At 67.8% G+C, this 57,671-nt stretch carries 48 protein-coding genes and 2 pseudogenes (2 of these 50 only partly in view); 14 read left to right on the forward strand and 36 right to left on the reverse strand.

Annotated features, from left to right (window positions below):
* On the reverse strand, positions 1 to 90 hold the 5' end (the start) of the coding sequence (locus tag BWR19_15590) for an alcohol dehydrogenase (protein ID APX94243.1). It extends 1,086 nt beyond the left edge of the window; the window shows 90 of its 1,176 coding nt (coding positions 1-90); the start codon lies at positions 88 to 90; its stop codon lies off the left edge, out of view.
* 207 nt (positions 91 to 297) lie between these two features.
* Positions 298 to 876, reverse strand: coding sequence for an NnrU family protein (locus BWR19_15595; GenBank protein APX94244.1), 579 nt, complete (start codon positions 874 to 876; stop codon positions 298 to 300).
* Between the two features lie 169 nt (positions 877 to 1,045).
* Between BWR19_15595 and BWR19_15600 the strand changes: the two genes are divergently transcribed.
* Entirely contained in the window at positions 1,046 to 2,221 is a 1,176-nt protein-coding gene (locus tag BWR19_15600; protein APX94245.1) for an MFS transporter, read from the forward strand.
* On the opposite strand, the gene BWR19_15605 is transcribed toward BWR19_15600, so the two are convergent.
* The 6 genes from BWR19_15605 to BWR19_15630 form a co-directional block, all read right to left on the reverse strand.
* On the reverse strand, positions 2,218 to 3,174 hold the full coding sequence (locus BWR19_15605) for a sensor domain-containing diguanylate cyclase (protein ID APX94246.1): 957 nt from the start codon (positions 3,172 to 3,174) through the stop codon (positions 2,218 to 2,220). The genes BWR19_15600 and BWR19_15605 overlap by 4 nt on opposite strands.
* 70 nt (positions 3,175 to 3,244) lie before the next feature.
* A complete protein-coding gene (locus BWR19_15610; GenBank protein ID APX94247.1) occupies positions 3,245 to 4,216 on the reverse strand; it encodes a metal transporter in 972 nt (323 codons plus the stop codon).
* Positions 4,213 to 5,613, reverse strand: a complete 1,401-nt coding sequence (locus BWR19_15615; GenBank protein APX94248.1) for a sensor domain-containing diguanylate cyclase — start codon at positions 5,611 to 5,613, stop codon at positions 4,213 to 4,215. Before BWR19_15615 ends, BWR19_15610 begins: the two co-directional genes overlap by 4 nt.
* A gap of 74 nt (positions 5,614 to 5,687) precedes the next feature.
* Positions 5,688 to 7,805 carry a methyl-accepting chemotaxis protein gene (locus tag BWR19_15620; GenBank protein ID APX94249.1) on the reverse strand — a complete coding sequence of 706 codons (2,118 nt, stop codon included), beginning with the start codon at positions 7,803 to 7,805 and terminating at the stop codon, positions 5,688 to 5,690.
* A 48-nt stretch (positions 7,806 to 7,853) separates the two neighbouring features.
* Positions 7,854 to 9,011, reverse strand: coding sequence for a ligand-binding receptor (locus BWR19_15625; GenBank protein ID APX94250.1), 1,158 nt, complete (start codon positions 9,009 to 9,011; stop codon positions 7,854 to 7,856).
* Positions 9,012 to 9,179: 168 nt separating this feature from the next.
* The gene (locus BWR19_15630) at positions 9,180 to 10,046 is read right to left on the reverse strand and encodes an esterase (protein APX95063.1); all 867 of its coding nucleotides are present in this window, start codon (positions 10,044 to 10,046) and stop codon (positions 9,180 to 9,182) included.
* A gap of 162 nt (positions 10,047 to 10,208) precedes the next feature.
* On the opposite strand from BWR19_15630, the gene BWR19_15635 reads away from it, so the two are divergent.
* Positions 10,209 to 11,222 (forward strand): biofilm formation protein, encoded by a 1,014-nt coding sequence (locus BWR19_15635; GenBank protein APX94251.1) that lies wholly within the window; start codon positions 10,209 to 10,211, stop codon positions 11,220 to 11,222.
* A gap of 74 nt (positions 11,223 to 11,296) precedes the next feature.
* Positions 11,297 to 12,208, forward strand: a complete 912-nt coding sequence (locus BWR19_15640) for a hypothetical protein (GenBank protein APX94252.1) — start codon at positions 11,297 to 11,299, stop codon at positions 12,206 to 12,208.
* 4 nt (positions 12,209 to 12,212) lie between these two features.
* Here the strand turns inward: BWR19_15640 and BWR19_15645 are convergent, their stop codons facing one another.
* The 3 genes from BWR19_15645 to BWR19_15655 form a co-directional block, all read right to left on the reverse strand.
* Positions 12,213 to 12,929: a hypothetical protein gene (locus tag BWR19_15645; GenBank protein ID APX94253.1), complete on the reverse strand. Its 717-nt coding sequence runs from the start codon at positions 12,927 to 12,929 to the stop codon at positions 12,213 to 12,215.
* A 3,365-nt stretch (positions 12,930 to 16,294) separates the two neighbouring features.
* Positions 16,295 to 17,563, reverse strand: a complete 1,269-nt coding sequence (locus BWR19_15650; protein ID APX94254.1) for a hypothetical protein — start codon at positions 17,561 to 17,563, stop codon at positions 16,295 to 16,297.
* Between the two features lie 45 nt (positions 17,564 to 17,608).
* Positions 17,609 to 18,355 carry a hypothetical protein gene (locus tag BWR19_15655; GenBank protein APX94255.1) on the reverse strand — a complete coding sequence of 249 codons (747 nt, stop codon included), beginning with the start codon at positions 18,353 to 18,355 and terminating at the stop codon, positions 17,609 to 17,611.
* Positions 18,356 to 18,519: 164 nt separating this feature from the next.
* Here BWR19_15655 and BWR19_15660 point away from each other — a divergent pair, with 164 nt between their 5' ends.
* From BWR19_15660 to BWR19_15670, 3 genes are all read left to right on the forward strand, one after another.
* A complete protein-coding gene (locus tag BWR19_15660) occupies positions 18,520 to 21,225 on the forward strand; it encodes a transcriptional regulator MalT (protein ID APX94256.1) in 2,706 nt (901 codons plus the stop codon).
* A gap of 154 nt (positions 21,226 to 21,379) precedes the next feature.
* Complete coding sequence (locus BWR19_15665; GenBank protein APX94257.1) at positions 21,380 to 23,041, forward strand: alpha-glucosidase; 1,662 nt, start codon at positions 21,380 to 21,382, stop codon at positions 23,039 to 23,041.
* The gene (locus BWR19_15670) at positions 23,029 to 24,144 is read left to right on the forward strand and encodes an ABC transporter (GenBank protein ID APX94258.1); all 1,116 of its coding nucleotides are present in this window, start codon (positions 23,029 to 23,031) and stop codon (positions 24,142 to 24,144) included. Before BWR19_15665 ends, BWR19_15670 begins: the two co-directional genes overlap by 13 nt.
* 146 nt (positions 24,145 to 24,290) lie before the next feature.
* On the opposite strand, the pseudogene BWR19_15675 reads toward BWR19_15670, so the two are convergent.
* The 3 genes and pseudogenes from BWR19_15675 to BWR19_15685 all read right to left on the reverse strand — a co-directional run bounded on the left by BWR19_15675 (position 24,291) and on the right by BWR19_15685 (position 28,649).
* Positions 24,291 to 26,810, reverse strand: a pseudogene (locus BWR19_15675) (hypothetical protein).
* A 63-nt stretch (positions 26,811 to 26,873) separates the two neighbouring features.
* Complete coding sequence (locus BWR19_15680) at positions 26,874 to 28,064, reverse strand: maltose ABC transporter substrate-binding protein MalE (GenBank protein ID APX94259.1); 1,191 nt, start codon at positions 28,062 to 28,064, stop codon at positions 26,874 to 26,876.
* A gap of 189 nt (positions 28,065 to 28,253) precedes the next feature.
* The gene (locus BWR19_15685) at positions 28,254 to 28,649 is read right to left on the reverse strand and encodes a DUF305 domain-containing protein (protein ID APX95064.1); all 396 of its coding nucleotides are present in this window, start codon (positions 28,647 to 28,649) and stop codon (positions 28,254 to 28,256) included.
* Positions 28,650 to 28,892: 243 nt separating this feature from the next.
* Here BWR19_15685 and BWR19_15690 point away from each other — a divergent pair, with 243 nt between their 5' ends.
* On the forward strand, positions 28,893 to 29,108 hold the full coding sequence (locus BWR19_15690; protein ID APX94260.1) for a hypothetical protein: 216 nt from the start codon (positions 28,893 to 28,895) through the stop codon (positions 29,106 to 29,108).
* Here BWR19_15690 and BWR19_15695 read toward each other — a convergent pair.
* Complete coding sequence (locus BWR19_15695; protein ID APX94261.1) at positions 29,105 to 30,238, reverse strand: cell division protein ZapE; 1,134 nt, start codon at positions 30,236 to 30,238, stop codon at positions 29,105 to 29,107. The genes BWR19_15690 and BWR19_15695 overlap by 4 nt on opposite strands.
* 119 nt (positions 30,239 to 30,357) lie before the next feature.
* Between BWR19_15695 and BWR19_15700 the strand changes: the two genes are divergently transcribed.
* Both BWR19_15700 and BWR19_15705 read left to right on the forward strand, forming a co-directional pair.
* A complete protein-coding gene (locus tag BWR19_15700; protein ID APX94262.1) occupies positions 30,358 to 30,816 on the forward strand; it encodes a nodulation efficiency, NfeD-like protein in 459 nt (152 codons plus the stop codon).
* Positions 30,817 to 30,818: 2 nt separating this feature from the next.
* A complete protein-coding gene (locus tag BWR19_15705; GenBank protein ID APX94263.1) occupies positions 30,819 to 31,868 on the forward strand; it encodes a stomatin in 1,050 nt (349 codons plus the stop codon).
* 76 nt (positions 31,869 to 31,944) lie between these two features.
* Here the strand turns inward: BWR19_15705 and BWR19_15710 are convergent, their stop codons facing one another.
* The 5 genes from BWR19_15710 to BWR19_15730 are packed head-to-tail and all read right to left on the reverse strand — an operon-like array spanning position 31,945 to position 38,118.
* Positions 31,945 to 33,306, reverse strand: a complete 1,362-nt coding sequence (locus BWR19_15710; protein ID APX94264.1) for an N-succinylarginine dihydrolase — start codon at positions 33,304 to 33,306, stop codon at positions 31,945 to 31,947.
* Positions 33,303 to 34,772: a succinylglutamate-semialdehyde dehydrogenase gene (locus tag BWR19_15715; GenBank protein APX94265.1), complete on the reverse strand. Its 1,470-nt coding sequence runs from the start codon at positions 34,770 to 34,772 to the stop codon at positions 33,303 to 33,305. The genes BWR19_15710 and BWR19_15715 overlap by 4 nt, the downstream gene beginning before the upstream one ends.
* 9 nt (positions 34,773 to 34,781) lie before the next feature.
* A complete protein-coding gene (locus tag BWR19_15720; GenBank protein APX94266.1) occupies positions 34,782 to 35,798 on the reverse strand; it encodes an arginine N-succinyltransferase in 1,017 nt (338 codons plus the stop codon).
* A complete protein-coding gene (locus BWR19_15725) occupies positions 35,798 to 36,862 on the reverse strand; it encodes an arginine N-succinyltransferase (protein APX94267.1) in 1,065 nt (354 codons plus the stop codon). Before BWR19_15725 ends, BWR19_15720 begins: the two co-directional genes overlap by 1 nt.
* A 41-nt stretch (positions 36,863 to 36,903) precedes the next feature.
* Positions 36,904 to 38,118: an aspartate aminotransferase family protein gene (locus tag BWR19_15730; GenBank protein APX94268.1), complete on the reverse strand. Its 1,215-nt coding sequence runs from the start codon at positions 38,116 to 38,118 to the stop codon at positions 36,904 to 36,906.
* A 139-nt stretch (positions 38,119 to 38,257) separates the two neighbouring features.
* On the opposite strand from BWR19_15730, the gene BWR19_15735 reads away from it, so the two are divergent.
* A complete protein-coding gene (locus BWR19_15735) occupies positions 38,258 to 38,875 on the forward strand; it encodes an SAM-dependent methyltransferase (GenBank protein APX95065.1) in 618 nt (205 codons plus the stop codon).
* Positions 38,876 to 38,899: 24 nt separating this feature from the next.
* On the opposite strand, the gene BWR19_15740 is transcribed toward BWR19_15735, so the two are convergent.
* From BWR19_15740 to BWR19_15755, 4 genes are all read right to left on the reverse strand, one after another.
* A complete protein-coding gene (locus tag BWR19_15740) occupies positions 38,900 to 39,787 on the reverse strand; it encodes a hypothetical protein (GenBank protein ID APX94269.1) in 888 nt (295 codons plus the stop codon).
* 37 nt (positions 39,788 to 39,824) lie between these two features.
* Positions 39,825 to 40,745, reverse strand: coding sequence for an AraC family transcriptional regulator (locus BWR19_15745; GenBank protein APX95066.1), 921 nt, complete (start codon positions 40,743 to 40,745; stop codon positions 39,825 to 39,827).
* Between the two features lie 214 nt (positions 40,746 to 40,959).
* Entirely contained in the window at positions 40,960 to 41,160 is a 201-nt protein-coding gene (locus BWR19_15750; GenBank protein ID APX94270.1) for a hypothetical protein, read from the reverse strand.
* A gap of 100 nt (positions 41,161 to 41,260) precedes the next feature.
* Positions 41,261 to 42,472, reverse strand: a complete 1,212-nt coding sequence (locus tag BWR19_15755; protein APX94271.1) for a trans-2-enoyl-CoA reductase — start codon at positions 42,470 to 42,472, stop codon at positions 41,261 to 41,263.
* Positions 42,473 to 42,607: 135 nt separating this feature from the next.
* On the opposite strand from BWR19_15755, the gene BWR19_15760 reads away from it, so the two are divergent.
* The gene (locus tag BWR19_15760) at positions 42,608 to 42,994 is read left to right on the forward strand and encodes a hypothetical protein (GenBank protein APX94272.1); all 387 of its coding nucleotides are present in this window, start codon (positions 42,608 to 42,610) and stop codon (positions 42,992 to 42,994) included.
* A gap of 2 nt (positions 42,995 to 42,996) precedes the next feature.
* Here BWR19_15760 and BWR19_15765 read toward each other — a convergent pair whose 3' ends face one another.
* The 5 genes from BWR19_15765 to BWR19_15785 all read right to left on the reverse strand — a co-directional run bounded on the left by BWR19_15765 (position 42,997) and on the right by BWR19_15785 (position 48,058).
* On the reverse strand, positions 42,997 to 43,509 hold the full coding sequence (locus tag BWR19_15765) for a glutathione peroxidase (protein ID APX94273.1): 513 nt from the start codon (positions 43,507 to 43,509) through the stop codon (positions 42,997 to 42,999).
* An 81-nt stretch (positions 43,510 to 43,590) separates the two neighbouring features.
* Positions 43,591 to 45,645, reverse strand: coding sequence for a hypothetical protein (locus BWR19_15770; protein ID APX94274.1), 2,055 nt, complete (start codon positions 45,643 to 45,645; stop codon positions 43,591 to 43,593).
* The gene (locus BWR19_15775; protein APX94275.1) at positions 45,642 to 46,577 is read right to left on the reverse strand and encodes a hypothetical protein; all 936 of its coding nucleotides are present in this window, start codon (positions 46,575 to 46,577) and stop codon (positions 45,642 to 45,644) included. The genes BWR19_15770 and BWR19_15775 overlap by 4 nt, the downstream gene beginning before the upstream one ends.
* Before the next feature lie 3 nt (positions 46,578 to 46,580).
* Positions 46,581 to 47,513, reverse strand: a complete 933-nt coding sequence (locus BWR19_15780) for an AAA family ATPase (protein ID APX94276.1) — start codon at positions 47,511 to 47,513, stop codon at positions 46,581 to 46,583.
* Complete coding sequence (locus BWR19_15785) at positions 47,510 to 48,058, reverse strand: NUDIX hydrolase (GenBank protein ID APX94277.1); 549 nt, start codon at positions 48,056 to 48,058, stop codon at positions 47,510 to 47,512. The genes BWR19_15780 and BWR19_15785 overlap by 4 nt, the downstream gene beginning before the upstream one ends.
* A 132-nt stretch (positions 48,059 to 48,190) precedes the next feature.
* Here BWR19_15785 and BWR19_15790 point away from each other — a divergent pair, with 132 nt between their 5' ends.
* Both BWR19_15790 and BWR19_15795 read left to right on the forward strand, forming a co-directional pair.
* Positions 48,191 to 49,840, forward strand: coding sequence for a DNA alkylation response protein (locus BWR19_15790; protein ID APX94278.1), 1,650 nt, complete (start codon positions 48,191 to 48,193; stop codon positions 49,838 to 49,840).
* 109 nt (positions 49,841 to 49,949) lie between these two features.
* Positions 49,950 to 50,447: a hypothetical protein gene (locus BWR19_15795; protein APX94279.1), complete on the forward strand. Its 498-nt coding sequence runs from the start codon at positions 49,950 to 49,952 to the stop codon at positions 50,445 to 50,447.
* Between the two features lie 3 nt (positions 50,448 to 50,450).
* Here the strand turns inward: BWR19_15795 and BWR19_15800 are convergent, their stop codons facing one another.
* From BWR19_15800 to BWR19_15825, 6 genes and pseudogenes are all read right to left on the reverse strand, one after another.
* Entirely contained in the window at positions 50,451 to 51,059 is a 609-nt protein-coding gene (locus tag BWR19_15800; protein APX94280.1) for a lysine transporter LysE, read from the reverse strand.
* A 45-nt stretch (positions 51,060 to 51,104) separates the two neighbouring features.
* Positions 51,105 to 51,518 (reverse strand): nucleoside diphosphate kinase regulator, encoded by a 414-nt coding sequence (locus tag BWR19_15805; protein APX94281.1) that lies wholly within the window; start codon positions 51,516 to 51,518, stop codon positions 51,105 to 51,107.
* A 132-nt stretch (positions 51,519 to 51,650) separates the two neighbouring features.
* Positions 51,651 to 52,151 carry a hypothetical protein gene (locus tag BWR19_15810; GenBank protein ID APX94282.1) on the reverse strand — a complete coding sequence of 167 codons (501 nt, stop codon included), beginning with the start codon at positions 52,149 to 52,151 and terminating at the stop codon, positions 51,651 to 51,653.
* Positions 52,152 to 52,233: 82 nt separating this feature from the next.
* Positions 52,234 to 52,779 carry a cytochrome B gene (locus tag BWR19_15815; GenBank protein APX94283.1) on the reverse strand — a complete coding sequence of 182 codons (546 nt, stop codon included), beginning with the start codon at positions 52,777 to 52,779 and terminating at the stop codon, positions 52,234 to 52,236.
* A 103-nt stretch (positions 52,780 to 52,882) separates the two neighbouring features.
* A pseudogene (locus tag BWR19_15820) lies at positions 52,883 to 53,991 on the reverse strand (patatin).
* 253 nt (positions 53,992 to 54,244) lie between these two features.
* Positions 54,245 to 54,439 (reverse strand): hypothetical protein, encoded by a 195-nt coding sequence (locus BWR19_15825; protein ID APX94284.1) that lies wholly within the window; start codon positions 54,437 to 54,439, stop codon positions 54,245 to 54,247.
* 550 nt (positions 54,440 to 54,989) lie between these two features.
* On the opposite strand from BWR19_15825, the gene BWR19_15830 reads away from it, so the two are divergent.
* Positions 54,990 to 55,727, forward strand: coding sequence for a Crp/Fnr family transcriptional regulator (locus BWR19_15830; GenBank protein ID APX94285.1), 738 nt, complete (start codon positions 54,990 to 54,992; stop codon positions 55,725 to 55,727).
* A 729-nt stretch (positions 55,728 to 56,456) separates the two neighbouring features.
* On the opposite strand, the gene BWR19_15835 is transcribed toward BWR19_15830, so the two are convergent.
* Positions 56,457 to 57,671: the 3' portion of an NAD(P)H dehydrogenase gene (locus tag BWR19_15835; GenBank protein ID APX95067.1), read on the reverse strand. It continues 303 nt past the right edge of the window; the window shows 1,215 of its 1,518 coding nt (coding positions 304-1,518); its start codon lies off the right edge, out of view; the stop codon is at positions 56,457 to 56,459.

Raw genomic sequence — 57,671 nt, forward strand, 5'->3', positions numbered from 1 at the left:
ATACTCGAGCTTGTCGACGTCGCCATGGCCGGTCAGCAGCATCGCCGACATGGTGGCGGGAATGGCATCTGTCGATGATACGGGGGCCATAGGCGGTCTCCTCGCAGAAGCGATCGATTCACGCTGCGACGATAACAAACTCAGCCCTCGTGCCTAGCCCAGATTTTTTTCGAATGCGGGCCCTCCAGCACGAGAAATTTTCGCCTCGCCGCCTCGCCGCCACGCTGCATCGGCACCCCCGGCGCCAGGCGCGCGACGCGCCCGGCTCGCCACCGCTGGCGTGGATATCGGTGGCGATCAGCCCATCACCGGCATGCCGGTGACCAGCACGTGAAGGTGGAAGGCAAACAGGTAGTAGGCCACCAAACCGATCACCACCGTCAGCACGGTGGCAACGGTGCGGCTCTCGCGGGGGGCCGGCGGGTTGGCGCGGTCGCGCTGCTTGGCGGCGCGGAACGCCAGGATCGCCCACACCAGGAAGGCGCCAAAGAAGACGATATCGCCGAGCCGACCGTTGGCCAGCAGGTGAGCCAGCGCCCAGATCTTCACCGCCAGCATCATCGGGTGGCCGAGCTTGGCCTTGATGGCATTGTGCGGCACGTAGGCGGCCACCAGCATGATGAACGCCGGGATCATCAGCAGCAGCACCAGATGGCGCAGTCCGGTGGGCGGGAACCACACGAAGATCGGGTCGAGGCGCATCTGGCCATAGCCCCAGATGGCGATGGCCAGGCCGAGCACCGAGACCGCCGAGTAGGCGAGCTTCCAGGTCGTCTCACCGAGGCGCTCACACTGCGCCTGACGCCAATCGTCGGCGAAGATGCGCACGGAGTGGCTGCCCAGGAAGATCAGCAGGCCGAGAATCATGATCAACATGTAGGAAATGCTCCAGCAGAAAGTGTCAGGTGCGCCAAGCATGCCACAACCCACCGGCCGGGGCATGACAAGCGTGATCGCGGGCTTGAAGATCGCCATCTGAATCGTTCAACATAGCCGCCTTCAGCGCCGGGCAGCCTGTGCCCCATGCGCTCGCCAAGGACCGGTCATGCTGCACTTCCCCAGCCGTCACCACCGCCAGGTGACCCTCAGCTACTTCCTGCTGTTCATCGGCGTCGGCATGACCGGCGGCCTGCTCGGCCCGGCGCTGCCGCACCTGGCGGCGATGACCGACTCGAGCATGAGTCAGATCGCGATGCTGTTCACCGCCCGCGCGCTGGGCAATATGAGCGGCGCCTTCATCACCGGCCTGCTGATGGATCGGCTCAACGGCCATCGCGTGCTGATCGGCATGCTGCTGCTGACCGTGGCCGGCCTCGCCGTGGCGCCGCTGAGCCCGTCGCTGTGGCTGCTGACCGGACTGTTCCTGCTGCTGGGCTTCTCCGAGGTGTCGCTCAATGCCGGCGGCAACACCCTGCTGCTGTGGCGTCACCGCGACGCCGCCGGGCCCCACGTCAGCGCCCTGCACTTCTGCTTCGGGCTGGGCAATATGCTGGTGCCGCTGGTCATGGTCGCGGCGCTGGCCATGACGGGCCTGTTCCAGTGGGCCTTCTGGGTGGTGGCCGCCTATCTGCTGGCGATGCTGTGGCCGCTGTCGCGACTCAAGAGCCCCAGCAAGCTGGCCAGCGATGAGGACGCCGCGCCGCGCGCGCCCAAGCATCACGACCCGCTGCTGCTGGCGCTGTTCATGCTGCTGTTCGCGCTCTACGTCGGGGCCGAGATCACCTTCGCCGGCTGGATCACCGCCTACGGCGTGCTCACCGGCCTCACCGCCGAGCGCGCCGCGCTGCTGGTCACGCTGTTCTGGCTGGCCCTCTCCGCCGGGCGCCTGCTGGCGATCCCGCTGCTGCGCTGGTGTTCGCCGTGGGCGATCCTGATCGGCTGCCTGCTGCTCGGCGCAGGCACGGCGCTGGCGCTGCATGCGGTATGGCTGCCGCTGTGGCTGGGCTCGCTGCTGTTCGGCCTGGCGGCCTCGGCGATCTTTCCTACGCTGTTCAGCCTCAGCAACCAGGTGATGGAGATGAGCGGGCGCACCACCGGGCTGATCTTCACCGCCGCCGGCAGCGGCGCACTACTGGTGCCGTCGCTGACCGGCCCGCTGCTCGACCTGGCCGGCGCCGAGGCCTTCCCGCCGCTGCTCGGCGGCATGCTGGTAGTGCTCGGGCTGGGGCTGGCGGCGCTGCACCTGCGGCTCTCGCGCCTGCGCCAGCCGGCCTCTGCCTAATCCGTGGCACTGCAGCGGTTGCGCCCGGCTCGCTTGGCGAGGTAGAGCTGGACATCGACCTGATCGAGCAGGCTTGCCAGCGAATCGTCGTGGGCGGGAATCCTCGTCGCCACGCCCTGGCTGATGGTGATATGGCCCAGCGGCGAGGCGGCATGCGGCAGCTGCAACGCTAAGATCTCGCGTCGACAGCGCTCGGCCAACTGCAGGGCAGCGGGGCCCGGTGTTTCCGGCAGCACCCACATGAACTCCTCGCCGCCGAAGCGCGCAAAGCCATCGCGGGGCCGGGTGGCCACGCGGCTCAGCGCATCGGCGATACGCTTGAGTGCCTCGTCGCCGGCCAGATGGCCGTAGTGGTCGTTGTACTCCTTGAAGTGATCGATATCGATCATGATCAGCGACAGCGGCTGAGTGTTGCGGCGCGCCTCCTCCCAGGCCTGGGTGAGGTAGTCGTCGAGGCGACGGCGGTTGGCGACACCGGTCAGGCCGTCCTGGTAGGAGTAGGCTTCGAGCTCGCGCTGCAGGCGCACCAATTGCTCTTCGTTGGCCTTGCGCTCGCTGATGTCGAACATGAACCCGACCAGCGCCTCCACGTCGCCCGCGGCGTCGCGCACGACGTGCACCACATCGCGAATCCACACATAGTCGCCGTCGCGGGTCAGGGCGCGGTAGTCGGCCTCGTGGTCGCTGCCCTGGCGCGACTGGGCGACACAGAAGTCGACCACCCAGTCGCGGTCCTCTGGGTGCATGCGCGTCGCCCAGTCGTCGACGCTGACCCAGCTCTCCGGCGTCCAGCCCAGCAGCGCCTCGATCTGCGGCCCGATGTAGGCAAATTGCAGGGTCTTCCAGTCGATCTTCCAGGGGATCGCCTTGGTCGACTCCAGCAGGGTCTTGTAGACGCTGTGATCGAGCTCATCGTTTGGCGACGGATCACCCTCGAGGGGCAGCTTGCTCATGGTGGTTACCCCGCGACGCTATGGTGTTTTTTGATCCAGCACTGTCTCGCTAAGATAGCAGCCGTCGTCGTTAACGAAACCAGCCCCTGCGTTGAAAAAACCAAACCAGCGTTACCCCGATGCCGAGCATGACGCCGAGCACCACGAAGTAGGCGTAGCGCCAGCCGAGCTCCGGCATATGCTCGAAGTTCATGCCGTAGACACCGGCGATGAAGGTCAGCGGGATGAAGATCGCCGAGATCACCGTCAGCACGCGCATGGTGATGTTGAGCTGGTGGGAAGAGATCGAGATATAGCCGTTCACCAGATCGCCGCAGATGTCGTAGTACATCTGGGTCAGGCTATACAGCCGCTCGAAGCGCTCGTAGACGTCATTGATGGCGTGCAGGGTGTCGCTGTCGTCACGCGGCAAATGCCGGTAGTCGTAGGCGATCAGTTCCTGGGTAATGCCCTTGTGGTAGTTGAAGATGCGGCGCATCTTCACCAGCCGCGAGCGGTAGGCGGTGATACGCCGCATCAGCTGGTCGTTGCCGGCCTCGAGGAGTTCGTCCTCGAGGTCGCTGAGCACGCCCTCGAACTCCAGCAGGCTGTCGAGGTAGTAGCCCGCCGAGATATACATCACCTTGAGCGCGACCTGCTGCGGCGAGGCCTGCAGCAGTGCCGTGCCGTGCTCGTCGAACAGCCGCTCGATGCTGCGCGCCTCGCTGGGGTGCAGGCTGATCAGGAAGCGCTCGCCGATGAAGAAGCACAGCGGCTGGGCCCGGTAGTTGAGCTCGGCGTCGAAGGCGGCGATGCCGCGATAGATAACCAGGGTGTGGTGCTCGAACTCCTCGATCTTGGGCGGGTGCCGATCGCGGTGGGCATCGATGATCGCCAGTGGATGGCAGTCGAAGGCCTCGAGCATCTCGCGCTCACAGTCCTGGGATTCGCCCTGCATATCGATCCAGATATGCGCTTCGGTGCTGTCCCGCCAGGCGGCAATCAGCTCCTCGCCGCCCTGCTGCCAGCGGCCCGTGTCATCGACCATCAGCGTACGGATCATGAGTCGTTGGCATCCTCTGCCAGGTGTACCTGCGCCTTGCCGGCGCGCTTGGCGGCATACATCGCCACATCGGCACGCTTGAGCAGCTGGGCCGCGGTACCCACGTCGCCCGGCCCGAACAGCGCCACGCCGATGCTGGTGCTGACCTTGGCCTGGGCGTCGCCAAGCCTCACCGGCGCTGTCACACGCGCCACCAGTTTCTCGGCGAATGCCAGCGCGTCACCCGCGCCGATGCCCTCGAGCAGCACCACGAACTCATCTCCAGCCAGGCGTGCGACATGGTCCGTTCGACGCACCGCGTGGCGTAGGCGACGGGCGATCTCGCGCAGCAGCGCATCACCGGCATCGTGGCCGTGCTCATCGTTGACCGCCTTGAAGCCGTCCAGATCCATGAACAGCAGCGCCAGCGGCTTGCCGGAGCGAACCACCCGCGCCATCGCCTCGGGCAGCCGCTCGTCGAGGGCGCGACGATTGGGCAGGCCGGTGAGCACGTCCTGACGCGCCTCCAGGTCGCGCAGGGCGTCGAGTTGGAGGCGCTCGGTAATATCGTGAACGAAGATGCTGTAGTGGCGATCGGCACCGACCTCATAGGCGCGCATGCGCACCTCGACCGGCAGGGAGTGGCCGTCGTGACGCCTGGCCAGCGCTTCGCTGATGCTGCGCTCCCCCGCCTGAGGCAACGTCAGCGGGTCGATCAGCTGCGTGATCGACATCCCCAACGCCGCCTGCCGCTCGATACCAAACATCTGCCCGGCCGCACGGTTCCAGTCGGCGACTCGCGCCTGGCCGTCGAGGCCGATATAGGCGTCATAGGCGGTGTCGATGACCAGCCGCAGTTCAGTCTCACGTTCGTGCAGTACCCGATGCGTCTCGGCGTGATCGGCCAGGGTGATCGCCAGGCGGCGATTGGACTCGCGCAGCTGGATCTCCTGGTTGATGATCTCCGCCAGGTCCTGCAGCGTCTCCAACTGCTCGGCATCGAGCCGCCGCGTCCGGTAGTCCACCGCACACAGCGAGCCCAGCGCCACGCCGGCCGAATTATACAGCGGGATACCGGCGTAGAAGCGCAGGCCGTCGGAGCGATTGACGCCCGAAAAGTGTGCGAAGCGTGGATCCTGACTAAGGTCTTCGATCACCAGCGGCGAGCGCTGCTTGATGGTCCAGTTGCAAACCGACTCGCTACGCGGCGTGTGCTCGATATCCAGCCCGACTCGCGACTTGAGCCACTGCCGGTGCGCATCGATCAGGGTCACCAGCGCAATCGGCACCTCCAGCAGCCGCGAAACGATGCGCGTGACCCGATCGAAGGCCGGCTCGGCGCTGCTATCGAGCAGCTCGAGCTCATTCAGCGCCGCGAGACGTGCCTGCTCGTCTGCGGGTATCGGGTAGTCGCTCATTGCCTGCCTCTACTGCGATGCCATGACTCACTACAGCATAACGTTTAGCGGCAGGCACTGCTTGCCTGCGTCGCTCAGCGCCAGGTTTCGGCCTCGTCTTGTGAGGGCTCGGGCAAGGCCGCTCGGCTGTCGCCTGCGGCGGCGACCCGGAAGCGCCCCACCAGGGCGTGCATGTCGGCGGCCTGCTGGTCGAGCACGTGGCTGGCGCTCGAGGCCTCCTGTACCAGCTGGGCGTTCTGGTGGGTGACCTGGTCGAGCTGGGCGATGGCCTGATTGATCTGCTCGATGCCCGCCGACTGCTCGTGGGTGGCACTGGCGATCTCGGTCACATAGCCGCTGACGTGCTTGAGGCTGTCGATGATCTCCTGCAGGTGCTCGCTGGTGGCACGCACCAGGCTGGCGCCCTCGCCGACCTTGCTGACGCTGTCGTCTACCAGGCGTCGGATCTGTGACGCCTCCTCGGCGCTGCGGCTGGCAAGCTTGCGCACCTCCTGGGCCACCACCGCGAAGCCGCGGCCCTGCTCGCCGGCCCGCGCCGCCTCCACCGAGGCGTTGAGCGCCAGCAGGTTGGTCTGGAAGGCGATGTCGTCGATGGCGGTGATGATGCTGGTGATCTTCTCGCTGGAGTGGCGGATCGCCTGCATGGCGTCGTTGGTGCGGCCGGCCACGTCGCCGGCGGAGTGGGCGCGCCGGTCGACCTCCTGGCTGGCGTCACGCGCCTGGTTGGCGTAGTCGGCGGTCTGCTTGACGGTGGCGGTGATCTGCTCGAGGCTCGAGGCGGTCTCGGCCAGCGACGAGGATTGCTCCTCGGTGCGCTGCGACAGGTCGTCGTTGCCCGAGGCGATCTCACGGCTGCTGGCGGCGATCGCTCCAGCACCGTCGCGAATCTGCGCCACGATGCCCTCGAAGGTGTCCATCATGCGATTGAAGGCCTGGGCGGTGCGGCCGATCTCGTCGTCGCGCTGCAGCGCCAGGCGCAGCGACAGGTCGGCGTTCTCGCCAGCGGCGCCGCTGATGCTCTCCATCTGGCGGCGCATCTGCCCGAGCGGGCCCAGCACGCGCACCAGGGTGCGCCAGCCGAAGATCGCCAGCACCAGGATGACCGCCAGGGTCACGCCGATCTGCAGCACGCGCCCGGCGTTGGCCAGCTCCTCGGCCTGACCGGCGGCCAGGTCGGCCTGGGCCACGCCGTCGGCCTCGAGTTCGCCGAGCGTGGTGCGCATGTCGCCCATCGCCGTGGCCACGTCGTCCAGGGCCTGTGCCTGCCCTTGGCGCAGATCGAGCTGCTCGTGGCGCAGCGCATAGACCGACTGGTTACCACTCACCATCAGGCTATCCAGCTCGTCGATGATCTCGGTCAGCGCCGCGGCGCGCTCGCTCTGCTCGGTGCTGGCGCGCGTCGAGGCGGCGATGGCGCCCAGCGACTGGCGCGCCAGGTTGAGCTGCTGAGCGATCTCGTTGTAGCGCAGGTTGACCAGCCGGTCGCTGCTCTCGACCTGCATCAGCTGGCGGCCAAGGTCGGCCAGCAGCGCCACCGCGGTGCGCACGGTACTGCTGGTTTCGGCGATATTGCCGCCGTCGTCGAGCAGGTCCTCGACCAGCGCGGTGGGCAGCGTGGTCATGCCCTCCTCGAGCCAGGCCTCGACCCGCGTGCGCTGCTCGCGCCGCGCGCGAACGTCGGCCAGGGTGGCGCGGCCGGCCATGTCCTCGGCGCTGATCATGACCTCGACGATACGCTGCTGCATGGCGGCGATGCGCTCGTCCATGGTGGCCGCAAGGGCCAGGTCCTCGCGGCGCACTTCCTCGAGAACGCCGTCCGCCTCGAGCAGGGCCGCATAGCCGGCATCGAGACTGGCCAAGCGCTCGCGCTGGGCGGCATCGTCACGCTCGCGCAGTTCCTCGCGCGGTGCCAGGAAGCGTTCGTCGAGCGTCGCCTGGGGGATGACCTCGGCCAGCGCCGCCTCGTCGGCGGCGGCCAGCAGGTCGGCATGGCGAGAGCCGAAGGCTGCCATGCTGTCGACCATGCCACGGCTCGCCTCCTGCTGGGGTAGCACCTCACCGAGAATGAAGCGCTGCGAGTCGACCAGTCGCTGGTTCGACATCAAGCCGGTAGCGGCCAGCACCACCGCACCGATGACCGCGGCCAGGAACAGCCCGATCAGCATCGCGCGCAGACTGAGAGTACGTTTCATGTCGTGCCCCTTGGAAATTGGTAACGGCCCCACCCGTGCGGCAGGGGGTCAGCGTGCGAGGGTGGACCAGTCCACCGCGTCGAAGCCGCCATTGCGGATGATGGTCGGCCATACCGCGTCGCTGGCCTGGTGGTCGCCGCGCCCCAGGCGCAGCGGCTCGCCGAGGCCGAGGTCGACCTCGCCGAGCCCCAGCAGGGCATCGACCAGCGCCTCGCGGTCCGGCTCGGGGCCGGCCGCCTCCAATCCCTTGACGAACAGGGCCGCGGCCAGATACCCCTCCAGCGAGATGAAGTCGGGGCTGGCGCCGTTGGCATGGGTCTCGAGCGCCTCGCGGTAGGCCGCCACGCCGGGCAGGTCGGCATCCAGCGGCGGCACCACCTGGGTGATGATCACGTCTTCGGCCAGCTCGCCGAGCTCATCGGCCAGCGCCTGGCTGCCGACGAAGGAGACGTTGAGGAACAGCGCCTCGGGGAGGTCCTGGCGCGCCTCGCGAATGAAGTCGGCGACCGGCCCGTAGGTGCCCACCATGATGATCGCGCGGGGCGTCACCGGCGCCTGCAAAATGGTCGCCAGCGCCTGGTGAACGTTGCGGGTATTGCGCGTGAAACGGCCGTGAGCGAGCTCGCGCGCGGCCTCGAAGCCGTGGGACTCCAGGGCGCGTACGCCGCCGATATAGCCGGCATCGCCAAAGCCGTCGTTCTGGGTGAAGAAGGCGATCTCGTCCGGGGCGATGCCCGCCTCGAGCAGGCCCTCGACCATCGCCGCGGTCTCCTGCACGTAGCTCGCGCGGTAGTTGATGACGTGGCGGTCGGGCGGGTCGCGGCGCAGCACGCCGGCGCCGGTGAAGGCGCCGTAGAGCAGCGTCTGGTACTGGTTATGCAGCGGAATGGTGACGATGGCGGTGGGCGTGCCGACGTTGCCGATCGCCGCCAGTACCTCGTCCTCCTCGATCAGCCGCCGGGTCTCGGGCGCGGCCCGCAATGGCTCGTAGCGATCGTCACGTGCCAGCAGGGTGAGCTCGGCACCGTGCACGCCGCCGGCGGCGTTGACCTCGGCAAAGTGCGCCTCGATGCCCTGGCGCATGCCGTTGCCGAGCGAGGCGGCGGGACCGCTGAGCGGTGCCACCAGTCCAAACTTGAGTTCAGCCTGGGCGTGTGGAGCCAGCAGCCACAGGGCTCCCAGCAGCAGTGCAATTCGACGTCGCATGGACCGACTCCCGGATATCGTTCGACAGAGTGCGGCCACCGGACTTGGCGGTGGCCATCTGCAACGCATATCGGCCGCCATGCACCAAAGTTGAGCGAAGGCTGCGACGCATCAGGAGCGTTTTCATCCAAGCTTAGTACTGAAGGACATAATGCCCGTAGGCGACGCTCACTCCTCCAGCGCCCGCGGCGGGTCGAGATAGTCGCCCATGAACATCAAGGCACTGGGCAGACTGGTGCGCCATACCCGCCAGGTGTGGCCGCCGCGCAGGACTTCGAGCATCAGCTGCTCGGGCTGGTGATCGACCAGCTCGCGGTAGATACGCCGGGCGTGCTCCTCGGCGTCCAGGGGGTCGCGATTGCCCGCACTGAGGTAGAGCGGCACGACCTGCGACTGCGCCAGGTAGTCGTCGAGGTAGGCGGTATAGTTGAGCTGTGACCACAGCACCGGATCGAAGCGCTCCTCGTCGTCGAGGAAGGCCGGGTGACGACGCGCCGAGGAGTTGCCAGGCGGCATCGGACTGTAGCTGGCCGGGCTCAGCGCGGCGGCGGCGGCAAACAGGTCGGGACGTTCGAGAATGAAGTTGAGGGAACCGTACCCTCCCGCCGAGTTACCGCCGATGGCTCGCCCTTGGCGATGTTCGTGCACATGCCAGGCGGCCTCGATATGTGGCATCAGATCCTCGAAGAAGGCCGTGCGCGCCGCCTCGTTGTGACCATCCACCCACCAACTGAAGCTCCCCGGCATGACGATCACCGCCGGCGGAATGCGACCTTGTTGAATCAGCCGGTCGGCCACCGCGCGCAGGTTGCCGCTGGAGGTCCAGTCGCGGTCGGTGCCGAACGAACCGTGCAGCAGATAGATCACCGGATAGCGCTGGTTGGACACCGCGTAGCCGTCGGGCAGGTAGATGGTGTAGGGGTATTCACGCCCCAGGGTCTCCGAGGTGAAGCGCTGATGGCTGACCTGGCCCGCCAGGACCGGCGACCCCAGCATCAGCGCCATCACCCCCCATAACAGCACGTGCAGCCGCATCTTCATGTCTGGACGTCTCCCTATCCATGAAATTAAACGCCATGAAATGAAAAGGATAGCTCTCATCCGGGGAATTACTCGGACGCGCTGTGGTCGGACACCACGCAGTGCGAGGTCGTTCAACGGCTAACGATCATCACCATCGAACCGGCTGGGGGATCCATGAAACGCATCGAGGAAATCTACTGGTTACGCTTCTACGGCTGCCTGGCAGTCTTCTGTTTCCATTTCCTCGACCGTCTCAACCAGCGTTACGACAATCTCTATATCGACCTGGCGCGCATCCCCACCGTGCTCGGCACGCCGGTGTTCATCTTCATCTCGATCTTCCTGTTCTCGGTGCGCTACGGCAATCATATCCCCGAGGGTTTCCTGGCCAACCGCATCAAGTACGTGATGGTGCCCTATGTGGTCTACGGATTAGTCTACTCCACCACCAACTACCTGAGCGTGACCGCCGACGGCGGCGAACTGGGCTTCGTCGACAATTTCGTCGAGTACATGGTCTACGCCGGCTGGCACGGCTACTTCCTGATCATCGCCATGCAGTTCTACGTCTTCTACTGGGTCTACACCCGCTACGCGCTGAGCCGCTACCTGCCCGCCGCGCCGTGGCTGGTGCTCGGCAGCCTGATCAGCGCCGGCTACTGGGGCATGACCCGCTGGTTCGATGTCTCGCCACCTGGCTACCTGCACTGGATCGTCCCGGTGGGCTGGATCTACCTGTTCTTCCTGGCGCTGGTGCTGGTCCGCCACTACCCCCATCTGGAGCGCGTCAGCGCACTGCGCCAGCTGGCCAATCCGTGGTGGCTGGCCGGCTGGGTGGCGGTGATCGTGGCGCTGACCTTCGCCGGCCAGCTCGAGTACTCCTCCAAGGAGAGCTGGGTGATCCCCTTCTTCATCCTGTTTACCCTGTGGCTGATGCGCTATCTCAAGGATCGTCCGGCGCCGCCGCTGGTCAAGAAGGTCAACGAGTACTCGTTCGGCATCTACCTGGCCCACCCACTGTTTTTCGCTGTGGTCGATTTCGTCGACCGCTACGTGAACTTCTCGCTGCCACTCTATGCGGCACTGCTGCTGGTGGTCGGGATGGCCGGGTCGATCTGGCTCAATGCGTTGGTCAATCGCCTCGATTGGGGGGGAATGATGTTTGGCAAGCGCCTGGCGATTCGCTAGCCGACAAGACCCACCACTCTGCGCTAGGCTATTGGCAGTTAAGCAGTTTCGATAATAAGAGGAGCGCTAGATAGATGAGCAGGCCAATCTCACAGATCGTGGTGCCAGTGGACGGCTCGCGGGCCACCCTGGCGGCGGTGCGCCACGCCGCGCAGCTGGCGCGGCTGTGGCAGGCGCCCTTGCAGTTACTGCACGTCCAGCCGCTGTACCCCGCCGAGCTCAGCGATATTCCCGCTAACCGGCTGGATGAGGTCGACCACGATCATGAGGTAATTCAGGGCTCGGTGACCCGCGCCTTTGCCCAGGCCCGGCAGGCGCTGGGCGACAACCCCGGGGTCGAGGTGGAAGAGGTGACGCTGCGCGAACACGACTTCGTGCGCCACCTGGCCCGCGAGATCATCGACCACGCCGGCGAGATTCCCGACAGCATGCTGGTGATGGGCGCCCAGGGGCTCGACCGCCTCGGCAAGCTGCTGCGCGGCAATCTCAGCAACGCCGTCATCCACAAGGCACGCGGCCCGGTGTGCGTGGTGCATGACCAGATGTCGATCGATGACGCCGAGCATATCGATCGCATCCTGCTGCCGGTGGACGGCTCCTCACACAGCGCCGCCGCCGCCGAGCTGGCCGCCGGCCTGGCGATCTCGGGCCAGCTGCCGGTGGAGTTGATGTACTGCGTGCCGCGCGACCCCGACGATCCAGCGACGCCGGCGCGCCAACGCGACACCGAGCGGCGTGAGTGCGACTGGATCTTCTCGCATGCCAAGAAACACCTGACGGGGGTCGAGTCGCCGATCATCGAGCAGTGCCTGATCGGCCGCGCGCCGGCCGAAGCGATTCTCGACCGTGCCCGCCAGGCCGGCGGCAAGCCGATGCTGATCATGGGCCGACGCGGCATGAGCCAGTGGCGCGAACAGCTGCTCGGCGGGGTCAGTCACAAGGTCATCGACCGCTCGCCGTGCCCGATCATCGTGGTCACCCGCTAAACCATCAGACGGTCGAGGATTCGTAGGCGTGCTTGAGCCGATAGAACTCGTCAACGATGGCGTCCATGGCGCTGGCATCGTAATCGCGCAGGCCGCTGACGACGAGCTTCTTGGACCCGTGGCCGATGGTCTCGCCGCCGCTGGTCATGTCGAATTCGAGCAGCGCATCGCCGCGCTTGCCGGCCACCTCGAGGGACGAGCCGGAGAGCTCCAGGCCCGGTGCCACCGCATCCAGGCGGGTCAGCGAGAAGCCCATGCTGTCGTAGATGACCAGCGGCCGCTGGGGATTGAACATCACCCCCTCGGCTTCCATCAGCGGCTTCAGGTAGTGCGGGAAGTTCTTGCCGGAAAAGGCCACGTAGCGCCGCGCAAAGGCCTCGACCACCGACTCGTCGCGGGTCACCTCACCGCGACGCTCGACCTCGAGATAGACCTTGCCGGCATCGTCGGTGACGCGGATGCAGCCATCGTCGTGCTCCACAAAGTCCAGCGCCACGTCGGCCCCCACCATGCTCAAGAAACGAAAGCTCATGTGCTGCGACAGACCGAAACGCATCAGTACCAGCGAGAACAGCAGGTCGCCGGGCACGCAGAAGCGCCGCGCATCGGGATTGTGGATCGGGTTGTAGTCCCCCGCCACGCGCTTGGCGAAGTGGCTGGCCTGATCCGCGGAGATGCCGATGCGGCCGTCCCTGACCGAGTGAAAGTCATCGAGAAACATGCGTTATGTGCCTGCGCATAAGGGTGTATCAAGGAATGATGCCATATTCCATACGGCATAGGAGGCGGCAGATTGACCCATAGTGTCATGCCTTGTCCACTCTACCCCCTGCGACAGCGCTGATGGCATGGCGTTCGTCGGGTGCCCTGCGCCGCCTCGCCAAGGCGCTTTTGCTGGTCCTGATCGGCCTGTGGCTGGCGTATCTGGCGCTGGCCAACACCCTGCTCAATAGCGAGCGGCTACGTGCCGCGCTGCTCGACGAGCCGCTGGCGCGGGCCGAGCTCGACCTGCGCTGGGAGCGCGCCTGGAGCTGGTACCCCGGCCAGCTAAGTGCCGCCCGCCTGGAACTGGTTCAGCAGGCACCGCGCTGGCTGGGGCTCGACGTCGAGCAGGTTAGCCTTCAGGTAGCGCTGCGCCCGCTGTTCGACGGGCGCATCGAGATCGAGCGGCTGGATGCCCGGCGCATCCATGAAGTCGCCATCGGCCGGCTGCGCATCGCCGGCAGCGGCCGGCTCAGGCTCACTGAGCTGGCCTGGCAGCAGCGCGAACTCTCCATCCACGGCCTGGCGCTGGACCTCGACGACGGCCGTGTCACCCGCGATGCGGTGACCCTGGTCGAGGACATACAGCTCGACGCGCGCCTGACGCTTGCGCCCTTCGACTTTGCCGACCAGCGCGGCGGCGATATCGTCACTGCCGTCGACGGCGAGATCGAGCTGGCCGGCGCCAGCGACGCCTATGCGGTGTTCAGCGACTACCTGCTGGGCCTCGAGTGGCTGGAGGTCAGCGGCCACGGCGACCTCGCCGGGCGCCTGCTGCTCGAGGGCGGCGAGCTGCTGCCCGGCAGCGAGCTGCAGCTCGACTCCCCCGACCTCGGCGTGTCCCTCGATAGCACCCGGCTGGCCACCGGCGGCCAGCGCTACCAGCTGCTCGGCGACGGCCGCATCCGCGCCACCATCAGCGACGACCAGGGCGAGCCGGAAACCCGCCTGGGCCTGACGCTGGACGACATGCGCATGTGGCAGCAGGACGGCAGCGAGGTGATGCGCGGCGACGGCTTTCGCATCGCCCTGGCCGGCGACCGGCTGCGCCTCGACCAGCCCCCCGAGCGCCTGCACCGCGCCGGGCTGCGCTGGGAGGACACCGAGCTGAGCGACATCGCCGCGCTGGTGCCCTACCTGCCCGCCGCCATACCGCTCCAACTGGAAGGCGGCCGGGCGCGCCTGCGCGGCTTTCTCGACTTCCGCGACGACACCCTCGCCGGCACCTTCCGCCTCGACGGCGACGACGTCGGCCTACGCCTCGGCGATACCCCCATGCGCGGGCGCCTAGGTCTGACCCTGGCACTGCCGCTGCTCGACCCGCGCAGCGGCAGGCTCGACCTCTCCGGCACCCACCTCAGGCTGGCAGCCACCGACGACGACGCCGGCGAGCCACTCACCACCTCGCTGGTATTCCCCCGCGCCGAACTGGCCAACGCCTGGCCGCTGCTACCGCTGGATCCTTTTCTGGCATCCGGCGATCAGCGTCACGAAACGCCGGTGCTGACCCCGCCGCTGCTCGCCGCGATACCCTTCGACGCCGCCCTGAGTGTTTCCGGCGAGATCGACAACCTCGGCATGCTCGACGGTCTTCTCGGCGAGCTGTTCGTCGACCAGACGCTGGGCCTGCGCGGTGGCGGACGCCTGAGCGCCGAGGTCGATATCCACCAGGGCCGGCCGCTGCCCGGCAGCCGGCTGCAGATCGACTCGCAGGCGATCGGCGGCCGCTTCCTGGGCCTCGACACCCTCGGTCAGGGCACCTTGACCGCCAGCGTGGTCGACGACACCCCGCAGCGCGGCTTGCTGACCCTGGACCTGAACGAGGTCGGCGTAAGCCGCCTGAGCGACGGCCGCCGACTGTTCGACGCGCCGCACCTCTCGCTCAGCGCCACGGGCGAGCTGCCCGATAGCGGTCGGCAGTTGGGCAACCCCGAGGCACAGCTGGCCTGGCAGGCCGCCGAAGTGCCCGACGTCGCCGCCCTCAACCTCTACCTGCCCGACTCTCCGGCCTGGCAGCTGGACGGCGGCGCCGCCGCCACCAGCGGCGTACTGGTGGTCGACCGCGATAGCGCCCGCGGGCGAATCACGCTCAACGGCTCGGCCATTCGCGGCCAGCTGCTGGGGCAAGCGTTGAGCGGCGGCGCCGACCTCGAGCTGCTCATCAATCAAGCGCGCTTTGACAGCGGGCGACTCGATATCAGCGGTTCGCGACTGGCGCTGCAGGCCAGCGCCGACGATGCCGAGTCGCGTAGCGTCCTGGTGGCCCGCGACGCGGTGCTCACCGGCGGCAGCGGCTGGCAGCAGGGCGGTGCGCGCACGCCCAGCGGCCGGCTGCGCCTCGACGGCCTGCTCGCCGACATGGCGCTGTTCAATGCGCTGCTGACCAGCGAACACGGCCTGGCGGTGGACGGCAGCGCCCAGCTGCGCGCCGATATCGAACTCGACGCCGGCCGGCTGGTGCCGGGTAGCGAACTGCGCCTGGACGCTGCACCGTTCTCGCTGGGCTTCCTCGATCTCGAGGCGCGCGGCGACGGCCAGCTGGTGGCCACCGCCACCGGCAGCCGCGAGGCGCTCAGCGCCGCCCTGACGCTGAGCATGCCGCAGCTCGCCCTGCGCCGCGGCGACGCCGACGCGGCGCTGATCGAGGGCCGCCATATGCAGCTCAGCGCCGAGGCCCGCCAACTCGACCTCGACGCCGGGCTACAGGCGCTGGATACGCATATCGCCCTGCCACACATCGAGGCGTCGGACCTGGCGGTCTTCAACACCTACCTGCCGGAAAACTCACCGCTGACGCTGCTCGGTGGGCACGCCGTCCTAGCCAGCGACCTGCGCCTCGACGGCTACCAGGCCAACGGCACGCTGCGCCTCGATGCCCCGGATGCCCGCCTGGCCTTCCATGAGCACGAGCTTAGCGGCAGCCTGATGATCGACGCCCGCCTCAACGACGGCGACCTGCGTGACATGACCTTCGACAGCAGCGGCACGCGGGTGTCGCTGAGCAACGTGCAGTTGGCCGAGGGCGACGCCCCACTCACCGACGGCTGGTGGGCCGACCTGGAGCTCGCCGAGGGTCGCCTGACCTGGCAGCAGCCGCTGATTCTCAACAGCGAGCTGCGCCTGGCGATGCGCGACAGTGGCCCGCTGGTGGACCTGTTCGTCAGCGCCGCTCGCGAGCGGCGCTGGCTGCGCAACCTGCTTACCGTACGCGACATACGCGGCTCGGCGCGGCTCGACATGCGCCAGCAGCGCCTGGATATCCGTCATCTCGCGCTCAGCGGTCAGGGCCGTGAACTGCATGCCAACCTGCGCCTGGGCGAGGAATCACCGCGCGGCGTCTTCTACGCCCGCTACGGTGCCCTGGCCCTCGGCGTGGCGCTGGCCGACGGCCAGCGCCGCTGGCAGTGGCCCGGCGCGCGACGCTGGTTCGAGCGCCAGCCGGTGTTCAGCGATGCGTTCGCCTCCGAGAGCCACTGGCTGGAGTCGCTGGAGATCGACCCACCGTGATGGCCAGCGGCCTGCCAGCGGCACCTCGCCCAGCGAGTCACGCAGATCCGGGCCAGGATAAAGATGCGCAGGCCAGCGCAGCAGCATGATCGCCAGCACGTTACGATGCTCGCCGCGCTCGAGATCGGTGCTGCCATCGGTGGCGGGGATCATCCTCGCCTGCGGATCGAAGGCGGCGACGATCGCCTCGCGCAGCCGCGCCACCGCTGGATGCTCCCCCCGGCCGGTGAGCAGGAAACTGATCCCCACCTCGGCCATGATGTCCTCGGTGGTATCGCGCAGGATGCGCGGCAACTCGGCGGCGAAGGCGTCGAGGATCCAAGCGTGCTCCTCGACACTCACCTGGCGCTGGTAGTAGCGGCTGTCGGCGATCACGAAATGAGTCATGCCGTAGATACGATTGCGGTACTCGTCGACGCTCAGCGTCGCGACCCGCGCCGGCGGGTAGTGCTCGCGGAAGGCGGCGACCACCTCGTCGCGCAGGTCGACGATTCCCAGCTGATGCAGGTAGTGAACGATATTGGCCACCTGGGCGGCGTACACCGAGAGCACCTGCGGGTCGCTCAAGAAGGCGGCGAAATCGACCTCGGCCAGATAGTCGAGGGCACGCTCATGGCCAGCCAGCCGCGGCGTGTCGAGCAAGCCGTAATAGTCGAGCTGCACCAGCGAGAACAGCAGGCTGCGGGCATAGATCACCTCGCCCCAGTCGGCGAACATCTGGCGCCGGGCACGCTGCTTGGCAGTACGCGAAGGGTAGGCGTCGAGCAGCGCCTGGCTGCGCCGTGCGGGGTAGTCGTGATGCGCGGCCAAGCCGTCGAGCTCCTCATGGAGACGCAGTATCAGCCGCTTGGCGTGGCTCTCGGTCAGCGGCACATAGCGCGGGTCGCCGCTGATGCGATAGAGCCGCTGGGCGTAGTGGCGCTGCTTGTCCAGCGGCAGCGTGAACAGCTCGGCTTCGTAGCGGGCCTGAATCGCCTCGGCGACGCTCGCCTCGCTCGCCGGCACGGGGCCCTGAGCGGCACAGCCCGTCAGCCATAGCAGCGCCAGCCAGGCCACCAGCCATCCACGAGGGAACGCATGACGCATCTCGGGCACCTCCCTGTTGGCACCTGACGTCAGTATAGCCGCTGGCTAGCGCCTTCCCTGCCGCCGGCCGGGGCGGATCAGCTTGACCCGCGCCTTGCCCCGGCGCCGTTTGGGCGGCGGCGTCGCGTCAGGCGCAGAGGTGAGCGACGGCTGGTCGGCCGGGGGTGGTGGCTCGCTGACCACCCAGGCGAAGGTCGGCAGTGTCAGCCGCCAGCGAATCGCCGCCAGTCGCAGGCCGAGGGTCACTGCCAACCCCAGGCCGATGGCCACGGCGGTGGGCGCCTGCCAAGCGCTGAGCAGCACGAACACCGTGCCGCCGGCGATCGACGCCGTGGCGTAGACCTCCTGGCGCAGCACCATCGGCACGCGGCGCGCCAGCACGTCGCGAATCATGCCGCCGGCCACCCCGGTCATCAGCCCCATCAGCACCGCCACCACGCCGGGACTGCCCAGCAACAGCGCCTTGTGGGCGCCGATCACCGTGAATAGCGCCAGGCCGAAGGCGTCGGTCACCGGCAGGAAGGTGCGCGTCAGGCGGTGGATATAGTGAAAGCCGAGGATCGACACCGCCACCGTGGCCAGAATCACCCACAGGTAGGTCGGGTCGCTGACCCAGAACACCGGCCGCACGCCGAGTACCAGGTCGCGCAGGGTGCCGCCGCCGATGCCGGTCACCGCCGCCAGCACCAGCATGCCGAAAGGGTCCATCCGCGAGCGGCAGGCGAGTATCACCCCCGACAGCGCAAAGACGATCACCCCGGCCATGTCCAGCCAATAGATCCACCCCGTCACACCATGCTCTCCCCTCTGGTTTGGCGTCAGCATACGCCAAGCGAGCCGTCAGGCCGACACTGGCGCATCTTGAGACCTTCGTCTAACAGCTCACCGCTGGCGTCATGAGCTAGGCATACTGGTAGAACTGAAACGATAAAGCCACCACCACCGATCCGCTCGCCATGCCACTGCTCAAGGAGAAACTCGCCCCGCCTCCGCCGCCGCCCTGCGTGGTAGCTAGGCCGCGCCTCAACGACCGTTTCACGCTCGACGAGCGGGTGCGCCTGTTGGTGGTGCAGGCGCCACCGGGGTATGGCAAGAGCACCCTGGTGGCCGAGCGGCTGCCGGCCCTGGAGCAGCACGCCGCCTGGCTGCGCCTGGAGCGGCGCGACGACGCCCCGGGGCGCTTTGCCGCCTATTTCCATGCCGCGCTGGAAAGGCTGCTGGACGATGCCGTCTCCCTGCCGGCCCTCGACGCGGCAGCCCCCCTCGCCCAGCAGTGCGAGGCGTGGCTGGCGGCGCTGCCCGAGGCACTGACACCGCGACGACTGGTGCTCGACGAGGTCGAGCATCTGCGCGACCCCGAGATCCTCGACGCCCTGCAGCTGTGGCTGCGCCACCAGCCGCGCTGGCTTACCCTGACGCTGATCGCGCGCACCCGACCGGCCCTGGGCCTGGCGGCACTGCGTCTGCGCGGCGAGCTGGAGGAGATCGGCCTCGCCGAGCTGGCCTTCGACGTCGAGGAGGCACAGACCCTGTGCGCCGAGCAACTCAGCTTTCCCCCCACCCGGGTCAGCCTGGAGCGGGCCCTGCGCCGCAGCGGCGGCTGGGTGATGGCGCTCACCTGGCTGGTCGAGCGCACCACCACCCGGGCCGGCTTCGACGCCCTGGTCGACCGCCTGAGTGGCGCCCACCCCGACTTCGTGGCCTGGTTCGACGACCTGCTCGATGCCGAGCTCGACGACGAGGACCGCCGCCTGCTGCTGCAGCTCGGCGTGCTCGAGCGCTTCTCGCCGGCGCTGGTGGCGCGGCTGCTGGAAGGCGAGCGCCTGACCCAGCGCCTCGCTGCCCTGGAACAGGCCGGGCTGTTCATCGAGGCGCTCGACCCGCATCAGCAGTGGTACCGCTTTCAGCGGCTGTTCGCCGGCTACCTGCGTCATCGCCGCCATGAGCTGAGCCTCGACAGCCAGCGCCAACTGCACCGCCGTGCCAGCCAGGCGTGGTTGGCGCTCGGCGACCCGGCGGCGGCGCTCGATCAGGCGATCCAGGCCGAGGCCCCGGAGGACCTCGTCGCGCTGCTCGTCGCCCATGGCCCGACGCTGCTGGCCAACGGTCATGTCGCCCGTCTCGCCGAGGCCCTGGCACGGCTCGGCGAGACGCGCATCGTCGCCGCCCCCGAGCTGACCCTGCTCTACGGCTGGGTGACCCACGCCCAGTTCCAGTTCGACCTCACCGCCCGCGCCATCGGCTGGATCGAGGCCCAGCTGGATGCCCCCGAGTGGCAGGCACTGGGCGCCGAATTCGCCACCCTGCGTGCCCAGCTGGCGATCAATCAGGGCGACGCCGAGCGCGCCGCACCGCTGGCCGAGCAGGCCCTGACCCTGCCCGCCCGCTACCTGGCCTCGACGCCGGTGGCCGCCGCGGCGATCCTCACCGAGGCGCGCTTCGTGCTCGGCCACCTCGACGAGTCGCTGACGCGGATTCGCGAGGTGGAACGCGAGGCGGCTCGCCTCGGCGACGCCCAGCTGCGGCTGTGGTCGCTGTGCCATCAGTCCGAGACCCTGGTCGCCCAGGGCCGCCTGCAGGCCGCCTACGACATCCAGGAGCGCGCCTTCGCCCACCTCGAGCAGAGTGGCCAGACGCAGCTGCCGGTAGCGGAATTTCTCTACCGTATCCGCAGCCAGCTGCTGTGGGAGTGGCACCGCCTCGACGACGCCGAGCAGGCGGCGCTGGCCGGCATCGCGGTGCTCGACGGCCAGGGCGAACGCTGGACCCTGCAGTGCCATATCAGCCTCGCCAAGGTGGCCCAGAGCCGCGGCGACCAGGCCCAGTGCGCCGACCATATCCGCCGCCTGCGCAAGATTCTCGCCGAGGGTGACTACCATATCGACTGGGTGGCCAACGCCCACGCCACCCTGCTCGCCTGGTGGCAAGCGACCCACGACCTCGACGCCGTAGCGCGCTGGCTGCAGGAGGCGCCCCGCGCCGAGCCGGAACGGGCCAGCAATCACTTCGCTCAGTGCAACGTGCGCAACCACGCCCGCGCCCTGACCCTGCTCGGCGGCTGCGACGAGGCCGAGGCGCTGCTCGAGCGGCTCGAGGCCCATACCGCCCGGCTCGGCCTGGTCACCGATGCCAACCGCAACCAGCTGTGCCTGACCGCCGTGGCCTGGCAGCGCGGCGACCGCAGCGCCGCCCTTGCGCACCTCCACCAGGCGCTGACGCTCGCCTCGCGCACCGCCCTGATCGGCAGCTTCCTGCGCCTCGGCCCACCGCTGTCCGAGCTGCTGCAGGCGCTGCTCGATGGCGGCGAACTCGACGAGCTGGCCCGTCAACGCGCCACGCGGCTGATCGAGCTGACCGGGCGCCAGCGTGAGTTCGGCAACGCCGTGAGGCTGATGCTCGACGAGGCGGTCATCGCCGATATCGTCGCCCGCCCCGACGTACCCGAGCTGATTCGCACCTCGCCGCTGACCCGTCGCGAATGGCAGATCCTTGGCCTGATCCACGCCGGGCTCTCCAACGAGCAGATCGCCGAGCAGCTCTCGGTTGCGCCGACCACCGTCAAGACGCATATCCGCAGCCTCTACCAGAAGCAGAACATCCGCCGCCGCGATGAGGCCATCGCCCTGGCCGGCGAGCTGCTGGCACACATCCAGGGCGACTAGCCGCGCCTCCTCCCCCCCTCTACGCCGCCTCCTACGCCGCCGGGAGGATTTCACCCGTGCCGGTGCCGCGCACCATGGCCATTACGCCTAGTCTCGCGGCAGCACTGCTGTGCGCCGCGGGTTATCGATCAACCACAACAAGGAACATGCGCACATGGCACAGGCTTCTCGCTACGTAGGCCCCCAGGGGGCCGACTGGTGGCGCGGCGCGGTGATCTACCAGATCTACCCGCGCAGCTTCATGGACAGCCGCGGCGACGGCATCGGTGACCTGCAGGGGGTGATCGACCAGCTCGACTACATCGCCTCCCTCAACGTCGACGCCATCTGGCTGTCACCCTTCTTCACCTCGCCGATGAAGGACTTCGGCTACGACATCAGCGACTACCGCGACGTGGACCCGATGTTCGGCAGCCTCGACGACTTCGACCGCCTGGTGGAGGCGGCCCACGCCCGCGGCCTCAGGGTCACCATCGACCAGGTGCTGTCGCACAGCTCCGACCAGCACGCCTGGTTCAGCGAGAGCCGCGCCAGCCGCGACAATCCCAAGGCGGACTGGTACGTGTGGGCCGATGCCCGCGCCGACGGCTCGCCGCCCACCAACTGGCAGTCGGTGTTCGGCGGCTCGAGCTGGCAGTGGGACACGCGTCGCTGCCAGTACTACCTGCACAACTTCCTGGCCAGCCAGCCGGATCTCAACTTCCACAACCCGGCAGTGGTCGAGGCGATCCTCGGCGAGGTGCGCTTCTGGCTGGAGCGCGGCGTGGACGGCTTCCGCCTCGACGCGGTCAACTTCTGCACCCACGGCAAGCTCGAGGACAACCCGCCCCGCGAGGACCTGGCAGAGGGCTTTCTCGGCGTGCGCCCCGACAACCCCTACGGCTTCCAGCACCACCTTCACGACAAGACCCAGCCGGACAATCTGGCCTTCCTCGAGAAGCTGCGCGCGCTGCTCGACGAGTACCCTGGCACCACCAGCGTCGGCGAGGTCGGCGACGACGACTCGCTGCGGGTGATGGCCGAGTACACCCAGGGCGGCAAGCGGCTGCACATGGCCTACTCCTTCGACCTGCTCGGCGAGCGCCACGACCCGGCCTTCCTGCAGCACACCCTCACCGAAATGGAGCGGCGCATCGCTGACGGCTGGCCGTGCTGGGCGCTGGGCAACCACGACGTGGTGCGACTCGCCACCCGCTGGCAGGCCGCCGACAATCCTGCCGCGCTGCGCCTCTACATGGCCTTCCTGCTCACCCAGCGCGGCAGCGTCTGCCTCTACCAGGGCGAGGAACTGGGGCTGCCCGAGGCCCAGTTGAGTTTCGAACAGCTGGTCGACCCCGCCGGCATCACCTTCTGGCCGGCCTACAAGGGCCGCGACGGCTGCCGCACGCCTCACCCCTGGGTCGCCGATGCCCGGCACGCCGGCTTCAGCAGCGCCACACCCTGGCTGCCGGTGCCCGTCGAGCATGCCAACCTGGCGGTTGACCGGCAGGATGACGACCCGGCCTCGCTGCTCAACGCCTACCGCGCCTTCCTGGCCTTCCGCCGCGGGCTGCCCGCGCTGGTCAAGGGCGACGTGCGCTACCATTCGCTGCAGGGCGAGGTGATGCGCTTCGAACGACGCTATCAGGGCGAACGCCTGCTGGTGGCACTCAACTTCGCCGCCACGCCCTGCGAGGTCGCCGCCCCGGCCAGCGCCGAGCCACTGGCGGATGCTCCGCCGCTGGTCAACGGCCGCTGGCAGAACGGCACCCTGACGCTACCCGCTTACGGCATTGCCATCGCGCGCTGCTCGGAGGACAACCCATGGGACGCCTGACACTGGAAGGGATCGGCAAGGCCTTCGGCGAGGTGGAGATCTCTCGCGATATCGACCTGACCATCGAGGACGGCGAGTTCGTGGTCTTCGTCGGCCCTTCGGGCTGCGGCAAGTCGACCCTGCTGCGCATGATCGCCGGGTTGGAGGACATCACCCAGGGCGAGATGTGCCTGGACGGCGAGCGCATCAACGAGATCCCGCCCCAGGAGCGCGACATCGGCATGGTGTTCCAGTCCTACGCGCTCTATCCGCACATGAGCGTGGCCGAGAACATGGCCTTCGGCCTCAAGCTGGCGCGCACCGACAAGGCCGAGATCCGCCGGCGCGTGCAGCACGCCGCCGAGATGCTGCACCTCAGCGAACTGCTCGAACGCCGCCCCAAGGACCTCTCCGGCGGCCAGCGCCAGCGGGTCGCCATCGGCCGCACCCTGGTCAAGGAGCCGGCGGTGTTCCTGTTCGACGAGCCGCTCTCCAACCTGGATGCGGCGCTGCGGGTCGACATGCGGGTGCAGATCGCCGAGCTGCACAAGCGCCTGCAGGCGACCATGATCTACGTCACCCACGACCAGGTCGAGGCGATGACCCTGGCCGACCGCATTGTGCTGCTCTCCGGCGGCCGCATCGCCCAGGTCGGCGCGCCGCTGTCGCTCTACCACTTCCCCAGGACCCTGGAGGTCGCCGAATTCATCGGCTCACCGCGCATCAACACCCTGAGCGTCGAAGTGCTCGACCCCGGTCGCCTGCATACGGCGGTGCGCCTGCCCGGCGGCGCCACCCTCCAGGTGGCCGTCGACGGTGCCCGGCTCAAGGCCGGCGATCGCGCCACCCTGGGCGTGCGCGCCGAGGACTTCGTCGCCCCGGACCAGGCCGAGGCGACGCTCCAGGCGCGCCTGATGGTCGCCGAGAAGCTCGGCTACGAGACCCTCGCCCACCTGCAGGTGGAAGGGGTCGAGGCGACGCTGACCCAGCGCCTCGACGGCCTCGCCCATCTCGACGACCACCAGGCCGTCACCCTCGGCCTTGACGGCAAGCACTGCCACCTGTTCGGCGCCGACGGCAGCGCCTGTCCTCGCCAGGTGGAGATCCCCGGCGTCACCCACTGAGCGCCGATCGACCGCCACCCTGCGCCCCGGTGCTTATCCAGCCCGGGGCGATTTATTGCCTGCCTCAACGTCTACCCAAAAGAACCCCGATCATATGATCGGGGTCGAGCAAGGCTCTGCTCAGGGCGAGGAAACGAGGCGGAACGCTAGCCCTTGACGCCGCCGGCGGTCAGCCCGCCGATGATCCAGCGCTGACAGATCAGGAAGGCGACGGTGATGGGCAGGCCGGAGAGCACCGCGGCGGCGGCGAAGTTACCCCAGCGCTGGTTGTGGTCGGCCAGGTACTGCTGGGCACCCACGGCGAGCGTCAGCTTGTGCTCGTCGACCAGCAGCACCGAGGCCATGGGGTACTCCATGATGCTCATCACGAAGGCGAGGATGAACACCACCATCAGAATCGGCACCGACAGCGGCAGCAGGATATAGCGGAACGCCTGCCAGGTGCTGGCGCCGTCGACCATGGCGGCCTCCTCCAGCGAGCCGTCGATGGACTCGAAGTAGCCCTTGATGGTCCAGATATGCAGCGCCACGGCGCCCAGCGAGGCGACGATCAGCGCCCCGTGGGTGTTGATGCCAAGCCATGGCACCAGCTGGCCGAGGCGGTCGAACAGCGCGTAGAGCGCCACCAGCGAGAGCACCGCCGGGAACATCTGGAAGATCAGCATGCCCTTGAGGAGCGGCGCCTTGCCCTTGAAGCGCATGCGCGCGAAGGCGTAGGCGCTGGTGGTGGCGAGCATCAGGATCAGCAGCGACGACACCACCGCCACCTTGATCGAGTTCCACAGCCACAGCAGTACCGGGAACGGCGGCTGGACCACGCTGCCGTCGGCACGCTCCCAGGGGATGCCCAGCGCCAGCGACCAGTGCTCCAGCGAGAAGCGTTCGGGGATCAGGCTGCCGGTGGCGAAGTTGCCCTCGCGAAACGAGATCGAGATCACCAGCAGCAGCGGAAAGACGATCAGCGAGACGAAGCCGATCAGGGCGAGATGCGCGCCCAGACGGCGGGCGCGGATCGAGCGGGGTTGAACCATGGCCATGACGGTTTCTCCTTATCAGACCTTGACCTTGGACAGGCGCAGATTGAGCAGCGACATGCCCGCCACCAGCAGGAAGATCAGGGTGGCGATGGCCGCCGCCAGCCCGAAGTCCTGGCCGGCATCCTGGAAGGCGATGCGGTAGGTGTAGCTGACCAGCAGGTCGGTGGTGCCCGCCGGGGTGCTGGCGCCGAGGATATCGGGGTTGCCGCCGGTGAGCAGGGCGATCAACACGAAGTTGTTGAAGTTGAAGGCGAAAGCGGCGATCAACAGCGGCGTCAGCGGCTTGAGGATCAGCGGCAGGGTGATGGTCAGCATGTTGGTGAGCGGACCGCCGCCGTCCACCGCCGAGGCCTCATAGAGATCGTGGGGGATCGACTGGATCAGGCCCATGCACAGCAGCAGCATGTAGGGGTAGCCGAGCCAGGTATTGACGATCAGCAGCATGCTGCGCGCCAGCCACGGGTCGGTGAACCACTCGGGGCGGATGCCGAACACCCCGTCGAGGATCATGTTCACCTCGCCGAAGTGCTGGTTGAACATGCCCTTGAAGATCAGGATCGAGATGAACGCCGGCACCGCGTAGGGCAGGATCAGCAGCGTGCGGTAGATCGCCTTGCCGCGCAGCTGGTCCCACTGCAGCAGCGAGGCGAGGGTGAAGCCGACGACCAGGGTGAACAGCACGGTGAGGCCGGCGAAGGCGAAGGTCCAGACGAAGATCTGCATGAAGGGGCCGCGGATATCCGGGTCGGCGAAGATCCGCGTGTAGTTGTCCAGGCCCACCGCCACCGGCCAGCCCGGGGTGATGCGCTGGCCATCGTCGCCGACGAAGAAGCCGGTGTCGCGGTCCGGCGTCAGCACCCGGTCGTCGCGGCGATCATACAGCGAGCCGTCGTCGCGTGCCTCATAGCGGTCGAGCATGGGCGCAAAGTGGCGCAGCCCCGCCATGCGCAGCTCCAGGCCTTCTGGGGTCACCAGGCGCAGCGCCTGTAGGGCGTCGCGGGCGGCGATCACCTCGCGCATCTCGAGCGGCTCGGCGTCGAGGGCCTGGTGCAGCGGCTCGATCTCGATGCGCCGGCTGGCGTCGTCACCGAGGTAGAGCGGGGCGCTAATAAAGCGAGAGGCACCTTCCAGCGCGGCCTCCATCTCCGTATCGGCCTCGCCCTCCAGCGCTATCTCGCCGTCGCTTTCCAGTGCCAGGCGCACCTCCTCGCCCTCGCGCAAGACCTGGAAGGTGAAGGAAGCGCCCTCCTCCTGGTAGGTCCGCGCCAAGAGTTGGGCGCGCACTCGGTCTTCGCTGAGCAGGTTGCTGGAGCTGTAGTTGCTGAAGCTGATGCCGATGGTATAGAGCAGCGGGAAGATCACGAACACCCCGAGCCCCGCCACTGCCGGAAAGATGTAGCGGTGGCTCATCAGGGTGCGCTTGGTGAACACCACCGCCAACGAGGCGCCGAGCACCAGGAACAGCAGCGCGAACATCCACTGGCCGTTGAGATGAAAGGCCAGCACCAGCCACATCAGGGTCAGCACCAGGGCCGCTATCAGGCCGCGCATGGCCCAGCGGGTATAGCGCTCGGCGACATGCCGCGAACGGTGTCGCGGCAGGCCTCGGGAAGCGTTGGTCGTGTACATGTCGATATCCTGCGGGAGCGGGCCGGCGGCAGGGCTGCCGCCGGCCATGGGCGTCGGGTAGGCTTACTGGCGCATGCGGCGCGCCGCGGCGTCGAGGGCTTCCCGGGGCGACTGGCGGCCGCTGCCGATGTTCTGCAGCGCCGGCTCCATGGCGGCCCAGAAGGCGCCCATCTCGGGAATATTGGGCATCGGCATGCCGATCTCGGCGTTGGCCAGGGTCGCGGCAATATTGGCGTCGCTTTCCAACTCTTCCTGATAGGCGATATGCGCCACCGCCCCCAGCGAGCCGTCGCTATTGAAGGTGCGCATGCCGGCCTCGCTGAGCAGGTAGCTTTCGAGGAATTCCACCGCCAGGAAGTCGTTGGGCGAGGCGGCATTGATCATCGCCGTCATCACTCCGTACATGGCCCGGGCGCGCTCGTCGCCGACCTTGGGCAGCAGCGCCACGCCGTAGTCGATGCCGCTGCGCTCCAGGTTTGGCCAGGCCCAGGGGCCGCTGATCATGGTGGCCACCTCGCCGCGGTTGAAGCGGGTGTCGGCAATGCTGTAATCGGTGCCGCGGGGCAGCACGCCGCTGTCGATCAGCTCGGCGATGAGTTCGGCGCCCTGCACGGCCCCCTCGTTGTTGACGCCGATATCGCTGACGTCGAAGCCCTCCTCGGTCTGCTTGAAGGGATAGCCGCCGTTGGCGGCGAGCAACGGCCAGCCGTAGTAGGGCTCGCTATAGTCGAACAGGATCGCCTTCTTGCCCTGCTCGGCAAGCTCGGCGTCCAGCGCCGAGAGCTCGGCGAAGCTCTGCGGCGCCTCGTCGACCAGCGCCCTGTTGTAGATCAGCCCCAGCGACTCCACCGAGACCGGGTAGCCGTAGGTGTCGCCGTTCCACAGCGTGGCATCCCAGGTGAAGTCGAAGTAGGCGGCGCGGAAACCGTCACTCGGAGAGATCGGCGCAAGCAGGCCGCTCTGGGCCCACTCGCCGAGACGGTCGTGGGCCCAGATCACGATATCGGGCCCCTGGCCGCTGCCGGCGGCCTGCTGGAAGCGGTCGGTGAGGTTATCGGGAAAGACCACCTCGACCTCGATGCCGGTCTCGTCGGTGAACTGGGCCGCCACCTCGCGAATGCCGTCCTGGCCCTTGTTGTCGCCCATCCAGATGGTCAGGCGGTCGTCGTCGAAGGCCAGTGCCGGCGCGGCAGCGGCGCCCAGCAGGGTGGCGGCGAGCAGCGGCGTGAGGCGGCGATTGAGAACGGTGTGCATAGGTCATGCCCCATTGTTGTTATCGAGAAAGTATCGTTGACCCGACTAGCCTCGCCAATCGACGCGTGGGATGGCTCCTCCTCGGGGGGCGTAGGGGTGGCGTAAGCGTGGGGCGTAGATGGCGCAGCCGCAAACGACGACGCCCGCTGCAGCGGGCGTCGTATCAGTCGGCAAAGCGTGGCGAAAGCGTCAGTGGCCGTGCTCCTCGAGCCAGGCTTCGAGGAAGGCGATCTCCTCCTCCTGGGCGTCGATGATCTCGCGGGCCAACTGCTGCAGCTCCTCGTCCTCGCCGTGTTCGAGGACGATATTGGCCATGTCGATGGCGCCCTGGTGATGGGGGATCATGCCGCGGGCGAAGTCGACGTCGGCATCGCCGGTGAAGCCGACCATCATGCCCTCGTGCATGCGCTCGTTGGCTTCGCGGTAGGCCTGTACCGCGGGGTCGTCGGCGTGCTCCTGGTCATCCATCTGATGATCGTCGTGGGCGTGCTCATCGCCATGGCCATGGTCGTGCTCGTGGCTGCCGGCCTCGGCCAGCGGGCTCAGCGCCAGCACCGCGGCCACCCCCAGGCTGCCAAGCAGCAGGGCCAGCGGCCCGCGGGAGGTATCGGCATCATAGGCAGCGGTACGGGGTTCGGTCTGGGTAGATCGCATCATGAAAAACTCCTGGTTCCTGAAACGCATCGTGTCAGGCCATCAATATAAAAGCTGTGGGCCGCCCACAGGTCAATCAGGCCATCGGGACACCGGCAAGGCAGCAGCAGGCTTGAAATCCTGGCCCCCGCAGCCGCATGCTAGCGGCATTGCATCCATTCTCGGAGCCTGACCATGCGCCGCCTGACATCTACCCTACCGCAGCTGTGCGGCCTGACATTGACCCTGGTCATGCTGGCGGGTTGCACCGTGAACACCTTCCCCGACGGCAGCCGCGAAACCCTGTGGGGCGTGCCCCAGGAAGACAGCCCCGGTGAGCAGCAGCGCCCCGGTACCTACCGCGACGAGACCGGCGAGATTCGCGGCCAGACCGAGGCGCCCGAGCGCTAGGCGCCGGTACCGGAGCGCTGAGGTGCAGCACCGAAGCGGGCCAGCTGCATCTCCTTGAGACGGCTGGCCACGCGGCGAAAGGCGAAGCTCAGCTCACCCTGGACATACAGCCCCTCGATGGGCACATGCGCCTCGATATACAGCGGCACGCCGCGGTCGTAGCACTCGTCGACCAGGGCAATGAAGCGTCGCGCACCGTCGTCCTGCCGTGAAAAGCCGCGCCGCACGCCAGCGCCGGCTGTATCCGGCCCCAGGTCTTCGATCTTGGCCTCCTCTAGCGTGCTACCGGCCTCGCCGCCCATGGCCGGCACCCCGCCGACCAGGATGTGCCCAAAGCGGTCGCACAGGCCGATGAAATCCAGCGCGCCCAGCGGCTGCTCGCAGAGCGACGCATAGCGACACCACAGCACCGCCTCGCTGCGCGCTTCCACCTCGATGGCGCGCCCATCCAGATCGAGAGGCTCGCTGCTGGTCGACTGGCCGTTGCTCAATTCGGCAAAGACCCGGGCCAAACGCTGCGGCGCCCGCACCCAGTAGCGCGGCTCGGCGCGGCCCGGATGCTCGCGGTGATCGCAGCCGCCGTCCATCGCCACGACCTGCAGATGCCGCTCGATGGCGGCGATCGCCGGCAGGAAGCGCTCACGATTGTAACCCTCGGCATACAGCTGATTCGGCGGCTGGTTGGAGGTGGTGACCAGCACCACGCCGGCGTCGAACAGCGCCTGCATCAGCCGGCCGAGCAGCATGGCGTCGGCGATGTCGCTGACGAACAGCTCGTCCAGGCACAGCACCTGGACCTCCTCGCGCAGCTCGCGGGCCATCACCGTGAGCGGGTCCGGCGTGCCGCTGAGCTGGAACTGGCGGCGGTGCACCCAGCGCATGAAGTGGTGAAAGTGCTGGCGCCGCGCGGGCACCGCAAGCGAGGCGTGGAAGCGGTCCATCAGCCAGGTCTTGCCGCGCCCCACCGGCCCCCACAGATAGACGCCGCTGGGTCGAGCGCTGTCGTCATGTAGCGCCCGATAGCAGGCATCGAGGACGTCCGCGGCATGCGCCTGGGCGGCATCGGCGGCAAAGTCGAGATGCGCCACGGCATCATCGTAGGCCTGGCGGGGCGAGAGGCGCTGCGTCATGCGTGGGGCTCCTGAAACTGAGCCCCGACCATGCCATGTTGCCCCGCCCCCGACAAATGCCCCCCGCCGCGCCCCAATGCAGTACCATGGGGGCCGCTTCCGGCCTCAAGGAGACCCTCATGGACTGGAACCCGGCCCTGCTGTGGCTGGCACTCAGCCTGCTGCTGGCACTCGCCGAACTCACCTCCGGCGCCATGGTGCTGCTGGCACTGGGCATCGCGGCACTGTTCGCTGCCTTGTTGGCCTGGCTCGGCCTGTCGCTGGCCTGGCAGCTGATCGGCCTGGCGCTGGCGACCGGCGTCATGGTGCCGGTGGCGATCAAGTTCATTCGCCCGTGGTTCTCGCCGCGCGGCGTGGCCTATGGCACCACCGGTACCGGGGTCGAGAAAGGCCGCGTCTACCGCACCCTGATCCGCGACTACGACGGCGCCACCGGCATCAAGGTCAACGGCGACTTCTACCGCCTCCGCGTGCAGGAAACCGCCGCCACCGAACTGCCGCTGGGCACCGCCGTGGTCTTCAAGGAATTCGATGGCACTACCGCCATCGTCACCATCGCACCACCCAAGGAGCACTGAACATGGATCTCCCCGTCAGCCCAGGCCTGATACTGGCCCTGATCGTCGTCTTTATCGGCATCCTGATCGTCGTCAAGGGCCTGGTGATCGTTCGCCAGTCCGAGGTCATGGTGATCGAGCGCCTCGGCTCGTTTCACCGTGTGCTGGAGAGCGGCATCAACATCATCATCCCGTTCATTGACCAGCCCCGCGCGATCACCATGATCCGCTACCGCAAGATGGGCGATGACTACCACGCCATCACCAGCGACGAGATCCGCATCGACCGCCGCGAGACGGTGATGGACTTCCCCGGCCAGCCGGTGGTGACCACCGACAACGTCACGGTGCGCATCAACGGCGCCCTCTACTACCAGATCATCGATCCCAAGCGCGCCGTCTACGAAGTCGAGAACATGAGCCAGGCGGTGGAAGTGCTGGCCAAGACCACGCTGCGCTCGGTGGTCGGCAAGATGGAGCTCGACAAGCTGTTCGAGTCCCGCGCCGAGGTCAACAACGAGATCCAGAGCGCCATGGAAGAGCCGGCCTCCAAGTGGGGCGTCAAGCTGTCGCGGGTCGAGGTGCAGGACATCGCCATGCCCGAGGAAGTCGAGACCGCCATGCGCCTGCAGATGGCCGCCGAGCGCAAGCGTCGCGCCACGGTGACCGAAGCCGAAGGCGAAAAGTCCGCGGCAATCGCCAAGGCCCAGGGCCAGCGTGAGTCGTCGATCCTCAACGCCGAGGGCGACAAGGAGTCGGCCATCCTCCGCGCCCAGGGCGAGCAGGAGTCGATCAAGCTGGTGCTCAACGCCATCGGCGACAGCGAGGAGAACAAGCAGACCGTGGTCGGCTATCTGCTCGGCCAGAGCTATATCAAGGCGCTGCCGACCATGGCCAAGGACGGCGAGCGGGTCTTCGTACCCTACGAGTCCAGCGCCCTGCTCGGCTCGATGGGCATGTTCCGCGACCTGGCCGGCACGCCGGAAGACGCGGTGGGCAAGCACCTGCGCAGCAGCGGCAAGACGGACGGACTGCGCGGCGGCGTGGTCGGCGGTGCCGCCAGCGGCAGCTGAGCCTCGCAACACGCTAAGACGACGCGGCCGGGCAAATGCCCGGCCGCGCTTCGTTTGGGGTGTGACTGCAGGACGCTTATGCCAGCTGAAACGGATACACCGAGCCGATCTGCAGGATCCGCGTCAGTTCGTCCAGCGCGCTGAGGGTCTCCTCGGCGAGCTGCGGGTCGGCGAGGTCGTCCGGCGCCAGGCGGTCGCGGTAGTGGCGCTCGACCCAGGTAGTGAGTTCAGTATAGAGCGCCTCATCGAGCAGCACCCGGCCGCACAGGGCCTGGCGCTCGGCGGCGCTGAGCGCCACCCGCAGGCGCAGGCAGGCGGGACCGCCGCCGTTGCGCATGCTCTGCTTGACGTCCTTGACCAGCACCTCGCCGATGGGGTTGTGGCCCGCCAGTAGCAGGTCCTGGATGGTGCGCCATACCGCCTCGTTCTCCTGACACTCGCCGGGCACCACCAGGGTCATCGAGCCGTCGGGATTGGAGAGCAGCTGGGAATTGAACAGGTAGGAGCCGACGGCGTCCTCGAGGCTCATCGCCTCGCGCGGCACGCGCACCGGAATCAGCGGCGTGGCCAGCTTGGCCCGCAGTGCGTCGAGGGTGCCCTGCTCGTCGCGGAAGGCCATCTCGTGGTAGAGCAATACCGGTCCATTACCCACCGCGATCACGTCGTTGTGAAACACGCCGGCATCGATGGCCGCGGGGTGCTGCTGGGCGAATACCGTCTGGGCTTCGCCGAGGCCGTGCTGGCGAGCCACCGCCTGGCTGGCCTCCAGCGTCTGGCGCGCCGGGAAGCGCTGGGGCTCGTGGGCGGGGTCGCCGCCGAAGGCCTGGCGGCCGTAGACGAACAGGTGCACCCCGGGCTCGCCGTGGGAGGCGCTCAGGCGGGTGTGGTTGGCCGCGCCCTCGTCGGAGAAGGCCGGGGTCGCCGGCAGCACCGGGTGGTGGGAGAAGTGGCGCGGGTCGTTGAAGATCGCCGCCAGCACGCGGCCGGTGGTCTCCGGCTCCAGATAGCGGTGGAAGCTCGACTGCAGGTTGGCCGGGGTGAAGTGCACCCGCCCGTCCACGGCATCGACGCTGGGCGTCACGGTGCCGGCATTGGCGGTCCACATGCTCGACGCCGAACATACCGCGCGCAGCAGCTGTGGCGCCTCGCGGGCGGCGCGGGTCAGCACCTCGTGGGGCGTGCCGCTGAAGCCCAGCGCGCGCAGCGCGCCCAGGTCGGGGCGCTGCTGGGGCGGCAGCACGCCCTGGGCGTAGCCGGCGTCGAGCAGCGACTTCATCTTCGCCAGCCCCTGCAGCGCCCCCTCGCGGGGGTTGGAGACCAGCCCGCCGTGGCTCATCGAGGCGACGTTGCCCAGCGCCAGGCCGGAGTAGTTGTGGGTGGGGCCGACCAGGCCGTCGAAGTTGACCTCGCGGACGTCCAGGCTCGAAGCGTCGCTCATAGCACCACCCCCGGCGGCAGTTGGTCGGGTAGCTGCAGGTTCTCGCTCTCCATCGAGGCCACCGGATAGGCGCAGTAGTCGGCCGCGTAGTAGGCGCTGGGGCGATGGTTGCCGCTGTCGCCGACGCCGCCGAAGGGCGCGTCGCCGGAGGCGCCGGTGGTCTGGCGGTTCCAGTTGACGATGCCGGCACGGATCCGCAGCAGGAAGTCGTCCCAGTCCTCGCGGCTGCCGCCGATCAGCCCGGCGGAGAGGCCATAGCGGGTGTCATTGGCGATAGTGACCGCTTCGTCCCAGTCTTTATAACGGTATACCTTCAACAGCGGGCCGAAGTGCTCCTCGTCGGGCAGCGCGAGGCCGGTGACGTCGATCAGCGCCGGGCTCAGCAGGCTGGTGTTCTCCTCCAGGCGCTGCATGCGCGACAGCACCGTGCCACCCAACGCCTCCAGGTCATCCTGAGCCTTGAGCAGGCCGTCGGCGGCGGCGACGCTGACCAGCCCGCCGTAGAACGGCGCCGGTTCGCTGAACTGGCCGCCCACCCGGAGCTTGTCGATGGCCGAGACCAGCGCCTCGAGCAGCCGGTCGCCGACCTCGCCGTGGGGCACCATCAGCCGCCGCGCACAGGTACAGCGCTGGCCGCCGGAGAGAAACGCCGACTGCAGGATGGTCAGCACCGCGGCGTCCTGGTCGGGTACGTCGCGGATCACCAGCGGGTTATTGCCACCCAGCTCCAGGGCCAGGATCTTGTCCAACTGGCCGGCGAACTGCTGCTGCAGCAGGCCGCCGACCTTGGCGCTGCCGGTGAACAGCAGGCCGTCGATGTCGCGGCAGGCGGCCAGCGCCTGGCCGACCGGTGCAGCACCCTGCACCAGGTTGATGACGCCGTCTGGCAGGCCGGCCTCACGCCAGCACTGCAGTACCAGGTCGGCGGTCAGCGGGGTCTGTTCGCTGGGTTTGAAGACCACCGTGTTGCCGGCCAGCAGCGCCGGCACCATGTGCCCGTTGGGCAGGTGGCCGGGGAAGTTGTAGGGGCCGAACACCGCCATCACGCCGTGGGGGCGATGGCGCAGCACGGCGTGGGTGCCGCCCAGGTCGCGTTCGCGCTCGCCGGTGCGCTCGTGGTAGGCGCTGATCGACAGCGCCACCTTGCCGATCATGGCGCCGATCTCGGTGCGCGCCTCCCACAGCGGCTTGCCGGTCTCACCGGCAATCGCGGTGGCCAGGTCCTCGCGGTGGCTCTCGAGCACGCCGCGGAAGCGCTCGACCAGCGCCTGGCGCTCGGCGAACGGGGTACGCGCCCAGCCGAGGAAGGCCTGCCGCGCCGCGGCCACGGCGGCTTCGACCTGGGTATCGCTGGCGCTGGCGCCCTGCCAGAGTTCCTGGCCAGAGACCGGGTCGAGCTTGGCGAACCGCTCCGCGTCGCCGTCGACCCAGGCGCCGCCGATCAGCAGCTGCTGTTTGGCTTGCATATGCATCTCCTAGGTTTCGAGTAGACGGAGGGAATCGCCGGCACCGACGTCGAGTCGCTGCGCCTCCTCCTCAGTGAGAACGATCACCCCGTTCTCGTCGGGGCCGCGGCCGACCCAGGCGGCACGGAAATCGAGCATCCCGGTGGTCGATACCAGCCAGGTGTGGCGCTCGCTGCTGGCGGCCTGGGAGGTGACCTCGACCTGGCACAGCCGCGAGTCGCGCACCGCGCGCACATCGTCGATATAGGCCTCCACGGTGGGGCCGCCGTCGAAGATGTCGATATAGCCCTCCCAGCGCAGGCCCTCCTTCTTGAGCATCTCCAGCGCCGGGCGGGTGTGCTCGTGGACCTCGCCGATGCAGGCCCGCGCCTCCTCGCTCATGAAGGTGGTGTAGATCGGGAACTTGGGCATCAGCTCGCCGATGAAGCTCTTCTGCCCGAGGCCCGTCAGGCGGTCGGCCTCGTTGAAGTCCATGGGGAAGAAGTGGCTGCCCAGGCACTCCCAGAACGGGCTGATGCCGGCCTCGTTGAAGACCCCGCGCATCTCCGCCAGCACCTTGGCCGGGAAGCGGTCGCGGAACTGCGCCATGAACAGCCAGCGCGCCTTGGAGAGCAGCGCGCCGTTGCGATCGCGGCGATACTCCGGGCGCAGGTAGAGCGAGCACACCTCGGCATCGCCGGTGTGGTCGGAGCTCAGGAACAGGGTGTCGATGGTGCGGTGCAGGTCGAGCTGCACCGAGGAGTGCGCCAGGGTACCCAGCCGGTAGTTGTAGAACGGCACCTCGCGGCCGACCTGGCCCTCGATGGCGCAGCAGCCGGCCAGCTCGCCGCTGGCGTCGTCCTCGAGCACGAAGAAGTAGAGCCGGTCATCCGCCGGCGTGCGCTCCTCGAAGGCACTGACCGCCAGTGCGATCTTGCTGGCCAGGAAGTCGCGGTTGTCGGGCAGCGAGGTGAATCCCACCCCGGTCTGCTGGGCCAGCGCCTGGAGGCCGTCGAGGTCGCCGCGGGCAATCGGACGAATGCGCATCACAGTTCTCCCTCGTCGAGTGCATCAATGGCGGCGGGCAGCGCCAAGGGAGCGGCCAGCACCGCGCGGCCCTCCTCGACGCCGAGGATCTCGGCATGCTCCGATGACAGCATCAGCTGGCCGGTGGGCGACAGCGCATAGCGCGCCACCACGCAGCGAAAGTCGCCGAGCTGCTGGTTGGCGATCATCGCCGGCTCGGCGTCGGGCAGGGTGTGCGCCGGGCGCACCCGCACCGGATGCCAGGCGGCGCGCCGGAACGACTCGAGGCGCGTGCGCTCGGCCTTGACCACCGGCCCGGCGTCGAAGATATCGACGTGGCGCGAGCGCACGAAGCCCTCGGCCAGCATCTCCTCCAGGGCCGGCTCGTGGTCCGGATGCTCGCGGCCGATGGCGGCCCGCGCCTGGGGCGTGAGCAGCGGCAGGTAGAGCGGAAACTGCGGCATCACCTCGGCGATGAAGCTCTTCGAGCGCACCCCGGCGATGTGATTCATCTCCTGGTAGCCGCGTACGAAGAAGTGGCGCCCGACGCTGTTCCAGAACGGCGACTCGCCGTCGCCGTCCAGGTAGCCCGGGAAAGCCACGGCGAGGATCTCGGCGAAACGCTCCGGGTACTGGGCAATGAACATCAGCCGCGCGCGGCGCAGCAGGCTCACCGCGCTGGTGCCCTGGTAACGAGGGTCCAGCGACAGCGCGCACAGCAGGGTCGCCTCGGAGACCTCATGGGACAGCGACAGGGTCTGCACCTCGCGGCGCACGTTGAGCTGCTGCGAGGCGTGGATCAGGGTCTCCTGGCGGTAGGTGTAGTAGGCCTCGTTGGCGCCGGCCTGGGCACGGATGGTGGCGGTGCCCACCACCTCGCCGCGCTCGCGGTCCTCGAGCACGAAGGTGTAGTGCTCGTCGCCGGGGAACTCCACCTCGCGACTGAAGGCACGCTGGGAGCGGGTGATGCGCTCCTCGAGACGGTCGCGGTGCGCCGGCAGGTTGGTCAGGCGCGGCGTGGCGCTGCCGGCCAGACGCTCCAGCGCCGGCAGGTCAGCCGCACGGGCGGGACGAACGACCAGCATGGCGTGTCCTCCTGAGCGAGACGATGATCCGGGCACTTGGCTCACGCCTTGGCCACCAGCTTGGCGATGGCGCGTTCGAGGCGCGCCATGCCCTCTTCGATATCGGCCTCGGGGATCACCAACGACGGCGCCATGCGCAGCACGTTGGGGCCGGCGATCAGTGCCATCAGGCCCTCGTCAATGGCCAGCGGCAGGATGTCCTTGGCCTGGCCCTCGTACTCAGGGGCCATCTGCGCGCCGATCAGCAGGCCCATGCCGCGGATCTCCTGGAACACGCCGTGCTTGCGGTTGATGGTCTCGAGGTGCTCGCGGAACAGCTCATGGCGCTTCTTCACGCCCTCCAGCACCTCTGGCGTATCGATGTGCTCGATGGCCGCCAGCGCTACCGCCGAGGCCAGCGCGTTGCCGCCGTAGGTGGAGCCGTGGGTGCCGATGGCCAGCGAGCCGGCGATGGCATCGGTGGTCAGCATGGCGCCCACCGGGAAGCCGCCGCCCAGCGACTTGGCGCTGGTCAGGATGTCGGGAATCACGCCGTAGTTCTTGTAGGCGTAGAGCTCGCCGCTGCGCCCCACGCCGGTCTGGACTTCATCGAACACCAGCAGGGCGCCATGGGCGTCGCAGAGATCGCGCAGGCCCTGCAGGAATTCCTGCGTCGCCGGCACGATGCCGCCCTCGCCCTGCATCGGCTCGACCATGATCGCGCAGGTGTCGTCGCCCACCAGCGCGCGCACGCTGTCGAGGTCGTTGTAGGTGGCGTGCAGGATGCCGCCGGGCACCGGGCCGAAGCCCTGGGAGTACTTGGGCTGGCCGCCGACGCTGACGGTGAAGAAGGTGCGTCCGTGGAAGGACTGCGAGAAGGAGATGATCTTGTCCTTGTGCTCGCCGTGGTGGTCCACCGCCCAGCGCCGCGCCAGCTTGAGCGCCGCCTCGTTGGCCTCGCCGCCGGAGGAGCACATGAACACCTTGTCGGCGAAGGTGCGCTCGACCAGGGCGCGGGCAAGCGCCAGCGCCGGCTCGTTGGTGTAGACGTTGGAGAGATGCCAGAGCTTGTCGGCCTGGGCCTTGAGGGCGTTGACCAGCACCGGGTGGCAGTGCCCCAGTGAATTCACCGCGATACCGCCGGCGAAATCGATGTACTCACGGCCCTGCTGGTCCCACAGGCGGCTACCCTCGCCGCGCACCGGAATCACCTGCTGCGGCGAATAGTTGGGCGTCATGTAACGGTCGAAGTCGCTGCGGGTCGGGGTCTGGCTCATGAGGGTCTCCATCCACGGGGATCGATTGATACAACGAGTATACGGCGCCGTCGTCACGCCGGGCTTTCAGCAATGGGACGGCGAATTATGAAAAGCGGTTAGACTAACGGTCAGTTTCCGCATGCGCGAGGGCGCCACCATGCTCAACACCACCGCCTGGAACCGGCTGCGCTACAGCCTCTATGCGCCGATCTACGACCTGGTCGCCGAGCGGGCCTTCCGCCGCGCGCGGCGACAGTCGCTGGAACAGGTGACCTGGCGCCCCGGCATGCGGGTGCTGCTGGTGGGCGCCGGTACCGGGCTCGATCTGCCCTTCCTGCCACGCAACGTCGAGATCCACGCCACCGACCTGGCCCCGGCCATGGTCAAGCGCATCGTGCGACGCGCCGACGCCTTGAACCTCGACGTCACCGCACGCCGCATGGACGCCGCCGACCTCGACTACCCCGACGGCCACTTCGACGTGGTGGTGATGCATCTGATCGTGGCGGTGATGCCGGACCCGGCACGCGGCCTGGCAGAGGCCCACCGCGTATTGGCCGGCGACGGCCAGCTGTGCGTGATGGACAAGTTCCAGCCCGACACCCATCCCGCCGGGATCGGCCGCCGCGCGCTGAACCTGGTGACCACGGCGCTGGCCACCGATATCACTCGCCGGGCCAGGCCGCTGCTGGAGCGCGCCGGCTTCGTCATCGAGCACGACACGCCGATAATGATGGGCGATCTGTTTCGCGCCCTGCTGGCCAGCAAGCGCTAGGCACCACGCTAACTCGGCCTGCGCTCAAGGTTTTCTTTGCGGCGCGATGGTCAACCACACGCCGACGATCACCACCGCGCTGGCCAGCACCTGCAGCGCCACGATGCGCTCGTCGAGCCACCACCAGGCGCCGAGCATGGTGAACACCGGCAGCAGGTTGAGGTAGATCGCCGCGCGGGTCGGGCCGATGTCGGCCAGGGCGCTGTTGTAGAGTAGCAGCGCCACCACCGAGGGAAAGATGCCCAGATAGGCCAGCCCCAGCAGCTGCCCGCCGCTGATCTGCGGCAGCTGCTGGGCGGCGCCCTCGAACAGCGCGATCGGCGCCAGCGCCAGGTTGGCGATCACCAGCATCACCAGCAGGCCGCCGTAGCGAGGAAAGCGCGCCATATGCGTCTTGACCAGCAGCGAGTAGCCCACCCACACCAGCACCGCCAGCAGCATGATCGCATCGCCCGGATTGACCCCGCCGGCAAGCGCCGGGCCCTGCTGGCCGGCGCTGATCACCGTCACCGCGCCGCCCAGCGACAGCGCCACCCCCAGCCACTGCACGACGCGGAAGCGCTCGCCGAGCAGCGCCACGCTGAACAGCAGGGTCACCACCGGGATCATGCTCTCGAGGATCGCCACGTTGGTCGCCGAGGTGTAGTTGAGCGCGGCGTAGATCAGCGCATTGAAGAACGCCACCCCGGTCAGCGCCAGCCCCACCAGCGGCCGCCAGTGCTCGCGAAACAGCGGCCAGCCGCGGCGCGCCTGATGCCAGCCCAGCGGCAGCATGATCAGCAGCGCGATGAAGACCCGGCCCAGCGAGATGGTGAACGGCGGCAGCCCCGCCAGCGCCTTGCCGACCAGGATATTACCGGCGAAGATCGCCGCCACCAGCAGCAGGAAGAGATGGGGTCTTAGCGCGCGAATAAGCGCCTCCTTGTCACGCCCCGCAGGGCAGCCTCGATCAGATCAAGCGCTCTTCGCGCGGGGTCATGCCGAAGTGGTTGCGATAGGCGGTGGAGAAGTGCGCCCCCGACGAGAAGCCGGTCAGCAGCGCGATATCGCCCACCGCGCGGTCGGACTCGCGCAACAGCTTGCGCGCCTCCTGCAGACGCAGGTCGAGATAGTAGCGGCTGGGCACCGCCTGAAGATACTTCTTGAACAGCCGCTCGAGCTGGCGCCGCGAGATGCCCAGGTGCTCGGCCAGCTCGTGGGTGGTCAGCGGTTCCTCGATATTGGCTTCCATCAGCGTGACCGCCTCCACCAGGCTCTGCGGGGCGTGGCCCAGCCGCGAGCGCAGCGGTACATGCTGGGGCTCATCGCCGGGGCGGATGCGCTCGCACACGAAGTGCTCCGACACCGCCTCGGCGAGGCGCTGGCCGTGGTGCTGGCCGATCAGCGTCATCATCATGTCCATCGCCGCGGTGCCGCCGCCGCAGGTCAGCCGGTCGCGGTCGATCTCGAATAGCTGCTGGGAGAGATTGACCCGCGGATAGTCGCGGGCGAAGGCGTCGAAACGCTGCCACGGCAGGGTCGCGCGGTAGCCGTCGAGGACACCGGCACGCGCCAGCACCTCGGTGCCGCCGGCCACGCCGCCCAGTACCACGCCGCGCCCGGCAAGGCGCTTGAGCCAATCGCAGAGGTTCGGCGGCAGGCTCAGCGGCAGCGGGCTCGGTGCACAGACCAGCAGCATGTCGAGGCCGCTATCGTCCTCCCCCACCGCATGCTGCGGGGTCAGCGACAGCTCGCTGGCGCTGCGGGTATCACGCGCCTCCAGGCCATAGGTGGTCGGCACATAGAGCCGCGCGCCGGCGAGCTGGTTGGCCACCTGCAGCGGCTCCAGGGCACAGGCCTGGGCCAGCAGCGAGAATCCCGGTAGCAGCAGGAAGGCGATCTGGCGGCTGGTGCTGGGCTGGGCGCTGGCGGGTCGGAGTGCAGGCATCGCTATCGCCGTGGTGGGCTGGGAGACATATCTTACCCAATTGCCGCGTCACCGGCAGTGCCATCAGGCCCCGCTGGCGACCCTCGACGCAAGCGCGGGTCGCAGATACGCAAACGCCGGGCCCAAAGGGCCCGGCGTTGCGCTGAGTCGGGAGCTGTCAGCGTCCCAGGAAGTGGAACGCCAGACCGGCAACCAGTACCAGAATCACGGCCACTGGCAGCAGCCTGTGCATGCCGCTGGGGGGCTTCTGGGCCTCGGGCTGACGCTGGGGCTCGGCTTCGTCGTAGTCCTCGGGAATCCGCTGGCCCATCACGTGCTCTTTCTCTTCTTCCGGGGTCTTGCTTTCCTTGGTGTCCATCGGGACCTCCTCGCTACCCAGGGGGATATTGCGCTACCCCTTAGACTAGCCCGCGGCGCTGGCGTTCACCACTGGCGCCGCGCTCGGCTCAGCGTTCGGCTTACAGTTCGACCACGTCGAAGTCGGCGACCGGATCGGCGTCGGCGTCATAGTCCACGTCGTCGCGCTCGAAGCCGAACAGCTTGAGGAACTCGTGCTTGTAGCCGGCGTAGTCGGTGATCTCGAACAGGTTGTCGCTGGTGACCTTAGGCCACAGGTCCTTGCAGGCCTGCTGGACATCGTCGCGCAGCTCCCAGTCGTCGAGGCGCAGGCGACCGGCCTCGTCGGTGGAGAAGTGCCCCGCTTGTCCTTGCGAAGAGTAGAGGTGCTCGCCGAACAGCCGGTTGAGCTGATCGATGGTGCCCTCGTGGAGCCCCTGCTCCTTCATCACCCGATAGACCATGGCGATATACAGCGGCATCACCGGAATCGCCGCGCTGGCCTGGGTCACCACCGACTTGAGCACCGCCACATTGGCCCCGCCGCCGCTGGCCCTGAGCCTGGCGTCGATCTCGCCGGCGGCGCGGTCGAGGTCCTCCTTGGCCTTGCCCAGCGCGCCGTGCCAGTAGATCGGCCAGGTGATCTCGGTGCCGATGTAGCTGAACGCCACGCTGCGCGCGCCCGGCGCCAGCACCCCGGCCTGGTCGAGGGCGCTCATCCACAGCTCCCAGTCCTCGCCGCCCATCACCGTGATGGTGTCGTCGATCTCCTGCTGGGTAGCGGGCTCCACCTCGGCCTCGATGATGGCGTCCTTGTTGGTGTCGATGGCGGTGGCGCGATAGGTCTCGCCGATCGGCTTGAGCGCCGAGCGCTTGAGCTCGCCGCTGTCGGGCAGCTTGCGCACCGGCGAGGCCAGCGAGTAGACCACCAGGTCGATCTGGCCGAGGTCGGCCTTGATCATCTCGATGGCTTTATCCCGCGCCTCGTGGGAGAAGGCGTCGCCGTTGATCGACTTGCTGTAGAGTCCCTCGGCCTTGGCGAACTTGTCGAACGCCGCGCTGTTGTACCAGCCGGCGGTGCCGGTGCGCTTCTCGCTGCCGGGCTTCTCGAAGAACACCCCCAGGGTGTCGGCGCCATAGCCGAAGGCGGCGGTGATGCGCGCCGCCAGTCCATAGCCGCTGGAAGCGCCGATCACCAGCACCTTCTTCGGCCCGGCGCTCTTGTCGAGCCCGCGGGCGCGGGTCGCCTCGATCTGCTCGAGCACGTTCTTCTCGCAGCCGACCGGATGGGTGGTGGTACAGATGAAACCGCGGACCTTGGGTTTGATGATCACGTCAGACCTCGATACAACAGTGGACAGTTGGCGCCATTCTACCCACACAACGTCGACGCTGTCCGCCCTTGAGGTACGCCGCCGGGTGGGACAAGATTGCCGGCTAACGTGCGATGAACCCGCCAGGAGAGAATGATGGACGCCCAGACTCTGGTCGATGAACGCGGCGAGCTGTGGCTGGCACTGGCGCCGCTGTGGTTGGATCGCGAACCCCGCGAGCGCGACTATGCGCGCATGGTCGAGGTCATCCAGCGCCACGAGCTGACCCTCACCGAACTCGAATGGATCTTCCGTATCGAGCTGGCCCCGGTGCTGTCACGCACCCAGATGTCGGTGGCCAGCGAGTGGCGCAAGTTCGACGACTATCAGCTGATGAAGCGCCTGGTGGCCCACAACTTGCGCCTGACCGGCTGGCGCCGCAAGAGCTGGGCGCTGTTCTCGGGACTGATCACCATGATGACCCGCCACCGCTGGAACGAACTGATGACGCGGGTGATGATTGCCCGCGGCGAAGCGCCCTGACCTCACACCTCGTAGGGCTGGTCGAGGGCCTCCTCCAGCGCCTCGCGCATCTGTCGCTCCCCGGCCCGCGGCCCGAAACGGCGCAGCACCCGGCCGTCGCGACCGACCAGGAACTTGGTGAAGTTCCACTTGATCAGGGTGCTGCCCAGCACCCCGGGCGCCTGGCGGCGCAGCGCAACGAACAGCGGATGGGCGCGCGGGCCGTTGACCCGCACCTTCTCCATCACCGGAAAGGTCACCGCATACTCGCGCTCGCTGAAGCTGCAGAAGGCCTTGGCCGACTCCGGCGACTGGCGGGCGAACTGGTTGCAGGGAAACGCCAGCACCGTGAAGCCCTGGCGATGGTAGTGCCGATAGAGCGCCTCCAGCTCCTTGAGCTGGGGCGTGAAGCCGCAGCGGCTGGCGACGTTGACCACCAGCAGCACCTGGCCGCGCAGCGCGCGCAGGTTGAAGGGCTCGCCGCGATGGGTACGACAGTCCAGTTCATGCAAGGGAAGTGTGGGTCGAGATGCCATGGCCGCCGCTAGCGCTGGGTGAAAACGCAAAACCGTGGTACCCACGATGCCACGACCGGCGGCGCGGCGCCAGCCCGGGCATCACCGGCGCCGCGGCCAGCGCCGCTTGATCTCGGCCAGCTGTCGCGCCAGCCGACGCCGGCGTAGGTGACGCTCGCGCGCCGAGAGCGGCGCATACAGCAGCCGCTCGATATCCTGGGCCACGCCCTCCAGGGCAGCCTGCGCCGGCCCCGCGGCGGGGGCGATACGCCGCAGGTGGGTCGCCGGCGACTCGCCGCCCTGCGGGCCCGCGCCGCGCCGTTCGAGCCAGGCCTGGAGCCGCCGCACCCGGGCCCCCTCCCCGCCGGCGCGCCGCCAGTGCCAGCTACGCCTCACCCACCACAGCAGCACCATGCCGGCGGCGACCGCGGCCAGGCGCAGCGCGTCGCCAGGGGTCAGCCGCGACCACAGCGATGCGATGCGTTCGGTGAGCCCCGCCAGCAGCGCCTCGCGGCGCTCGCGCTGATAGCCGATGACACCGCGCTGCCAGCGATATTCGGTACGCTCGACGCCGAGCCGCAGGCGATTGGCCCAGCCCAGCTCGCGCAGCCGTAGCGGCGAGAAGGGCGCATCGGCCAGGAAGTCCTCGCTGTCGCCGAGAAACGCCTCGGCGCCCTGTTCGATGCGCTCCGGGGCGATCGCCGCGGTGGGGTCGAGGCGCTCCCAGGCGCCGTCCAACCACACCTCGATCCAGGCGTGGGCGTCGTAGTCGCGAATCGTGAAGTGGCCATCGGGGTGGCGCTCGCCGCCCTGGAAGCCCACCACCACCCGCGCCGGTATGCCCACCATCCGCGCCATCACCGCCGCCGCCGAGGCGTAGTGGGTGCAGTAGCCGGCGCGGGTGTCGAACAGGAAGTCATCGATGCGGTCGGGGCCACGCAACAGCGGTGGGCTCAGGGTGTAGCGAAACGGCGCTTCACCGAAGCGCGCCATCAGCGCCGCGAGATAGCGTCGTGGGTCCCCCTCGGCCTCGCGCCACAGCCGCTCGGCCAGGTCGCGGCTGCGCGGATTGGCGTCCTGGGGCAGCAGGCGATGCCAGGCCGGCCCGGCGGGGTCGGGGTAGCTCGGTGCCCGGGCGCTGCTGGCCACCTGCAGCAGGCCCCGCGAGGAGAGCGGCACCAGGCCCTCGAGGGTGCCGTCGGCCAGGTAGCGCTGGCGGGCATCGCTGGCCAGCGGCGTGCCCAGGCTAGGCCGCCACGGGCGGCTGTCGGGCTCCAGCAGCAGCTCGGCCACATAGCGCGGTGGGCGGTCGTCGAAGGGCGAGCGCTCGGCTTCCTGGACGAACCGCGATACTGGCTGGCCGGCACTCGCGGCGTGCTGCTCGGGGCGCAGCCGCGTCCAGCGTTCACCGTCGAACTGCGACAGGGTATAGACCCGCCAGTAGCGCTCGTCGGGCGGTGGCTCGGCGCCGTCGAAGCGCGCTCGGAAGGCCCGCGCGTCGCTGCGCGACAGCTGGGCGATATCCCCCGGGGCGATCTCGTCGCTGAGGCCGGTGGATGCCTGGTCGGCCTGGGGCAGGCTCCACAGCGGGCCGATCCGCGGCACCACCACGAACAGCAGCACCATCAGCGGCGCCGACAAAGTCAGCAGCCACAGCGCCTCGCGCCAGGCGTCGCGCCCCGCGCGGCCACCGGCCAACACCACCAGGGTTTGCAGCAGCCAGGCCGCGGCCAGCAGCGCCGCAGCGCTCATCAGCAGGCTCTGGTCGTGGAGGAAGGCCGCGGTCAGGGTGACGAAGCCGATGATGACCACCACCCGGCCGTCGCGCCGGTCGTGGGTCTCGAGCAGCTTGAGCAGATAGATCCCCAGCAGCACACCCATCAGCGCCTGCATGCCCATCAGCCCGCCGTACTGCAGCCACAGTCCGGCCAGCACCCCGACCACCGCGGTCAGGCGCAGCACCACGCCGGCCCGCGGCAAGCGGCGCCGCAGCTGCAGGAAGCGCCAGCCGGCGGCGGCCAGCGCCACGCCCAGCAGCCACGGCGGCATGAACGGCAGGTGCAAGGCCAACACCAGGCACTGGCCGATGAACAGCTGCACCAGCAGCGGCGCCGAGAGGCTGCGGCCGTCGGCGAGCAGCGCCGAGGGAGTACTCATGAGCCACTCCGCGATGACGGCGCGGCCCAGCGCGCCAGGGCCTGCAACGCACGGCGTCGCTGGGCCGGGCCGCTGGCCGGGGCCAGCTCGAGCCCCGGCAGGCGCAGCCCGTAGAGGTCGCCGGCACGGTGGTAGTCGAGCAGCTGCGCGCAGAGCCGCGACAGCCGCGCCTCGGGCTCCCCGACGCAGGCGTCGTAGTCGAGCCAGCGCTGGCGCCGCGGCGGCAGGCTGAACGCCTTGGTACTCAGCACCCCGGTGCGACTCCACTGCTTCCAGGCCAGCCGCGCCGGGCTGTCGCCGGCCTCGAAGCGGCGCAGGCCGGCGAAATCCTGGGGCGCCAGCCCCTCGCCGCGGCGCCGCGCATGGGCCACGCCGGTCTCGCCCGGGGCGGGATAGACGAGCAGTTCGACGTCGCTATCGACCCAGGCCACCAGGCGCACCAGCCCCAGCGGCCAGGCGCTCTCCAGCCGCAGCGGGGGCAGCCGCCAGGTGCCGCGATGCAGGGTCGGCACGGCCAGCGGCAGCAGCAGCTCGCCGGCGCGGATCTCCCCTTCGGCGGCTGCCACCTGACCGGGGCCTGCCACCAGCACCACACGCAGGGCGCGGCGGCGGCGCGCGGCGTTCAAGCGAACGTTGAGGCGTGCCATGTCGCCGGCGAACACCTCGCCCGAGGCGCTGGCCGAGAGCCGCACGCCGTGCAGGTTGCGCCAGCCGCGCCACAGCGACACCAGCGCCACGGCGAACAGCCAGAAGGCCAGGCCATAGGCCAGGTTGTTCTGATAATTGATGCCGAACAGCAGCAGTACCGGAATCAGCACCGCCCAGATCACCCCGAAGCGGGTCGGCAGCAGAAACAGGCGCTGCGCGCCGAGCGGCTGGCCGGCGGCGGTCAGCCGCCGCCGCTGCCACCAGTCGCGCAGACGGGCGAGCATCGCCTAGACCGTGACCGGCACGCTGGCGAGCAGGTGGTGGGCCAGCGCCTCCCCCTCCTCGCGGCGCCCGTCGCTGAGCCGGTGGCCGACCACCGGCACCCACACCGCCTGGACGTCCTCCGGCAGCACGTGGTCGCGGCCGGCCAGCAGTGCCCAGCCGCGGGCGGCATGCAGCAGCGCCAGCACGGCGCGGGTCGACAGCCCCCAGGCCAGCTCGGGGTGGGTGCGGCTCGCCGCGGCCAGCGCCTGAACATAGTCGAGCAGCGCATCGGCCACGTGGACCTCGGCGACCCGCGCCTGCCAGCCGCGCAGCGTCTCGGCATCCAGCCACTGGGCGAGCGTCTCCAGCTGGACCCGGCCGGCTTCCCCGCGCAGGATCTCGCGCTCGGCGCGGGTGTCGGGATAGCCCAGCGAGAGACGCATCAGGAAGCGGTCGAGCTGCGACTCCGGCAGCGCAAAGGTGCCGGCCTGCTCCTGGGGGTTCTGAGTAGCGATGACGAAGAATGGCTCGGGCAGGCGGCGGGTCTCGCCCTCCACCGTGACCTGCCCCTCCTCCATCGCCTCGAGCAGCGCGCTCTGGGTCTTGGGGGTGGCGCGATTGATCTCGTCGGCCAGCACCAGCTGATGAAAGATCGGCCCCGGGTGAAAGTGGAAGCTGGCCCGGTGGGGGTCGAAGACCGACACGCCGAGCACATCGGCCGGCAGCAGGTCGCTGGTGAACTGCAGGCGCTGCATATCGAGCCCGGTGACCCGTGCCAGCGCCTGTGCCAGGGTGGTCTTGCCCAGCCCCGGCAGGTCTTCGATCAGCAGATGGCCGCGGCACAGCAGGCAGCACAGCGCCAGCCTCACCTGCCGCGACTTGCCGCGCACCACGCCCTCGAGGGCCGCCAGCAGGTCGTCCAAGCGCGGCGCGGCGAGCGGCTCGCGGCGATTCATCGAGCCACCGCCAGCTGGCCAGCGCGGCGCAGGTGCTCCACCGCCGTGCGGGTGTCCGGCGTCACCCCCTCCAGCGCCAGGGCCTCGTCCAGCGGCAGCCAGAAGACCTCGGCGACCTCCTCGGCCTGCAGCGCCAGCGGCCCGTCATGCTGCACCCAGTACACGCTGCCAAAGATATGGTTGCCGTCGGCGGCGTAGCGAAACGCCGGGCCGTCGCGCAGCGCCACGCCGCGAATGCCGAGCTCCTCGGCCAGCTCGCGACGCGCCGCCACGTGCACCGACTCGCCGGCGCCGACCACGCCTCCCGCGGCCAGGTCGAGGCCGCCGGGGAACACCTCCTTGGTCAGGGTGCGGCGCTGCACGCAAAGCTCGCCGGCGGCGTTGAGCACCACCACATAGGTGGCGCGGTGCCAGAACTGGAAGCGCCGCATCAGCGCTCGCGGTGCACTGCCGCAGGGGCGATTGCGGGCATCCACCAGTTGGATACGCTCATCGGCGATCAGCGGCGTCGGCAACGCTACCGGCGCGGAAACCTCGGGGGGCATGACGGACTCCCATGGGCAGACAGTGCTCAGCGTAACCAGTCGCGCCAGTCGCGGCCAGCGCGGCTCTCGACGTTGACCCCACGCTCGGCGCTGACCATGCTCGACCCATAGCAGCGCTGCAGGAGCCCCGCCATGCACGATCATGCCCCACGCCAGCGGCTCGCCACCCACGAGGTGCTCAACCAGCCGCCCGCGGACAGCGACCTCGACCTGTTGACCCTGGATCTTCCGCTGCAGCAAGCGCTGGCCCGCGACGCCCCGGAGTGGGTGGCGCGGCGCCTGGCGCCGCTCGGCGAGCAGGTCGGCAGCCGCCGCGTTCAGGCGCTCGGCGAGCAGGCCAACCGCCATCCGCCGGAGCTGCGGCTGTTCGACCGCCACGGCCGGCGCCTCGACGAGGTGCGCTACCATCCCGCCTACCATGAGCTGATGCACCTGGCCTGCGACCAGGGCTGGCACGCCGTGGCCTGGCAGGAGGAGGCGCGCGGCGGTCACCAGGCCCACGTCGCCGCGCTCTATTTGCTGACCCAGGCCGAGCCGGGCGTCTGCTGCCCGGTCACCATGACCCACGCAGCGATGCCGGCGCTGCGCCATGCCCCCGCGGTGCTGGCCCAGTGGGCGCCGCGCCTGCTGGCCTGGGACTACGATCCACGCGCCCTGCCGTCCAGCGACAAGCCGGCGGTGACGCTGGGCATGGCGATGACCGAGAAACAGGGCGGCAGCGACGTGCGCGCCAACACCACCCGCGCCGTGGCCGGCGAAGACGGCGTGCGCCTGGTCGGCCACAAGTGGTTCTGCAGCGCGCCGATGTCGGACGCCTTCCTGACCCTGGCCCAGAGCGATGACGGCCTGGGCTGTTTTCTGGTGCCGCGTTTCACCCCCGACGGCGAGCGCAACGCCATCGAGCTGCAGCGCCTCAAGGACAAATGCGGCAACCGTGCCAACGCCTCCGCCGAGATCGAGTACCGCCACGCCTGGGCGCAGCCGCTCGGCGACCCGGGGCGCGGCATCGCCACCATCCTAGAGATGGTCCAGCAGACCCGCCTCGACGCCGCCATCGCGCCGGTGGGCATGATGCGCCAGGCGCTGCTGCTGGCCTGGCAGCACGTCCAGGTCCGCCACGCCTTCGGCAAGCGCCTCGCCGAGCAACCGCTGATGCGCGCGGTGATCGCCGACCTGGCCCTCGAGGTCGAGGCCGGCGTGGCGCTGTCTCTACGCATTGCCCGCGCCTTCGACAGCCCGCACTCGGAGCACGAGCAGGGCCTGGCGCGTCTCGCCCCGGCGCTGGCCAAGTACTGGCATAACAAGCGCGCCCCCGGCTTCATGGCCGAGGCCATGGAGTGCCTGGGCGGCATCGGCTACGTCGAGGAGACGCCGCTGGCGCGGCTGTACCGCGAGGCGCCGGTCAATTCGATCTGGGAAGGCTCGGGGAATGTGATCTGCCTGGATGTGCTGCGCGTGCTGGGCAAGCACCCCGAGGCGGTCGCCGCGCTGCGCCACGAGCTCGACGCGGCCCGCGGCCAGAATGCCCACTTCGACCACGCGCTGGGCGAGCTGGAGCGCGCACTCGGCATGCCCGGCGAGGCGCTGGTGCCCCGGGCCCGCTGGCTGACCCAGCGCCTTGCCCAGTGCCTGCAGGCATCGCTGCTGCTGCGCCATACCCCTACCGCAGTGGCCGCGACCTTCTGCCGGGCGCGGCTGGGCGAGGCCAGCCCCGCCTACGGTGTGCTGCCGGCCGATGCGCCGCTGGCGGAGATACTGGCGCGGGTGACACCGGACAGCTGACGCCCCTATGCTGCCCTTGCGACAAAACGCCGCTTGGCAGCCGGCCAGGCTGTCGTAAGCTTTGGGTGACCCAAGGGTTATGCCCTACACACGACGACAAGGATTACCGATGATCGCCCGCTCCGCCTCGCTCGCCTCCGCCCTGCTGCTCGGCTGCGCGCTGCTGCCGTCGCTGGCCAGCGCCCATGACTTCACCCTCGGTGACATTCGCATCGCCCACCCCTTCGCCACGCCGACGCCGCCCGGCGCGCCCAACGGCGCCGCCTACCTGGACATCACCGCCGGCGACGAACCCGCCACCCTGGTCGGCGCCAGCAGCCCGATCAGCGGGGTGGTGGAGATTCACGACATGGTCATGGACGACGGCAACATGCAGATGCGCAAGCTCGAGGCCCTCGAGGTGGAGGCCGGCGAGACCGCGACCATGCGTCCCGGCGGCGGCTACCACCTGATGCTGCTGGGCCTGGAGGAGACCCTCGTCGAGGGCGAGAGCTTCCCGCTGACGCTGGAGTTTGCCGAGCAGGGCGAGGTCGAGGTCGAGGTGTGGGTGCAGGATGCCAACGAAGGCGGCGAGGCGGCCGACGGCCACCATCACCACGACCACTGAGGACTAGCCGACCACCACCCGCAGGGCGATGGCGATCAGCAACACGCCGGTAATGCGGTTGACCCAGTGCGCCCTGGCCTGCAGCAAGGGCAGCACCCGCGAGTGCGACAGCGCCACCGCCACGATCACGTACCAGCCGCCGTCGATGACCATGGCGGTGAGCACGATCAGCGCCTTGGCCGCCACGCTCATCTCGGGGCTGACGAACTGGCTGAGCAGCGCCACGAAGAACAGGATCAGCTTGGGATTGCCCAGCGCCACCAGCATGCCCTCGCGGGCCGCCTGAGGGCCGGTGGTGAGCACCGCGTTCGGCTCCAGCGCTGCGGCCCGCCCGGCGCGTAGCGCCTTGATGCCCAGCCAGGCCAGATAGGCCGCACCGGCCCAGGTGATGAACTGAAACAGCAGCGGCTGGCGGGCGATCAGCGCGCCCAGCCCCCATACCGTCAACAGCGCGTAGAACCCCACGCCAAGCGCGTGGGAGAGCGCCGCGACCACCCCCGGCAGGCGACCGCCGCCGAGGGTATGGCGCAGCACCAGTGCCAGGCTGGGCCCCGGCGACATGGCACCCACCGCGCAGATCGCTACCAGCGACAACCACAGCGACAACGGCATCCGATTTCCTCGTTCAAGGGCTCAAGCAGCCTGGCCAGGCCGCTCTCAGCGGTGGAACTGCCCCTCACGCTCGGGCTGCCAGAGAATCGCATCGATGCGCAGCCGGGTTTCGCTGCCGTCGGGCAGCGGCCAGTCGATCACGTCGCCGACCCTGAGCCCCAGCAGCGCCGCGCCGATAGGTGCCATCACCGACAGGCCATCCTCGCTCTCGGCCAGCGAGCGCGGATAGACCAGGGTGCGCACCAGCTGGCGGCTACGCCCCAGATCGGTGAACTGCACCTGGCTGTTCATGCTGACCACGTCGGCGGGAATCTGCTCGGGATCGACCACCTCGCCACGCTCCAGCTCGGCCTCCAGCGACTCGGCCACCGCCAGGTCCTTGTCGCTGGCGGCGTCGATCAGCCGCTGCAGCCGCTCGGCGTCCAGCCGATTGATGATGATCTTGGGGCGTGATGACATGGGTCTCTCCTGTCCGCAAACGCTAAAACAACGTAGATACGGCCTGACAACGAAAACAGCCCTTCACCCCCGAAAGGGCAAAGGACTGTGGATCGATTCACTATAAGGGTTTCGCGAAGGCTTTGACAGCCCTCAGCGCCGCCGCGGCCGGGGCAGGCCCTGCAGCGCGATAAAATCGGCTTCCAACTCGTCGGCTGGCACCACGCCGCGCTTGATGTCCACTACCCCGCCGCGGGCATCGAACAGCACCAACGTACTCTGTGACACGCCGTACTCGTTGGCAAAGCGGCGACCACTGCTGCTGGCGATATTGGCGCGGCGCAGGGTCAGCTCCTCGTCCAGGCGGCTGCGCGCCTCCTGAGTCTGCTCGAGCAGCTGCTCGCAACTGGTGCAGCCCGGCTCATGCACCTGCACCACCACCGGCGCCCCCTCGCCGATCACGCTAAGGTCGCTGACTTCCCGCGCCTGGCGCGCCTCCATAGCGAACCACGCCGCCGGCACGGCGAGGATTGCCACCGCCACCAGCACGCCGCGCACCAGCCGCTTGGGGCTGAAGGGGCGCTTGCGCGGCGCTGGGCGGGTGGATGACTTCGACGGGGTGGGCTTATGACGCTTGCTCTTGCTGCGTGGCATGCATGGGTTCCTCGTTGTGTCGATTCCCCCAAGACTACGCCAGCGCTGTGCCCTTGGCACCCACCGCAGCGTGGTTAGCCCCTCAACGGGAGCGCGTACCCGCCATGCGCGTCAGCACATCGTGATGCGCGTAGCGGCGGTGGATCGCCACCATGGCCACATGGCCGAGGATCAGCACCAGCAGCGTCCAGCCCAGCAACCCGTGGAAGATCCTGCCCAGCGCCACCAGCCACTCGATCTCGGGCCCCTCGAAGCCCGGCATCAGCGGAATGCCGAAGGCCGACAGCGAACGTCCCGAACCGTACTGGCGCAGCAGCGCCACCAGCGGTACCACCAGCATCAGCGCATACAGCAGCAGGTGGCCGAGCTTGGCCATCACGCTCACCGATGGCGGGCGCCGCGACAGGTTGAGCAGCCCCCAGGCACCGCGCAGCAGCAGTAGCGTGAACAGCAGCACCCCGACATCGCGGTGCCACGCCCACATGAAATCGTCGAAGGCGGAGTCCTCGAACAGCACCCGCGCCGCCACGCTGGTGAACTGCCAGGCAAACAGCAGCGCCATCGCCCAATGAAAGAGACGGCTGATGCGGCCATAGTGAGTATTGGTATCGCGCAGCGGTAATGCCATCGCCCTGCTCCCTGTCATGGTTCCCATAGGGCCTTATGAAAGCCTTAACAGAAAGCGGTAGCAAGCGCGGCCATGCTAGCAAGCATGTGCTGATGAAATGAACTTAGATGGAAGGTGGCACCGGCTTGGCGATGAGAGTACGCCTCGATTTCACGGTTTGTGTCGCGCCTAGCCCTGGTGCTGGGCGCCGATACCCTGGAAAATCTGACGCAGGTCGACGCTGGAACGCTCACCGATGGCGGCAAAATTCTCATCGAGCCAGCGCGTGGCGGTGTCACGACCGAGATCGCGCAGCTTGGTGAGAAACGTCCATTCGGCATTCATCTTCGATGAAGCACCTAACGGTTTCAGTTCCGCCTGGTTTTCCACGACATGCACCCGAACCTGGCGGTACTCATCGGCCGATAGCTTGCCCTGACGGATCAGCCGATCTACGAAATCGATGCCGCGCAGCTCCTTGAGCAGGCTGCTGTTGAAATTGATCTCGTTCATTCGGTTCTGTATGTCCTGGCAGTTCTTTGGCGCGCCCTTGCGCTCGATCGGATTGATCTGGATCACCACGATATCGTTGGTGCCCGTCTCGTCGTGAAAGGGAAACAGCGACGGATTGCCCATGTAGCCGCCATCCCAATACGGCACGCCGTCGATCTCGACGGCTTGATAGATATGCGGCAGGCAGGATGAGGCCATCAGCACGTCCACGGTGATCTCTTCGCGGGGAAAGACCTTGATATTGCCGGTTTCCACGTTGGTGGCCGACACATAGAGCTTGAACGCAGAGCATCCACGCACCCTGTCGAAATCGATGTTCTTCTTGACCAGATCACGCAGTGGATTGATATTCATGGGATTAAGCTGATACGGCGAGGCCATGCGCGAGAGCGCGTCCATCGCCTGGTACATGGGGTTGTTCTGCAGGCCCCAGTTGCCGGTCAGGACGTCGTAGGGCGTGCGACGCAGCGGGCTCTTCTTGGCACCGTTGCTCATGCTTCGCCAAAACTGTTCGAGGGCCGCGCGGCCGCCCTCGGGTCCATCGCGGGTGAAGCCATCGGCCAGTGCCACCGCGTTCATCGCCCCCGCCGACGTGCCCGAGACCCCGGCGATCTGCAGCCGGCCATCCTCGAGAATCCGATCCAGAACTCCCCAGGTGAAGGCACCGTGAGCCCCGCCACCCTGAAGGGCAAGGTTAATGAGTTTGGGTTGCTGTGCCATGTTCAGACCTATCGGATGGGAAATGTGCGCGGCATCCAGACCGACTAGCGGGTCATGAAAATGGCTGCACGTATCAAGCACTCACAGCATAACGATAGGGTACGGGAGCTATCTGTTTGCTGGCGTACACAGCCACTCATTGCGAAATAATAGAATAATCCGATGGTGATCTCGGCACCTCAAAACGGCTCGGCCGTACCGAGTCATCGGATTCTTATCCCATGAAAGCCTGACCATCTGCCGTCAACATCGGCTAGGCTTCGAGTTCCGCCAGTGCCGTGGTGATCGCCAAGGTGTACTGACCTTCCGTGAGCCCCCAGTGGCTCAGCACGTCTGGATCGGGAGCTTCATTTGTCGCCGCGCGCAGATCATCGACGTTTTTATCCTCAAAGCAGTGCTTGGCATACGTCTTCGCCTTGGTATCAGTCAGCTGATTGATGAGTTGCATATTGCTTCCTCATGATAAACAGATAACTCGGGGCATCGGCACGCCCGGTGACGATCTCCGAGGCCAGAATCAAGCGCGGGCCGACGAACGAGAGACTCTCGAACATGCGGCCCGCGGAGAAAAATTTGCGCTGCGTTCCATGCAGCGCATCGCGCAACGTCCTTGTTGAGGCTCTTCCTTTGCCACGCTTGAGGCAAGGATGGCCCATTCGGCACTAACTCTCTGTGCGCTGTCGAACTCAGTGCTGCTAAATCATCAGACGTTCAGGCTGCGGCCGTGTGCTTGAGCCTCCATACTCATTATCAGCCCCTCGCATCGAGCAGCTCATCGCGGGTGCTTGCCCGTGCCTTGGATTTATCTCCGCGGTCATGGGACAAGTCTACCTTGAGCGGACTAGACCCAGGGGCAGATTGTCCATGCTATGTGTGCTGGCGCACAGAACCCCTGTGAATGTTCGATAGCGTACACAAGAGGTATGCCGATTCCACAGCGTACCAGGCGTTTGCTGCCACCCATGGGTAACTTATCCGTCAGAGGAGTGTTGTCGACTATGGCCCCGCTATCTGATCCACGTCAAAATTCCATGCTAGCGGCCTTGCCGTTGGATGAATACCAACGCCTGGCGCCCCTACTCGAACACGTAGAATTGAAGCTGGGGGGTTCGCTCGCCGAATCGGGAGAGATGATGCGTTATGTCTATTTCCCGACGGACTCCATCGTATCGCTGCTCTGCGTCATGGAAGATGGTGATTCGACGGAAATCGCCGTCGTCGGTGCCGAAGGTGTCGTCGGCATCTCGCTGTTCATGGGCGGCGAAACCACGCCTAGCCGTGCCATCGTACAAAGCGCCGGCAGCGCCTATCGGCTCGAGGGTTCACTGTTGAAGGCCGAGTTCTATCGGGCGGGCCCCCTGCAGGACCTGCTGCTGCGTTACACCCAGGCACTGATCACACAGATGGCGCAGACCGCCGTATGCAACCGGCATCACAGCTTGGATCAGCAGCTGTGCCGCTGGCTGCTGCTGAGTCTGGATCGCTTGCCGACCAATGAGCTGCTAATGACCCAGGAACTGATCGCCAACATGCTTGGCGTGCGTCGGGAGGGTGTCACCGAGTCGGCCGGCAAGCTGCAGCGGGCCGGCCTGATTTCCTACCATCGCGGGCGCATCAACATTCTGGACAGGCCCGGCCTTGAAGCGCGGGTCTGTGAGTGCTACGCGATCGTCAAGAAGGAGTACGACCGCCTGCTAAGCTATCGTCGCCCCCCCAGGGATAAGGGGATCGGATAGCGCTGACATCGGGTCATCAGTGGGGCAGGCGCACGATGAACTCGAAATGCGCTTGGCGTGCTGAATCCCGGACGCTTACGAGGTGTGGCGGACAAGGCATACCGACACCGCTTGGCTACTTTCCGGGAGATTCGTACTAGAAAATCAGCATCAGGATGCCGATAACGACTACCAATCCAATGAGAAAGATGATGCCTGCAGTACTAGCTAGAAACTTAAACATGACTACCTCCGTGTATCAGCAATTCCGCATGGCTTGAGTGCGGCTATCAATGTGTTTGTAACTGTCCAACTGTTACATTACTCGGCAAAGACTTACCCAAGTACTGTTAATGGTTTTCCGGTTACTTCCTTGCACATAGCGAGTCGGAAAACGCGGACACTACAAGGAGCAACGTAGTCGCTTTTCCACCGGAATTGCAAGCCGGAAATGCGCCGGTCACGAAGCCGTAGCCAAGGAGGTTACCGCAGCGATCTTCTTGTGTGATCCCTACTGCTCAGGCCAGCGTGGGAGCAACGAGAACACCAATAGCCTAGTACGGCAGGCCTTTGCCAAGGGGACGAACTTCCAGCGGGTACCGATACCGAGCTACGCAAGGTGGTCGAAAAGCTGAATGACCGCCCCCGAAAGTGCCTCGGGTATCGGACACCGGCACAGGTGTTCTTGGGAGAATACTCAGGCGCCCTGGACACAGCAGGTGTTGCGCTCGTTGCTTGAATTCAGGCTCGTCACGCCAGTCGCAACAACGGCCACAGCCCGAACCACAACACGAAGCCGAGCGAGACGGCCATCAAACCGTCAATACGCCCGGGCGGGCGATCCGATTGAATGTGCCGGTTAAGCAACCACGCCAGCCAGGCGCCGTAAGGTACGACCACGAAGGCGATCCCGGCGAAGGCGCCGGCCGCCAGGCCCGTCAGCGACCAGGCCAACGCACAGGCGGTGGCGAGCAGGGTACAAACGAACGCGACCCGCAAGGCACCGCGGTGCCCCAGTCGCACCGCCAGGGTGCGCTTGCCGACCACGGCATCGGCCCAGAGATCGGGAATGCCCGACAACGTGATGGACGGGAGGATCGCCAACAGCAGCGGCAGGCTCAACAGCCATGGCAGCGCATCGCGCCAATTCCCACCAAGGAACACGTAGCCGCACAGCAGCACGCCGATGCTGTGCGTGACGGCGACATCCAGCTCCCCAAGTCCGCGATAGCTGAACATCAACGGCGGCAAGGTATAGCCGATGGCCAGGACCGCCAGCCCCCCCAGCACAGCGATAACCGTCGCCGGGGCCACCGGTGCCAGGCCGAGCAGCCAGACTGTGCTACCCACAAAGCCCAGCAATGCGGCGATGATCCCGGCCTTGACCTCACGTGGACTCAGCAGGCCCTCCACCAGTACCCGCGACCCGCCGGTGAAGGTGCTATAGAAGCGGTTGGCGCGATCGGTGCGCAGGTCGACCACCTCGTTGACCAGTACGGTGGCCACCTCGAGCAGGAACAGGCAGAGGTAGCCAAGCCAGAACACGGGGTTGCCGAACACGCCCCCACCCGGCGAAGCCGCGAGGCCGCCGACGGCATAGGCGATCCAGGTCATGGGGTAGAACTGCAGGCGCAGGGCGCGCAACCAGGCACCGGCCTTGTACTTGAGCCGTTCCACCGGGGTGATCCGGCCTCGCCCCAGCTGCCGTCCCAGGCGGTTGGCGCGCGCGAGCCAGGCCTGACGCTGCAGCGGGCTGGCTTCCTTGACAGAACCCAATGCGAGCGCACGCACCGGACGAACGCCGCAGAAGCCCAGCGTCGCCCGCGCCATGGCATTCTTGCCCGGCTCCCGATAGAGCAGACGGTGGATCAGCGGTGGCGTGTCCATGGTGGTGATCAGCTGCGCCGACCGACCGTTCAACAACCCCTGATAGCCGATCCCACCTTCACAGGTCCTGAAAGCGAA

This window comes from Halomonas sp. 1513, assembly GCA_001971685.1.
GTDB lineage: Bacteria > Pseudomonadota > Gammaproteobacteria > Pseudomonadales > Halomonadaceae > Franzmannia.

Coding starts and splice junctions, on each gene's coding strand:
- BWR19_15715 (APX94265.1), bottom strand. CDS start 34,772: ATGCAAGCCAAACAGCAGCTGCTGATCGGCGGCGCCTGGGTCGACGGC.
- BWR19_15625 (APX94250.1), bottom strand. CDS start 9,011: ATGCGACGTCGAATTGCACTGCTGCTGGGAGCCCTGTGGCTGCTGGCT.
- BWR19_15800 (APX94280.1), bottom strand. CDS start 51,059: ATGCCGTTGTCGCTGTGGTTGTCGCTGGTAGCGATCTGCGCGGTGGGT.
- BWR19_15665 (APX94257.1), top strand. CDS start 21,380: ATGGCACAGGCTTCTCGCTACGTAGGCCCCCAGGGGGCCGACTGGTGG.
- BWR19_15750 (APX94270.1), bottom strand. CDS start 41,160: ATGGACACCAAGGAAAGCAAGACCCCGGAAGAAGAGAAAGAGCACGTG.
- BWR19_15760 (APX94272.1), top strand. CDS start 42,608: ATGGACGCCCAGACTCTGGTCGATGAACGCGGCGAGCTGTGGCTGGCA.
- BWR19_15620 (APX94249.1), bottom strand. CDS start 7,805: ATGAAACGTACTCTCAGTCTGCGCGCGATGCTGATCGGGCTGTTCCTG.
- BWR19_15680 (APX94259.1), bottom strand. CDS start 28,064: ATGCACACCGTTCTCAATCGCCGCCTCACGCCGCTGCTCGCCGCCACC.
- BWR19_15705 (APX94263.1), top strand. CDS start 30,819: ATGGATCTCCCCGTCAGCCCAGGCCTGATACTGGCCCTGATCGTCGTC.
- BWR19_15720 (APX94266.1), bottom strand. CDS start 35,798: ATGCGCATTCGTCCGATTGCCCGCGGCGACCTCGACGGCCTCCAGGCG.
- BWR19_15710 (APX94264.1), bottom strand. CDS start 33,306: ATGAGCGACGCTTCGAGCCTGGACGTCCGCGAGGTCAACTTCGACGGC.
- BWR19_15785 (APX94277.1), bottom strand. CDS start 48,058: ATGCCCCCCGAGGTTTCCGCGCCGGTAGCGTTGCCGACGCCGCTGATC.
- BWR19_15815 (APX94283.1), bottom strand. CDS start 52,779: ATGGCATTACCGCTGCGCGATACCAATACTCACTATGGCCGCATCAGC.
- BWR19_15735 (APX95065.1), top strand. CDS start 38,258: ATGCTCAACACCACCGCCTGGAACCGGCTGCGCTACAGCCTCTATGCG.
- BWR19_15650 (APX94254.1), bottom strand. CDS start 17,563: ATGCGTCATGCGTTCCCTCGTGGATGGCTGGTGGCCTGGCTGGCGCTG.
- BWR19_15700 (APX94262.1), top strand. CDS start 30,358: ATGGACTGGAACCCGGCCCTGCTGTGGCTGGCACTCAGCCTGCTGCTG.
- BWR19_15805 (APX94281.1), bottom strand. CDS start 51,518: ATGTCATCACGCCCCAAGATCATCATCAATCGGCTGGACGCCGAGCGG.
- BWR19_15770 (APX94274.1), bottom strand. CDS start 45,645: ATGAGTACTCCCTCGGCGCTGCTCGCCGACGGCCGCAGCCTCTCGGCG.
- BWR19_15645 (APX94253.1), bottom strand. CDS start 12,929: ATGTTTCTCGATGACTTTCACTCGGTCAGGGACGGCCGCATCGGCATC.
- BWR19_15690 (APX94260.1), top strand. CDS start 28,893: ATGCGCCGCCTGACATCTACCCTACCGCAGCTGTGCGGCCTGACATTG.
- BWR19_15730 (APX94268.1), bottom strand. CDS start 38,118: ATGAGCCAGACCCCGACCCGCAGCGACTTCGACCGTTACATGACGCCC.
- BWR19_15810 (APX94282.1), bottom strand. CDS start 52,151: ATGCCACGCAGCAAGAGCAAGCGTCATAAGCCCACCCCGTCGAAGTCA.
- BWR19_15615 (APX94248.1), bottom strand. CDS start 5,613: ATGAGCGACTACCCGATACCCGCAGACGAGCAGGCACGTCTCGCGGCG.
- BWR19_15670 (APX94258.1), top strand. CDS start 23,029: ATGGGACGCCTGACACTGGAAGGGATCGGCAAGGCCTTCGGCGAGGTG.
- BWR19_15640 (APX94252.1), top strand. CDS start 11,297: ATGAGCAGGCCAATCTCACAGATCGTGGTGCCAGTGGACGGCTCGCGG.
- BWR19_15725 (APX94267.1), bottom strand. CDS start 36,862: ATGCTGGTCGTTCGTCCCGCCCGTGCGGCTGACCTGCCGGCGCTGGAG.
- BWR19_15790 (APX94278.1), top strand. CDS start 48,191: ATGCACGATCATGCCCCACGCCAGCGGCTCGCCACCCACGAGGTGCTC.
- BWR19_15765 (APX94273.1), bottom strand. CDS start 43,509: ATGGCATCTCGACCCACACTTCCCTTGCATGAACTGGACTGTCGTACC.
- BWR19_15775 (APX94275.1), bottom strand. CDS start 46,577: ATGCTCGCCCGTCTGCGCGACTGGTGGCAGCGGCGGCGGCTGACCGCC.
- BWR19_15695 (APX94261.1), bottom strand. CDS start 30,238: ATGACGCAGCGCCTCTCGCCCCGCCAGGCCTACGATGATGCCGTGGCG.
- BWR19_15605 (APX94246.1), bottom strand. CDS start 3,174: ATGAGCAAGCTGCCCCTCGAGGGTGATCCGTCGCCAAACGATGAGCTC.
- BWR19_15600 (APX94245.1), top strand. CDS start 1,046: ATGCTGCACTTCCCCAGCCGTCACCACCGCCAGGTGACCCTCAGCTAC.
- BWR19_15830 (APX94285.1), top strand. CDS start 54,990: ATGGCCCCGCTATCTGATCCACGTCAAAATTCCATGCTAGCGGCCTTG.
- BWR19_15795 (APX94279.1), top strand. CDS start 49,950: ATGATCGCCCGCTCCGCCTCGCTCGCCTCCGCCCTGCTGCTCGGCTGC.
- BWR19_15635 (APX94251.1), top strand. CDS start 10,209: ATGAAACGCATCGAGGAAATCTACTGGTTACGCTTCTACGGCTGCCTG.
- BWR19_15660 (APX94256.1), top strand. CDS start 18,520: ATGCCACTGCTCAAGGAGAAACTCGCCCCGCCTCCGCCGCCGCCCTGC.
- BWR19_15610 (APX94247.1), bottom strand. CDS start 4,216: ATGATCCGTACGCTGATGGTCGATGACACGGGCCGCTGGCAGCAGGGC.
- BWR19_15780 (APX94276.1), bottom strand. CDS start 47,513: ATGAATCGCCGCGAGCCGCTCGCCGCGCCGCGCTTGGACGACCTGCTG.
- BWR19_15630 (APX95063.1), bottom strand. CDS start 10,046: ATGCGGCTGCACGTGCTGTTATGGGGGGTGATGGCGCTGATGCTGGGG.
- BWR19_15825 (APX94284.1), bottom strand. CDS start 54,439: ATGCAACTCATCAATCAGCTGACTGATACCAAGGCGAAGACGTATGCC.
- BWR19_15595 (APX94244.1), bottom strand. CDS start 876: ATGTTGATCATGATTCTCGGCCTGCTGATCTTCCTGGGCAGCCACTCC.